Genomic DNA, 57,671 nt, shown 5'->3' on the forward strand with positions numbered 1-57,671 from the left:
GTTGGAATTACACATGGTGATACAAAGGATGACGCAGATTATATTGCAAAAAAAATTGCGAAAATGCGTATTTGGGAAGATGAGAATGGCAAGATGAATCACTCTATTAAAGAGCATGGTGGAGCAATATTATCAGTTTCTCAATTCACTTTGTATGCCGATACTAAAAAAGGGAATCGACCTAGCTTTACTGATGCTGCTCGTCCTGAAGAAGCTTATGGCTTATGGGAATACTTTAATAGTACACTTTGTGCACTTGGATTACATGTTGAAACTGGAGTGTTTGGTGCGATGATGGATGTAAAGCTAGTCAATGACGGACCAGTTACAATACTAATTGAATCAAAATAATATAAAGAATCCCTGATCATTAATGGATCAGGGATATTTTTTGATTTAATAACGGGTTGTCCAAAAAGTGAAAAAGAGTGTAATTCATCATTAGATTGAATAGTACCTTTTGTGATTCTCATTTGTTGATTTCCGGTACAGACGGTCGCTTTCCATGGGTGTGGGTTAAGCTTCTTCTTTCGCTTAGCTGAAGGCACTGAAAAAGTAAAAAAGATGAAAGTTTATAATAAAAATCTTGTATAGCTATCCTGGTTGATGTGGAATTAGCGAAGACTCCTGCGGGAAAGCGAGACAGGTGAGACCCCGCAGTGCAATTAAGGAACGGAGTCTAAGAACGCCACGTCCTGTGGCAACGACTCCGTGACCAACATCCTGTTGCCCCGAGGCTAATCGCTCGCCCGCGGAAAGCGAAGCTAATTCCACATCATGCAGAAATCAGTTTAATACTATTAGTACCCTTACTACGTTCCTACGGGGCTTTCAGCTCAAGCTTTTCCCATAGGACTTTGAATAAACCTCACTGAATGAACATCGCACGAAGGAAATCAAATGCATTTTCGAGGACTCGTCATCGAAAGCTTTGTAATGAACAAAATTGGATATCATAAAATGTCCGTATAGTTTATATGAATTTTGCACAATGAAATCGATTCAAATTTAATATTTTTTTCATAAAAAAACCCCTTAAGATACTGTTATGTATCTTAAGAGGTGTTTTTGTCTTCAATTATTTTTTAGCAATAATGTGAATTGGGTTACCAAGTGCTACTTCAGCAGTTTCCATTGTAATTTCACCTAAAGTTGGGTGAGCATGAATTGTCATTGCTACATCTTCAAGTGTCATACCTGCTTCGATTGCTAATCCTAATTCAGCGATCATATCAGATGCACCAGCACCGATAATTTGACCACCAATTAGTAAGCCATCTTCTTTACGAGCAACAAGTTTTACGAAACCTTCTGTTTCGTTCAATGCTAATGCACGACCATTTGCAGCAAATGGGAATTTACCAGTAGTTACTTCAAAGCCTTCTTCTTTAGCTTGATCTTCTGATAAACCTACAGTAGCCATTTCAGGATCTGTGAAGCAAACAGCAGGAATTGCAAGATAATCAACAATTGATTTTTCTCCAGCGATTGCTTCAGCAGCTACTTTACCTTCGTATGAAGCTTTATGCGCTAGTTGTGGTCCAGCAACGATATCACCGATAGCATAAATATTTGGTACGCTTGTGCGACATTGTTTGTCAACTTTTAAAAGTCCACGTTCAGCAAATTCAATACCAACTGCTTCCAAGCCCATTTCATCCGTATTTGGACGACGACCTACAGTTACTAAGACGTAATCTGCTTCTACAGCTTTTGCTTCACCATTTACTTCATATTTTACTGTTACACTTGATTCAGTTTCTTCAACACCTTGTGCTAAAGCGCCTGTTTCAATTGTAACACCTTTTTTCTTAAGACCTTTTTTAACGATAGCTGTCATTTGTTTTTCAAAGCCAGCAAGGATATCTTTTCCACCTTCAAGGATTGTTACTTGAGAACCTAAGTTAGCATAAGCAGAACCAAGTTCAGTACCGATGTATCCGCCACCAATAACAACAAGTTTTTCAGGTACTTCTTGTAATGAAAGTGCGCCTGTTGAATTTAACACACGATTTGAAAATTTGAATGTTGGAATTTCAACTGGACGAGAACCTGTTGCAATAATTGCATTTTTGAATGTGTAAGTTTGAGCTGAGTTTTCAGTAATCACTCGTAATGAGTTCGCATCTTGGAAATAAGCTTCACCTTTTACAACTTCAATATTGTTGCCTTTTAATAAACCAGCAACACCGCCAGTTAATTTTTTAACAACAGAATCTTTGAATTCTTGTGCTTTTTTGAAATCTAGTTTCACTTCTGGAACAATTACACCCATATCTTCTGAATGTTTAGCTTGTTCAAAGCGGTGACCTACAGAGATTAAAGCTTTTGATGGGATACAACCTACGTTTAAGCATACGCCACCTACGTTTTCACGTTCAACAACTGTAACTTTTTGTCCAAGTTGTGCTGCACGAATTGCTGCTACATATCCACCAGGACCAGCACCGATGACAATTGTATCTGTTTCGATTGGAAAATCTCCTACTACCATTTTTATTACGCCTCCATTAATAATAGTTCCGGCTCACTTAACAAACGTTTAATATTATTTAACGCATGTTGAGCAGTCGCACCATCGATCATTCTATGATCAAAGCTCAATGATAATGCTAACACAGGTGCGGCTATAATTTCACCATTTTTTATTACAGGTTTTTCTGAAATTCGACCAATTCCCAAAATTGCTACTTCAGGATGGTTTATTACTGGAGTAAACCATTGCCCACCTGCTGAGCCGATATTTGTGATAGAGCAAGATGCACCTTTCATTTCGTTAGGTGCTAATTTACCTTCACGAGCTTTTGTTGCTAATTGGTTTATTTCATCTGATACTGCAAATACAGATTTGCGATCAGCATGTTTAATAACTGGAACTAGAAGACCTTTATCAGTATCAGCTGCAATACCAATATTATAATAATGTTTTTGAATAATTTCTTGTGTTTCGTCATCCAAAGAACGGTTAAATTCTGGGAAATCACGCAAAGTACTTACTAATGCTTTTACTACATAAGGTAAGTATGTTAATTTAATACCTTTTTCAGCTGCGATTTCTTTGAATTTTTTGCGATGTGCAACTAATTCTGTAACATCCACTTCATCCATTAATGTAACATGTGGAGCAGTTTGTTTAGAATGAACCATTGCTTTTGCAATAGCACGACGCATACCAGACATTTTTTCACGAGTTTCTGGGAATTCACCTTCAAGCTCAACTGATGCAGCTTTTGCAACTTCTTGAACAGGTGATTCTTCAACTGAAGTAGGTATTTCTACTTCTTGAGTAGCTTGTTTTGCACCACCATTTTTAAATGCTTCAATATCTTCTTTTAAGATACGACCATTTTTCCCTGAACCTGCCACTTCTTTAATATCAATCCCGTTTTCACGAGCAAATTTTCGTACAGATGGCATAGCAATAATACGCGCTTTTGAATCAACCTCTGCTGTTTCTGCTACAGGTGTTGGTGTTTCTTGTTTTTCAACAGGCGCTTTTTGTACTTCTTTGCCATCTTCAGCTGTTGCTTGAACTTGTGCTTCTGTTTCAGATACTTGTTCTTCATCTTCCTTATGTCCATGTAGTTCAAGATCTTCATATCCAGGTGCATCAATTTCTAAAAGGACTGTACCAACAGTTGTTAATGTTCCTTCTTCAACAAGTACTTTTTCAATTGTTCCTTCAACTGGAGACGGAATTTCAACGACTGCTTTGTCGTTTTGAACTTCTGCTAATATTGTATCTTCTTCGATTTTATCGCCTGGTTTAATGAACCATTTTACGATTTCCCCTTCATGGATTCCTTCACCAATATCGGGTAAGCGGAATTTATAAGCCATTTCAGTCACCTCTCCTTTGTGGTAGTAAAATTAAAACTCTAAAACTTTTTTAGCTGTTGCAATGACGTCTTTTGAGTTTGGTAACCACACAGCCTCTGCTTGTGGGAACGGATATACAGTATCTGGTGCTGTTACTCGAAGAACTGGAGCTTCAAGACTTAAAATAGCACGCTCTGTAATTTCACTCACTACATTTGCTGCAATACCAGCTTGTTTTTGAGCTTCTTGTACAACGATTGCACGCCCTGTTTTCTCAACAGATGCAATGATTGTTTCAATATCTAAAGGTTGAATTGTTCGTAAATCTACTACTTCTACTGAATAGTTTTCTTTTTCTAATGCTTCAGCTGCCTTTAATGATTCATGTACCATTGCACCGTAAGCAAAAATAGAAAGATCTTTACCTTCACGTTTTACATCCGCTTTACCAAGAGGAATTGTGTAAGATTCTTCTGGTACCTCTTCACGGAATGAACGATAAAGTTTTAAATGTTCTAAAAATACGACTGGATCATTATCACGAATAGATGAAATTAAAAGACCTTTTGCATCATAAGGTGTTGATGGAACAACTACTTTCAAACCTGGTTGTGATGCTACTAAACCCTCTAAACTATCTGAGTGCATTTCAGGTGTATGTACACCTCCGCCAAATGGTGAGCGGATTGTTACAGGTGCTCCCAGACTCCCGCCTGAACGATATCGCATACGTGCTAATTGTCCACTAATTGAATCCATTACTTCATATACGAAGCCGAAGAATTGAATTTCAGGAACTGGGCGGAATCCTTGAAGTGCAAGACCAATAGCAAGGCCGCCGATGCCGGATTCAGCAAGAGGTGTATCGAATACACGATCCTCACCAAATTCTTTTTGAAGACCTTCAGTAGCGCGGAAAACCCCTCCGTTCACACCCACGTCTTCACCGAATACTAGCACGTTTTCGTCATCTTTTAATTCACAACGAAGTGCGTCTGTAATTGCTTGAATCATTGTCATTTGTGCCATCGGTTACTTCGACTCCTTTTCTACGAAGATTTCATATTGTTCTTTTAAGTTATATGGTAATTCGCCATCATGCATATTACGGATAAGATCAGTCACTTTTTGTTTTGGTGCTTCATCCGCTTTTTTTATAGCAGCTTTAATTTCTTCTTTCGCATTTGCGATGACTTCAGCTTCTTTTGCTTCGCTCCATAAACCTTTAGCTTCTAGGAATTTACGGAAACGAACGATTGGATCTTTCTTTTCCCATTCTGAATCTGTTTCTGAAGTACGGTAACGTGTTGGGTCATCACCAGCCATTGTATGTGGACCATAACGGTAACATACTGTTTCAATTAATGATGGTCCTTCACCTGCTGTTGCACGTTTTCTTGCGTCACGTGTTGCAACATAAACTGCTAATGGATCCATACCATCTACTTGAATACTTGGAATACCTGCTGCAATCCCTTTTTGAGCAATTGTTGATGCAGATGTTTGCAATTCACGTGGTGTCGAAATTGCATATTGGTTATTTTGTACAATGAAAATAGCTGGTGATTTGAAAGCACCTGCAAAGTTAATACCTTCATAGAAGTCACCTTGTGATGAACCACCATCACCTGTATATGTTACGGCAACAGCTTTTTTGCCGCGTTTTTGAATACCTAGGGCAACACCTGCAGCTTGAACATATTGAGCACCAATAATGATTTGTGGTGAAAGTACATTCACATCTTCAGGAATTTGACCACCAACAAAATGTCCTCTTGACCATAAGAATGCTTTCCATAGAGGAAGACCATGCCATACAATTTGAGGTACATCGCGGTAACCAGGTAGAATATAATCTTCTTTTTCAAGAGCAAAATGTGAAGCAATTTGTGATGCTTCTTGTCCAGCAGTTGGAGCATAGAATCCCAGACGACCTTGACGATTTAATGAGATTGAACGTTGATCTAAAATACGTGTAAAGACCATACGGCTCATAAGTTCTACTAATTCTTCGTCAGATAACTGTAGATCTGCCCCCTTGTTTACGATTTCCCCTTCTTCATTTAAAATTTGGAACATTTCAAATTTCTCTTCGATCTCGTGTAAATTAGCTACCGGATCGAATTGTTGAGCTTGTTTAGAAGCCATGTTATTACATCTCCTTTGTTTCTGTATTATAACCTTTTGCAAAATTATTAATACACCAACTAATAAATATCAGTATACTGAATAATTTTTCATTGGTCAATCCTAGTATTAATGATAATTAAATTATGTGCACCCTTAACTTTTTTAAACACTGTATTACATTTCCACGGCACCCTGTATTATAAAACAGTTTTATTTTCGCGCTCTTTACTAACACAGTTTCACCACTTCAAAATTATTGCCTGTTCTCTCGTTTCTAAAACATTCTTTTCGTGTTATTCGCTTCTTTTCGTTGAATGAATAGTTTTGTACGCTATAATGAATTAGGAACTTTTTTTTGAAAGGAAGAGTAACAATGATTTTAATGCAAGATATTATACGAGATGGTCATCCAACTTTACGAGCAGTTGCAAAAGAAATGACTTTTCCTCTAACAATAGAAGAAAAAAAACTTGGCGAGGATTTACTTCAATTTTTAATTAATAGTCAAGACCCTGAAATTGCAGATCAACATGAATTACGTTCAGGTATCGGTATTGCAGCACCTCAGGTTAATGTTTCTAAAAGAATGTTTGCATTACATTTACCTGATAGTAAAGGTAAACAAATTAGTATGGTGGTTATCAATCCAAAAATTGTTAGCCACTCAGTTGAGGGTTCTTATGTATCCGTTGGTGAAGGTTGCCTATCTGTAGATCGTGATGTACCTGGTTATGTACCACGTCATGCGCGTATTACAGTAAAATTCAATACTCTTGATGGTGAAGAACAGAAAATGCGACTAAAAGATCTACCTGCTATTGCATTTCAACATGAATTAGACCATCTAAACGGAATTATGTTCTACGATCATATAAATAAAGAGAATCCATTCGCAGAAATCCCTAATTCTAGTCCTTTAGAAGATTAAAAAAAGCTGTTAAATCCATCATTCAAATATGGATTTAACAGCTTTTCTATTCTTTTTGTATTTTAGTCTTATTACTAAAAGTGATGGTTAACTAACATAACCCTAATTTCTTCATAGCTTTTGATAAGCCATCATGATCAACATGATCTGCTACAAATGTAGCTACCTCTTTTGCCTTTTCATGTCCATTTCCCATAGCCACACTTGTTCCTACAGCTTTTAACATTTCAATATCATTAAGACCATCACCAAAAGCAATTGCATCTTCCATGTTAAATTCCGTATGATTTAAAAATTGTTCTATTCCGTAAGCTTTAGATACATCATGATTAATAACATCAACAGAATATTTATGCCAGCGGATTAGTTTTAGCTCCGGATATAATGTCGCGTATCGTCTTTCATCTTCTTCATCAATATATAACAAGATCTGATACGTATCAGAGTGCTTATAATACTCTTCATCAACTTCTGGCATCGGGTAAAATAGTGAATCCATACTCACTCTTACTTTTTGGTTTTCTTCTAATGCTGATGTCATTTTTTTATTGTCCAAGTATACAATTGGACTATTTTCATTTGTTGCTTGAGCTACTAATCTCTCTATTGTATCGATTGGAATAGGACGTTTAGAAATAACACGTCCTTGATAAACAACGTATTGTCCATTAAAACTAATATATGAGTTTAAACCAAGTTCATCTAATACAGGCTTTAAAAAGAAAGGTGAACGACCAGTAGCAATAGCCACCTCATGCCCATTTTCTTTTGCCTTTTGAATAGCATCATAAGTTGCTTTTGGAAGTTTCTTTTCTGAATTATAGAGAGTTCCATCAATGTCAAAAAACAAAATTTTTTTCTTCATAGCTTTTACAACAACCTTCCTTCATTAAATTTGCTGTTAAGTAAATCATCTTTACATTTAATGGGATATTTAGTATACTAACTTTAAGGAGTGATACGCCATGTTTAAACGTCTTAAAAAACAACTGTTAAAAAGGCTTCGTGGCTTACTCGAGAAAAAATCGATCGCTTAAAGTTACTTTGCCCTTCATATTTTGAAGGGCTTTTCTTTATTTTAGTTTACCTACATGATAATATAAAGGAAATGAAATTATTTTGAACGTGTTAAAGGAGAGCAAAAAATGATTTACAAAATTTATTACCAAGAAAATGCGCTTGAAGTACCAGTTCGCGAAAATACTAAAAGCTTATACCTTGAAGCAGAGGAAGTACGTGAAGTCCGTGAAAAACTTCAAGGCCGTGGTTACAACATCGAATTTATTCAATTGCTTGAAGGAAACTATTTAGAATACGAACAAGCAAGCGAACATTATAAGTTGGAGAAATTCTAATTAATGAAGTTTGTCAAAAATGACCAAACTGCGATTTTCGCACTCGGCGGACTGGGCGAAATCGGTAAAAATACGTATGCAGTTCAATTCCAAGATGAAATTATTTTAATTGATGCTGGTATTAAATTCCCTGAAGATGATCTTCTCGGAATCGATTATGTAATCCCTGATTACACTTATCTTGTAAGAAATGTCGATAAAATTAAAGGTCTATTTATAACTCATGGCCATGAAGACCATATTGGTGGTATTCCATATTTACTTCGCCAAATTAACATACCTGTTTACGGAGGTAAATTGGCTCTTGGATTATTACGTAACAAATTGGACGAGCATGGCTTACTACGTCAAACGAAACTCATCGAAATCAGCGAAGATGATGTGATTAAATTCCGTAAAACATCTGTTAGCTTTTTTAGAACAACACACAGTATACCGGATGCATACGGCATTGTTGTAAAAACACCTCCTGGTAATATTGTGCATACTGGAGACTTCAAATTTGACTTCACTCCAGTCGGGGAACCAGCTAACTTAACTAAAATGGCTGAAATTGGTCGTGATGGTGTTCTATGTTTATTATCAGATAGCACAAATGCTGAGCGTCCTGAGTTTACAATGTCTGAACGTAAGGTTGGGGAAAGTATCGAGGACATTCTACGAAAAGTCGAATCTCGTATTATTTTCGCAACATTTGCATCTAATATTCATCGATTAAAACAAGTTACAGATGCTGCTGTAAAACACGGCCGTAAAGTAGCTGTTTTTGGTCGAAGTATGGATAATGCAATCAATATCGGTCGCGAATTAGGATATATTACTGCACCTAAAGAAACATTCGTTGATGCCCAAACTTTAAATCGATTACCTGCAAACGAAGTTATGATTTTATGTACTGGTAGCCAAGGTGAACCGATGGCAGCACTTTCACGTATCGCTAATGGAACACATCGTCAAATTCAAATTCAACCTGGTGATACTGTTGTATTCTCATCTTCACCAATCCCGGGTAATACAATTAGTGTGAACAAAACCATTAACTTGTTATATCGTGCAGGAGCAGAAGTTATTCACGGTTCATTAAATAACATTCATACTTCTGGCCATGGTTCACAACAGGAGCAAAAGTTAATGTTGCGACTAATCAAACCAAAATTCTTTATGCCAATCCATGGTGAATATCGTATGTTACGTATGCATGCAGGGTTAGCAGAAGATTGTGATGTCGATCCTGATAATACTTTCATCATGGAAAACGGTGAAGTACTTGCTCTAAGTTCTAATGAAGCACATGTTGCTGGTCGTATCCCTTCAGGTTCTGTATATATTGATGGTAACGGCATAGGAGATATCGGTAATATCGTATTGCGTGATCGCCGTATCCTATCAGAGGAAGGTCTTGTCATCGTTGTTGTAAGCGTAGATATTGAACAACAAAAAATGGTTGCAGGTCCAGATATTATCTCACGCGGATTCGTTTATATGCGTGAATCAGGAATGATGATTAACGAAGCACAGCAAATGTTAAATAAACATTTGCAACAAACATTGCAAGATAAGACACCTCAATGGTCTGAATTGAAAAACGAAATCACTGATGTATTAGGACCATACTTATTCGAAAAAACAAAACGACGTCCAATGATATTACCAATCATAATGGAAGTATAATAGAAATACGCTTTTTTAAAATTTTACATTTAGCTTCATCAAACAAGCATATTAAAAATCCCCAACATACCTATGTTGGGGATTTTTTAGGTCCTACGTAGTGGTGCAAGAGCAAAATCTTTTCTGCGACGAAGCTACGAAGTGATGCAAGAGTAAGCACTAGAACGGATTCATAGCAAACATTTGTCATAGAACCATTTTTACTGTCATTTACAAAAAGCCCTTGACTATACTGACAAGGGCTCCTTTACTCCGACTATTAATTAAACATTTTCTTTTCAAAACGAATAATGTCCGCATCTGCTCCGATTACAATCAGTACATCACCCTCACGAATTACTTCATCAGCCTGTGGTGAAACAATAATATCCGTTTCTCTTTTAATCGCTACAATGTTAATACCATATCGTGCACGAATATCTAATCCAATAATCGTATGGCCTTCTAAAAGATCATTTGCCTTAATTTCCATTATAGAATGTTCATCTGAAAGCTCCAAATAATCAAGTACATTATTTGACAACATATTATTTGCAATTCGAATACCCATATCGCGTTCTGGATGCACAACGTGGTCGGCTCCTATTTTACGAAGTACCTTTTCGTGATAATCATTTTGAGCTTTTACTGTAATTTTCTCTACACCTATTTCTTTTAACATCAATGTTGTTAAAATACTAGATTGAATGTCATCGCCTATTGCCACGATAACATGTTCAAAATTTCGAATGCCTAATGATTTTAAAGTAGACTCATCTGTAGTATCAGCAACAACAGCTTGTGTAGCAATTGCAGCAAATTCATCGACACGTTCTGGATGTTTATCAATGGCCATTACTTCTGCTCCTTGATTCACAAGTTCATTGACAATACTGCCTCCAAATCGACCTAATCCGATGACAACAAATTCTTTTTTCATGCTAAATACCTCCGATTCTTCCGTAGCACATCTCAAAGCTGTATCTTCACCTATTTTAGCAGACAATTGGTATTTTTTCTTTCTAAAAGTGTAAAAAAAGGCTGCTCTATAATAGAGCAGCCACTTTAATATGATCAAAATTAATCATTACGTACTTCATCAAGTACGCGATTAACGCGTTTTTCAAGCATTTTCATGCCGCTACCACCTGCTTGGAAGTGGCGTAGTTTACCGTCTTTATCAAAAACATAATATGCAGGTACATATTGATTTTCAAAAGTATCAGTTAGTTTCATATTACTATCAACAAAGATTGGTTGAGTAATTCCATGTTCTGCTGCAACATCTTTAATTTCTTGAAGGTCTAAGTCCTTATCAGAACGTGGCATATGAACAGCTACTACGTTTAGTTCATCTTTATATTTATCACGGAAATTATTAACTTCCGGCATAGCTTCTTTACATAAATGACAACTAATTGACCAGAAGTGAATTAGTGTAGGTTTTTCCCCTACTAAATCAGCTTTGTCAACTTGACCATTTAGCCAAGCTGTTTCTCCTTCTAATTCAGGCATATCTGAACGTAATTTCATCATTTTTCACCTCTTAATTTTATACTGTATGTTTTTACTATATGCTTTTTTTTAAAAAAGGACCTAACAATATGTTAGGCCCTCAATTTTCATACTATAGGAATTAACCTTTTAGTAATGCATCGCCTGGGTGCCAGTTTGCTGGGCAAAGACCACCAGTTTGTAATGCTTGAAGTACACGTAATACTTCATCTACGTCACGACCAATGTTGTTATGGTGAACAACTTGGTATTGTAATTCACCTTCTGGATTGATGATGAATAGACCGCGTAGTGCTACGCCTTCTTCTTCAATAAGAACGCCGTATTCTTTAGCAACTGATTGGTTATGGTCCGCTGCTAATGCATAATTTAATTGACCAATTCCGTTATTAGTACGATCTTGGTTAATCCATGCTAAGTGAGTGTGGATTGTATCAGTTGATACACCGATTACTTCTGCATCAAGATCTTCGAATTCGTCGAAACGATCTGACATTGCAGTGATTTCAGTTGGGCAAACAAATGTAAAGTCCATAGGATAGAAGAAAAGAACTGTCCATTTGTCGTTTTTCATATTTTCTTCAAGACTAACTTTACCAAACTCTTTGTTTGGCATTACTGCATCCATTTCAAAGCGAGGAGCTTGTTTTGCTACCATACGTTCTGCCATGTTAAATCCCTCCAATAATAAATAATGTATAAATGTATGTAGCTACATATGCCACAATCCACCTATTACAATAACAAATCCATTTGTTGAAAGCAAAGAATCAGCTTACAAATTGTTCTTAATTAAGTGTTAAAGTGACAAATTATTAACTTTTATAAATTTTGGTTCTATGACAAAATATTGGGATGAAAATTTGAAATAACTAAAAATTCCGTTACGGTGCCTACTCCTGCAAGAGTCGAGGTTACTGAAAAAGTGTAGTAACACAAATATCTATTGTATATATCCCCTATTGAATGAAGTGGAATTAGCTCCGCTTTCCGTGGGCGAACTGACGAGCCTCCTCGGGGCAACAGGACGTTGGTCATGGAGTCGTTGCCACAGGACGTGGCGTTCTTAGACTCCGTTCCTTAATCGCTCTTGCGGGGTCTCGTCTAGTCCGTTTTCCCACAGGACATTGAATGAACTTCACTTCAACTAAGATATCTATATAAGATTTTTATTATAAATTTCCATCTATTTTGACTTTTTCAGTACCCTAGCGGGAGACCAAGAAGAGCTCCCAAGAAGTTCATCAGTTCGTACCACCTGTAGCAAAATATTACAATATCCACACTTAAGAGTTAAAAATTGTTTTTAAAAAAAACAATGGATTACATCATCCCCGTTAGATGCAATCCATTGTTTAATAATTGGAAAGAGTATATTTCTTGTACATACTATTTCGGCTATTCTTCTTTACTACCTAAGCAGCGTTCACATTCAAATAATGTAGATTCGACCTGCTCCACAATTTCACATCCACATTCAGTACATAGCTTTGGATATCTTTCATTTTGTTCGTTTTGCATACTATCTCCTCCTATTATAAGTTAATGTTAGGCTACCAAGGCAATGACTTCGTTTTAAGAAATATGTTGGTAGCTTGGTACAGTTAAGAATTCTTCAAATTCATCTAGTAATGTCAATTCGGTAAAGATTTCAGCAGCTTCTTCAAAGCGTCCATTTAAGTAATTTTCTTGCCCTACTTGCTCTTCAATTTTTTGTAGTTCTTTTTTCATAATATTTTTGAATAATACTACGTCAATATTTTGACCACTATCCAATTTTCCTTCAGGATGTCGAATCCATTGCCATACTTGTGTACGAGAAATTTCAGCGGTTGCCGCATCTTCCATCATATTATTGATTGGTGCAGCACCATTACCTCGTAGCCAAGAAGCAATATATTGAACTCCTACACTGCAATTGAGACGCAACCCATCTTCAGTAATCTTCCCTTGTGGAACTTCCAATAAATCTTTTGCAGTAACATGGACATCTTCACGTTTACGGTGAATCTGATTTGGCGTTTTCATATGCTCATCAAATTGCTCCATTGCAACAGGTACTAAACCTGGGTGTGCTACCCATGTTCCATCATGACCATCAGTTGCTTCACGTCGTTTATCCTCACGAACTTTTTCGAAAGCAATCTCATTTGCTTGCTCGTTATCTTTGATTGGAATTTGTGCAGCCATCCCGCCCATTGCAGGCGCATTACGCTTATGACAAGTTTGAATACATAATTGTGAATACGCTCTCATAAATGGTGATGTCATCGTTACTTGACCTCTGTCAGGTAAAATAACATCTGAATGATTACGTAATCGTTTAATATAGCTAAAAATATAATCCCAGCGTCCACAGTTTAAACCAGCCGAATGATCTTTTAACTCATATAAAATCTCATCCATTTCAAATGCTGCTGTAATTGTTTCAATTAAGACCGTTGCTTTTATAGTCCCTTGTGGAATACCAAGATAGTCTTGTGCGTAAATAAAAATATCATTCCATAATCTCGCTTCCAAATGACTCTCTAACTTAGGTAAATAGAAATAAGGGCCTGAACCACGTGCGATTAATTCTTTAGCGTTGTGGAAGAAATATAAACCGAAATCAAAAAGGCTCCCAGATATAGGCTCACCATTAGCTTCTACATTTCTTTCTATTAAATGTAACCCACGTGGGCGAACTAATAATGTAGCTGTATCATTATTTAAACTATATACTTTACCATTTGAAGATTGAGTGAAGGAAATGGTTTTTCGTACTGCATCATACATATTGATTTGACCTTCAATCATATTCTCCCAAGTTGGAGATGTTGCATCCTCGAAACAAGCCATAAACATTTTTGCTCCAGAATTTAATGCATTAATGACCATTTTGCGTGTTACTGGCCCTGTAATTTCAACTCGACGGTCTAGCAAATCTTGTGGTAATGGGGCAATTGTCCAATCCCCTTCTCGAATTGCTTTCGTTTCATCTAGAAAATTCAAGGATGCACCTTCATTTAATTGCTGTTGACGTACCTGTCTTTGTTCTAATAATGTTTTTCTTCGATCGTTAAATTGCTGATGTAATGATGCGATAAATTTTACTGCATCAGGGGTTAAAACTTGTTCTGTTGATGCATTTTGTTTACCTACGATTTCAATAGTAGGTGTGGCAGCTTGTTGAGTACCCAAATCTATCATCCTTTCACATTACCAATTTCTAAGAGTTTTATAAAGAAAGCTGTTAGCCACTACATCTCCATATCTTGCATATTGATCTTTCGTGTAAGCGATTTTAATAGACTAATAAGTTTTGATTTGGATATAGTATCTAACAGCTTAAATTTATCTTTAGATAAATTGTGCAGTTTCTGTAGAACCCTTCATAGCAGTTGTTGAAGAAGTTCCGCCTGAAATAACTTGAGATACCTCATCAAAGTAACCCGTACCTACTTCACGTTGATGTTTTGTTGCTGTATAGCCTTTTGCCTCACTCGCAAATTCTTCTTGTTGTAATTTTGAGTATGCAGCCATACCATTATCTTTGTAATCATGCGCTAATTTGAACATACTGTGATTTAGTGCATGGAAACCAGCTAATGTTACAAATTGGAATTTGTATCCCATCTTGCCAAGCTCTACTTGATATTTTGCAATTGTTTCATCATCTAAATTTGCTTTCCAATTGAATGATGGTGAGCAATTATAAGCTAAGAGCTTACCTGGGAATTTGGCATGAATTGCATCTGCAAATTTCTTTGCCTCTTCTAAATCTGGTTTAGATGTTTCACACCAAACTAAATCAGCATATGGTGCGTAAGCTAAACCACGAGCAATCGCTTGATCGATTCCAGCTTTTGTACGGAAGAATCCTTCTGGAGTACGTTCTCCAGTGATGAATTCTGCATCACGCGGATCAATATCACTAGTTACCATATCAGCTGCATCTGCATCTGTACGTGCAATTAAAATAGTTGGTACACCTGATACGTCAGCTGCAAGTCGTGCTGCTACTAAATTACGAATTGAATTTTGAGTTGGCAGTAAAACTTTACCGCCTAAATGACCACATTTTTTCTCAGAAGCTAATTGGTCTTCTAAGTGAACACCAGCAGCGCCTGCTTCAATCATACCTTTAATCAATTCAAATACATTTAATGGACCACCAAAACCTGCTTCTGCATCTGCAACAATTGGAGCAAACCAGTCGAAATTGTCTAAGCGACCTTCAGCATGATCGATTTGGTCTGCACGTTGTAGTGCTTGGTTGATTCGTTTAACTACTTGTGGTACAGAGTTTGCAGGATATAAAGATTGGTCAGGATACATTTGGCCAGAAAGGTTTGCATCAGCAGCTACCTGCCAACCACTTAAGTAAATTGCTTGTAAGCCTGCTTTTACTTGTTGTACTGCTTGATTTCCTGTTAAAGCGCCTAATGCATTGATGAAATCTTCTTCATGTAGAGATTTCCATAAACGTGCAGCACCTTTTTCCGCTAAAGTATGTTTAATTTGTACAGAACCACGAAGTTTCACTACTTCTTCTGCAGTATATGGACGTTCAATCCCTTTCCAACGCTCTTCTGTTGCCCAGCTTTTTTCAAGTTCTTCAATTTGTTGTTGTCTTGTTAACATATACAAACACACCTTCCACTTTGACTTTGTTGAACGCTAGCTTTCTATTTAAAAATACACCCCTACATTTTGTTGCATAACAGCTACCGTTGTTATAAACTAATATACAACAGAGAATGTATTTTGTTATTGTTTTTGGATGAAATCCCTTTTTTTTACGATAAATGAATGAATTACTAAGACAAAGTGAAAAATTCAGGATTGGTATAGGAGGAGCATGACATGATACAAGGTACAGAAATTTTAGCGAAGGCATTAGCAGAACAGTATAGTAATTTATTAGTAGATTGGATACCAAAAGGAGCCTCAATCGCTATCGCGACAGGGGAAACGTACATCTATTATGCAGCTGGTATACACGATATCCTTTTAGAAAGAGGAAAGAAAATTAAGAAAGGAAGTATTGCTGATCGTGTAATCAAAGAAAGAAAGAAAATTGAAGCTGTTATAGATCAGGAACTTTTAGGTATACCATATTATGGTATTGGCTACCCCGTCGATTTTTTAGGTGAGCCGGCTGCATTAATCGTTATATTGGCCCCAGATCATCCAGTAGTAAAAAGAGAACCTTTTCGTTTTATAACAGGTAAGCAAGAAGATCAATGGGTACCAATTGCAATTGATAAGATTTCACATTTTGAAAGTCTTAATAAGAAGAATTGGTTTTATGTTGATGGTGAGCAATATAAAATAAATTTAACGCTAAAAGAACTCCCTAATAGATTACCTGACTATTTTTTAAGAATTCATCGTTCCTATATTATTAACATCCATGCCATCAGTCGTATTACTCGTGATTTCTCCTCAAATTTAAACATTATTATGAAAGATGGTACAGAACTACCTGTAAGTAATTCCTATATAAATGAAGTGAAACGAGTTCTTGAATTTTAACTAAATTTATCGCAAAGAAAAAAGGAGTCTAAGGACTCCTTTTTCTTTTTCTATTATTTGTATGCTAGCCTAATTTAAATTTTTTAGACAATACTATTTTGTTCGTGTTAGAATTTGCTTCATTTTCTTTAAATTAATCATTGAAAATAAGCATTTAAAGAATAAAAGATAATTTTTGAAGTTATATAAATTACCTCCATTAAAGGTCAAACATTTTCCATAACCTCAGCTTTCTTCGCCTATATCAAAAAATCTAGGAATACTCAAAATAATAGTTTTATTTCTTCAATAATACTTGAAAAACATGTAGAATTTTGTATAATAAATAAGGTTTTAGTAAACTTTGAGTTTCGTAAAAGTAAACTTTTATTACTCTAAGTTTAGCATAAGTAAACGAAATTAACTTCAAGTTTATGAATAGTAAACAAATTGAGGAGTACAAATAGATGCAAATCGGTAAAAAAATTAAACGGCTTCGTCTTAAAAAGGGTCTTACCCAAGAAGAGTTGGGCGAAAGAACAGATTTGAGCAAAGGATACATATCTCAATTAGAAAGAGATTTAAACTCTCCTTCCATCGAAACACTCTTCGCCATATTAGAAGTTCTTGGTTCAACTCCAAAGAAATTCTTTGATGACGATATTGAAGAACAAAAGATAGTGTACAGCGTGGATGATTACACCATCTATACTGACGAGGAGAAGAAATATTGTATAGAATGGCTTATTCCTACTTCAAATGAAAAAAAGGTTGAGCCTGTCATCATCACGTTTGAAGAGCACGGCAAGTTCAAACAATTTGAACCTTCTTTATCTGAAACCTTTATCTATGTGTTAGAGGGGCGTATAAGACTTGTTTTAGGTGATCAAGAATTTGCAGCAGCAAAAGGAAATACAATCTACTTTGATGCTTCGGATCATCACCAATTATTCAATGATTATTTAGGTAAAACTGAGATATTACTTGTCGCAACTGAATCATATTTGTAGCTTAGGAGGCCCATAAATGTCAGAAAACACAATTATTCGCTTTGATCATGTTTCGAAATCATATAGCGACGGAACTAATGTATTGAAGGATATCAACTTTGAACTAGAACGTGGTAAATTCTATACTTTACTTGGACCATCGGGCTGTGGTAAGACTACCATTTTACGTCTGATTGCTGGTTTTATGGAACCAACAAACGGTTCAATTTATTTTAATGGTAAGAAAATTAATCGTGTACCTGCAAATGAAAGACAAGTTAATACAGTATTCCAAGACTATGCATTATTTCCACACTTAAATGTTTTTGAAAATGTAGCATTTGGCTTACGCATTAAGAAAGTAGGCAATGGAGAGATTACAAAAAGAGTAGAAGATGCGTTAAAATTCGTAAACTTAGCTGGATACAGTCAACGTGAAATATCAGAAATGTCTGGTGGTCAACGTCAACGTGTAGCAATTGCCCGAGCAATTGTTAATGACCCTGAAATCATCCTGCTAGATGAACCCCTTTCTGCGTTGGATTTAAAGCTTCGTACGGAAATGCAATATGAACTTCGTGAACTTCAACAACGTTTAGGAAAAACATTTGTTTTCGTCACACATGACCAAGAAGAAGCACTCGCAATGTCTGATGAAATCTTCGTCTTAAATGAAGGAAATATAGAGCAAAGCGGTTCTCCTGTTGATATTTATGATGAACCAATTAACCGTTTTGTAGCTGATTTCATCGGAGAATCGAATATTGTTCCAGGTACGATGGTAAAAGATTTCGAGGTAACTTTCACTGGTAAAACTTTTGAATGTGTAGATAAAGGATTAAATCCTAATGAAAAAGTTGATATTGTTATTCGCCCAGAGGATTTAGAGATTACAGATATCGATAAAGGTAAACTTGTCGTAAAAGTAGATACACAATTATTCCGTGGTGTACATTATGAACTTTCTACCTATGATCAAGATGGCAATGAATGGCTTGTCCATTCATTAAAAAAAGCAGATGTTGGTGCAAAAATTGGCTTAGACTTTGATCCTGAATCCATTCATGTCATGCGATTAAATGAATCAGAAGAAGATTTTGATAGACGATTAGAATCTTATGGAGAAGAAAACAATGCGTAAAAAGGGAAATTTATTTTCTATCATCCCTTATTATATTTGGATTCTCTTTTTTGTAATCGCACCAATTCTTTTAGTATTCTATTATTCTCTTTTAGATTTACATGGTCATTTTACTTTAGGAAACTATAAAAATTTCTTTACTAGTGTTTATTTGAAAATGACATTAAGCTCATTCTGGTATGCGTTTCTTATTACATTATTCTCTTTATTAGTTTCGTATCCAGCAGCTTATTTGATTACAAAGTTGAAGCATAAACATCTATGGCTTATTTTAATTATTATTCCTTCATGGATTAATCTACTACTAAAAACATACGCGTTTATCGGTATTTTCGGGAATAAGGGACCAATTAATGCTTTTGCTAAAGTAATTGGATTACCGAATCAACAAATTTTATTTACAGACTTTGCTTTTGTCTTTGTTTCTGTATATATCTTTATTCCATTTATGATTTTGCCGATCTTTAATTCACTTGATAAACTAAACCCTGCATTAATCGATGCATCACGTGATTTAGGCGCATCTAAACTTACAACATTACGAAGAGTCATCATACCTTTGACGATGAATGGTATTAAATCGGGGGTACAAGCTGTATTTATCCCTTCCCTATCTCTATTCATGATTACTCGATTAATCGCTGGTAACCGTGTGATAACACTTGGTACTGCGATTGAAGAACAATTCTTAGTAACACAAAACTGGGGAATGGGTTCAACAATAGCTGTTTTCTTAATCATCTTTATGTTTATCATCATGCTTTTCACTGGTGAAAGACGAAAAAGGAGCGACACGTCATGGAAAAATTAAATAAAAGATCAAAACTCTATTTAGCCCTTGTCTTTGTCGTTCTTTACGCACCGATTCTGTACCTAGTGTTTTATTCTTTCAACAGTGGCGATTCAATGACAAACTTTAAATCATTTACCTTAAGCCATTACAAAGATGTTTTCCAAGATTCTAGATTAATTGTTATTTTAATCAATACAGTTGTTGTAGCTTTGTTATCTGCTGTTATATCAACTTTCATCGGTACATTTGGGGCAATCGGCATTATTGCAGTGCGTAATCGTAAACTACGTAATACACTTCTATCATTAAATAATATTCTGATTGTTAGCCCAGACGTAATTATTGGCGCATCCTTCTTAATCTTATTTACAATGCTTGGAGTCAAATTAGGTTTTACTTCTGTACTATTATCTCATGTAGCATTTAGTATACCCATTGTTGTTTTAATGGTTTTACCGAAATTACAAGATATGAGTTCATCACTAATTGATGCTGCATTAGACTTAGGTGCCACTCGTTTTGATGTCTTTACACGTGTTATTTTTCCATTTATTAAACCAGGAATTTTCGCTGGATTCTTCATGGCATTAACATACTCTTTAGATGATTTTGCTGTTACCTTCTTCGTTACTGGTAATGGTTTTAGTACTCTATCTGTTGAAATTTACTCAATGGCAAGAGCAGGCGTTTCCTTAACAGTAAACGCAATTTCAGGTTTAGTATTCTTTGTTACTTTAATCCTTGTATTAGGGTATTACTTTATTACAAATCATCAAACTAGAACGGGGGCTCATAAATGAAATCTTTAATTCGAGCAACCATTGGAATATTACTAGTATGTGGCGTACTTATGTATACTGCTCATGCAATGGATCAAACATCAGGTAAATCTGGTAAAGATATTTTGACTGTATATAATTGGGGAGAATATATCGATCCTGCATTACTGAAAAAATTTGAAAAACAAACGGGTATCCATGTTATATATGAAACATTTGATTCAAATGAAGCGATGATGACGAAAATCGAACAGGGTGGGACAAACTATGATATTGCAGTACCATCTGAATATACAATTGAACAAATGAAAGAGCGTCATTTATTAAAGAAAATCGATCACAATAAAATACCAAATTTAAAAAACATTGATCCAGATTTTCTAAACTTAGATTTTGATAAAAATAACCAATACTCCATTCCCTATTTCTGGGGAACAGTTGGAATTGTTTATAACACAAAGCTTTTAAAAGGTCATAACTTTGATAGCTGGAATGAATTATGGGATCCTGCTTTAAAAGGGAAAGTAATATTAGTTGATAGCGCACGAGAAGTAATGGGCGTTGGTTTAAATAGTATGGGTAAATCCCTTAACTCAACAGATAGCAAAGAATTAAATGCAGCTACAACTAAACTAATTAAAATGGCACCAAATGTGAAAGCAGTTATTGGTGATGAAGTAACACAATTAATGATCAACGGAGATGCTGAAGTAGCGCTAACTTGGTCTGGACAAGCAGCTGATATGATGTACGAAAACGAAGATTTAACATACAGTGTTCCTAAAGAAGGATCCAACTTGTGGTTTGATAATATGGTTATTCCAAAAACATCTAAAAACGTTGAGGGCGCCGAAAAATTCATTAATTTTATGTTAGATCCTAAAGTAGCTGCTCAAAATGCTGATTATGTTGGTTACTCAACTCCTAACAAAGCCGCACTTAAATTAATGGATCCTGAAGTAGTAAACGATGAACGTTACTATCCTTCAAAAGAAGTCCGAAGTAATCTTCATGTTTATAAAAACTTAGGAAAAGAAAAAATAGGCGAATACAATGAATTATTTTTGAAATTTAAAATGTCTATTCGATAAAATTTGCGGTTACTTTCTAATAAGTCCATTCCAACAAAGAAGATTGAATTTAAACAGAAAAAATCTGCTCTCTTTTGATAGAGGCAGATTTTTTCTTGTAGTTATGCCTGTTGATTGTCGTTGCAGGCGGTGACTCTTATGGGAAAAGCGTCATCCTGTAACGGAATGCACCAGAAGAGAACCACAAAATAGTACTATTCATCCCAATGCTGAATGGTACATTTTTGACTTTTGGGACAATCCTTTTAAAACCATTTTTTGCTATAAAACTATTTAATTGAATCACAAACAGACAAGCTATATAATTTAACATAACGCAAAATCCAATATTTAGTAAAACGAAATAATTAAGGAGCATCATATATATATGAATAAAAACAATAAATTTGCGCTCATTTTATTAATGTTCAATATATTTATAGCAATGAGTGCCATTGGGTTAATTGTCCCTATTATGCCCAATTATTTAAAAGAATTCGGCGCTAAGGGACAAGTACTTGGCTTTTTAATTGCCATAATTGCCTTTGCTCAATTCATTTTTTCTCCAATTGCAGGAAGCTTATCGGACCGATTAGGTCGAAAAAAACTAATAGTGTTCGGATTGATCTTAAATGGAGCAAGTCAAATATTATTCGGTTTATCCACCCATTTATGGGAACTGTTTGTATTGCGTTTTTTAACTGGTATGGGCGCTGCCTTTATTACACCACCTATTATGGCGTATACAGCAGATATTACAACACTTGAAGAACGAGGAAAAGCAATGGGCTTGATTGGTGCAGCCATTTCCTTTGGTTTTATGATTGGACCTGGGATTGGTGGAGCACTTTCTAATGTTAGTATGCACTTTCCTTTCGTTGTAGCAGGTACTGCTGCAATCTGTGCCGGTATTTTATCATTACTATTTTTACCAAATGTGAAACCATCCGTTGTTGATAAGCCAACTGGCAATAATATCATCAAAGAAATGATTCGTTCAATAAAGACACCTTATTTTGTGCTTTTGATCGTAGTTTTTGTATTCTCATTTGGTATCGCAAACTTCCAAGCTACTTTATCCATGTTCTTAACGTATAAATTCGATTATACTCCGAATGATATCGCCATCATCATGACTATCGGTGGCTTTGCAGGAGTTATCGTTCAAGGGGTATTACTTAACCGTTTGTTCAAGCGATTTGGCGAAATGAAGATTATTTTAGTAAGCCTTATAGTTGCAGCCATCTCAATGTTCGGTATGATTCTCGTTAGCGGTTACTTTGCAATACTATTTGTAACAACCATATTCCAAACAACCACCACCTTGATTAGACCGGCAGTAAATACCCTTATTTCAAAAGTTGCAGGTAATGAACAAGGATACGCAGCAGGAATGAACAATGCTTATATGAGCCTAGGTAATATGATTGGTCCTGCTTTAGCAGGTTCGCTATTAGATTGGCATATGAATATACCCTTTGTATTAGGTACGGTCGTCTTAATCGGATGCTACTTGATTACCTTCATATGGAATAAAAAAGCATTTTCAGTTAAATAATAAAAAGTGAAGCGGCACTCTCAATTTAGAAGAGTGTCGCTTCACTTTTTATTTTCGTTTACTTTTCAATAATGCATCAACATCTAACTGATGTCCTTCATCAATTTGTTTTGTCTTTGTTCGACTATTTCGATTAAATATTGCTCGAATTGTCCTCCATCCAAATCGTCTTAATGTAATATCGATAAAGAATAAAATCATCGCAAATAAAATAAGCCAAGTTGTAATATTTTGCTGCTCAAAGCTACTTTTTGGAACCTTACGAAATGCATCGCTTGGATTTTTTAATACCTTTCCACCAGTAGTCTCAGCAATTTGTCTGAGAAGTTCAGAATTCGGCTGTTGCAATTGATATTCTTTACTATAAGGTATGGTAACGCCTGCTTTATACATTCCCTCGTCTTCATTTTTGATGCTGAAATAGACGAGCCCTGGTTTATGATCGAGATATACTTTCGTTTTTCCTGGCGCAACTGTTTCTTCTGTGAATGCTACCTTTTTCCCTTCATCATCTACTACTGCAATATCCATAAAGGCTGAGTGATTCGTGTCATCACGAATTAAATAAGAACCATCTGATTGCTGAGAAATCGTATAAGGTACTTCATCGAATGAAGGTAGAAGTTCCGAAACAGCTGTATTCCAAAATTTTGACCATTCGCTCCAGCGTGCCCAATCACCTGCCCATTTCCCTGATGTATCCGATGTATAGGCAATCGTTTTACCAAGCCCATAGTTCCATTCTGCGATGATAGGATCTTCCTGCTTACTTTTTGCAATAACCTTAGACGTTTGTTTGGCAGTTGTTGCGATATAAGCATTCATCTGTGGAACCCCCTTTGCAAATACCGTATCCCAAGGGGCACCAGAAGAGATTATTGGGTAAAAAGGATGATCCTCAATATACGTTCTTGTCATCATCGATGTTTCCCGAGATAAAATGGAGGGTACCGTTTCTTCATCACGAACATCATAAAATCGCCCTGCTCCAAAACGTGCAAGTTCCTCTAAAAGATTCCGATCTGCATCATCTCCAATTGCAACTGTAGATAATGTAATATTTGAATGTTTACCTTCTTCAATCAATTGCTCATATGAACTATTTGTCGATGATTGGCCATCTGTTAATAAGATAATATGCTTTCTTTGAAGTTTTAATGGTTCTAATTGTTGATATGCTAATTGCAACGATTGAAAGATTTCTGTTCCACCATCTGGATTAACAGATAAAATATCTGATATTGCTTGTTTTTTATTTTTCAAAGGTGCCGTATCGATAACACTCCATGGCTGACTGTCGAAAGCGATAAAACCAAACGTATCATTTTTTCGAAGTAATTCAACAGAACGTGCTGCTGCTTCTTTGGCCATTTCAATTTTGTTCCCTGCCATACTTCCAGATCGGTCCATCACAATAATTAATCCTAATGACGGGAGCTGTTCTTTTCCCTTTACCTCCATTTCGACAGGCAATAGCTTTTCGATTGGTGTTTTAAAATAACCACCTAACCCATAGCTATTTTCACCTCCAGTCATCATAAAACCAACACCGAAGTTTTTTACCGACTGTTCAATCATACCCATTTTTGCTTCCCCAACCTCATGACCTGGCACATTATCAAAAATGATTGCATCATATTGCAAATAGGAAGTTTGTGTTGAAGGTAATTCGGAAGCTGAAATTGTCTTTACTACAAGCTCTTTTTGCCTAATTAATTTAGACAAAGCGGTAGACTGTTTATCTGCATGAACAAGTAAAACACGTGGAGGACCTTCAACATTCGTAACACTCAGCCATTTATTATTTTCAAGAAATGTATCATTTTCTACTTTGAGTGTAGCTTCATATTTTAATAACCCCTGCTTTTTGGCGACATGTTTAAATGTTACTGTATTTTTCCCAGCATCTAAAACTACCTTTTTCTTTGCAATTGTTTCGTCATTTAATGCAATTAATAATTCCCCTTCTGTTGCATCAGTAGCCTCGATTTCCACTTGTAATGGTTGTTCTTCACCTGCATACGCTACATTTGGTGTTTGGAAATCCGTAATAGCAACATCTGTAATTTGCTCATTTTTCAGCTGAACTGTGTCAATTTGAATTCCATTATGTTTGAAATAATTTAATTGATTCTCTATATTACCTTCAGTTTCTATACCATCAGAAAGTAATACGACTCTTGTTGCTTTGTTTGTTTCCAACGTATTCGTAACTAATTGTAAGGCATTTGCGATATTCGTTTCACTCGTATCCGCCATACCTTGCCACTTAGGAAGTTTAGTAGTTTCGCTCGTTAAACCGACATCTGTTTGAACGCCTTTTGCAAAACTATAAATACCTGTATACTGTGAATTCTTTCTTTGCTGTAAACTTTCTTCTATCCAAGAGGCTGCATCCTGATCAGTTCCTTTTAATGAAGCGGAACGATCCACTAAAAAGACAACCTGTTCCTCTTGAATAGGCAATGTAATGTAGGGTCTAGTTGCAGCAAATACTAGACAAAAGATGGATAACAATCTTAAAGTAAAAATCAACCAATGTTCACGCTTCTGCAATGTTTTTTTCTTTAAGAACCAAATCATATACATAATTATAGGAATTGCTAATAGTAACCAAAGAGGTTGATCAATTCGTAAATCCATATTTACGTTGCACCTCCCATTCTGCTACTAGTAATACAATCAATATCAAAATCAAAATTGTTATAAGCGTTGAATCGACTTTATTTGTTGTAGCATGATCTGAAAGTTCCCCATACTGGAAAGATAATCCTTCAGATAATGTTTTTTCTTCCTGCTCAAGTGCGACAACAAAATATAAAGGTTTATCATCTGTTTTTACATAATATAATCCTGGTTTTGCTGGAGCTATAAAGCTTCCACCATCTGTTAGACTATTGACATATTCATTATTTGCAGAGAAAACATCGTAACTTTTATTACTCTCGGGTAATGTAACACCCTTTCTTTCTTCTGGCTTAAATGTTCCAAGCTGATTTTCTACAGCAGTAAGTGTCTCCTTTGCACTCCATAAAAAAAGGGGGAATGAAGGATGTAAAGCCCAATCCGTCATTTGCATATCTGTTAGTACAACAATATGACCGTTTGAGGTTTGTTGTATAAATGGTTTATCATCAATCGTTGCTAAAGTCTTTGCATCTTTCACCGGAGGATAAAGCTTTTCTACATAAATATCGTTTATAGGAGCATATGGAAAAAGGAAATTTTCTTTTACTTTAACTGTCCCTTTAACTTGAAAAGCCTTCTGATCATCTCTACCTATGAGTAATATAGGATTTCGGGATTGTTTCAGTAGTTTTGTTTGATTGGTCACAAGTAAATCCTGCCCCTGAATTGACTGCAATTGGTCTGCTGAAACTGTACTTGTTGAAGGGTCAATTGATTGAAAAGCTTTGAACACTAACTGATGTAATGATTGATCTATATAGGTTTGTGAGTGATCTGCTGCAAGTACCGCACTCATCGATTGGTCCGCTACATAATCATCCTTTACAGTTAGTTTGGCTGTTACAGCTGGTGTCATTTTTAAGTGATCTAGCTGAATTTTAGATACTTGATTCGCTTTTAAATTGATATTCTTTTTGGCAATCTCTTTATTATTTGCATCATAAATCTGTAAGGAAATTTGTTGGGCATTTTTTGTTTGATTGTTGATTTGTGCAATCGCTTGTATTCCGTTTCCTATTTGTATTGCTCCAAATCGTTGAAGCGAAATATTTTGACGTTTTCTATCTGCCCCTTGTACAATCCATTTCACATTTTTTGTTCTCGTTGGTAAGTACCTTCGATCGAAAGAATCTGTAAAAATATATACAGCTGTTGATTTCTTTCCAATAATAGATTGAAGAAAGTCCATCGTATTTGGCCATTCTTCATGGCTATATGTAACTTGTAATTCCTTAATGGCTTTCTGAATTGCCGTAATATTATTTTCATCACGTAATATCATTTTAGGCTCTGCCCCGACAGAAATGATCGTTACCGATTTACCCCCAAGTTGTTTGGACAACGTTAACATTTCCTGTCTATGCTTTTCAAAAACTGTCTGTTCCCCATCTTTTGCAAGCATTGTAGCAGATGTATCTACTACCCAAATAATTTGTTCACCTGCAATAGTTTTCGATTTTATATATGGTTGAAGGAGTACAAACACCATTAAAAGTAATGTCAGTATTTGCAAATAGAACAATGCATTACGTTGGAGATGTTGAATATAGGGAGATACCTTTGTTTCCTTCATAGCCTCTCTCCAAAAAAGAGTTGAAGAAACATCTTGTTTTACATATTTTTTACGAAAGAAGTAATAGATTAAGACAATTAAAGGAATAATAGCCGTCCAAATATATGCTAAATTCGTTATGCCCATTTACATCACCTCACTGTATCCAATTTGCCTTCGTAAGTTGTTGAAATAAAATATGCTGAATACCAGCATTCGTTTCCACTGGCAAGAATGCAATCCCGTATCGATGACAAAGTGCCTCTAATTGTAATTGATGTGAATCTCTTAATTGTTTATAAGAATCAAGTACATACTGTGACATCGAAATATTCACTAGCTCTTGTGTTTCTACATCCATTAGCTGTACATCCCCCGAATAAGTAGGTGCTATTTCTTGAGTCGTTTGCAGTTGTAAAAAACGAACATCCCCAGCTACTTTTGGCGTTTGCTTCAAAAATATTTCCCATTCATCTATTGCTTCTAAACCATCAGAGATAATAATTAATATGGTTGAACCCTTCGGTAAAACTTTCATCGCATTACTTGCAAATGCCCCATCACCAATCGGATGTTGAAGTTTTGCTACAGTTTGATCAAATGCTTTTTGAAAGCTCGCACCTTTTCTTCTAAAAGGTTGCTCAGGGGTATTTGCAACATAGCTAAAGGATAAATGATCATCCTTATTTAGTACCATTCTACCAAGTGCTACTGTTAGCTGTTTCGCTACTTCCCACTTATCGTCTTGTGCCATTGATTTTGTCGTATCCAACAAAATATGGACTCGCATTTCTTGTTCATCTAAATAACGTTTAATAAAATATTTTTCGGTTCTTGCATAGACATTCCAATCAAGCTTTCGTACATCATCTCCAGGATGATATTCTCTAAAATCAGAAAAATCGAGTGATGAACCATAACGATTTGAATGGTGTGACCCTTTATGTTGTCCTCGTGTTCTTGATCTACTTTGTAAATTATAACGGCGAATTTTACTACCCCATTCTGCTGGTAGCACTGTTTCTCTCATATTCATACACTTTGCCCTTGTTGTATTGTTTCGATTAACTGCTCTATAATTTCATCAATTTGTAGTCCTGATGCTTCTCCCTCATAATTAAGTAACAAGCGATGGCGTAGGGCAGGTTTTGCAACAGTTTTAATATCTGCTATCGAAACATGAAATCTTCCATTCATTAGAGCTCTTGATTTTGCTAACTTCACAATACTTTGCAAACCCCGTGGACCACTACCATATTCAACATATTGACGTATCATTTCTGGTGCAGATGGTTGATCAGAATGTGTTGCAACGACTAAGTCCACTGCATACTCCAGCATATCTTCAGCTATCATAACTTCCTTAACCATTTGTTGCATTTCTACTAATTCGTTTGCTGATAATCTTTTTTCTAGCTTAATATCTTTTGCACCAGTCGTTCTTTTCATAATTTCCATTAATTCATTTTTCGTTGGGGTTGGGACTTGAATCTTACATAGGAATCGATCCATTTGTGCCTCAGGCAGAGGATAGGTTCCTTCCATTTCAATTGGATTTTGAGTAGCTAATACAAAGAAGGGATTTGCCATTTGTTTTGTATCGCCAAGAACAGTCACCGTTTTTTCTCCCATCGCTTCCAGTAATGCACTTTGTGTTTTAGGTGTTGCACGGTTAATCTCATCCGCTAATACCATTTGGCTAAAAATTGGTCCTTCTTGGAATTTAAAATGCGACGTTCCATCATGCATTCTTTCTATGACGCTCGTACCTGTAATATCAGATGGCATTAAATCTGGTGTAAATTGAATTCTCGTAAAAGATAAATCCAATACCTCAGAAATAGAACGAATAAGCATTGTTTTCCCTAACCCAGGAAGGCCCTCTAATAGTGCATGCCCATCTGCTAATATCGCGTATAAAGTAAAATCGATTGTCTCCTGTTGCCCAACTATATAGCGGCAAATTTCTTGTCGTACTTGCTTTAACTGTTCACTTATTTGCTCATATTGTTCAGCAGTATATGTCATTGTTTTCCCCCCACTACTCCTCAACTGATGAGAAGTATTTTTGTACAATTTGATGTAATTCACTCGGAAGCTGTAATCGCTCAGTCGTTTGCATATAAGAATCCTTATAAAAATTCGTTACCTCTTTATAAGAACGGATTGATCCCTTTGTAATTTTTCCATTATTACTTTCTTGTATAGATATTGGATTTCCATCATTTAACTTGCCACCATCTGCTGTTGTTTTACTTCTATCTCCGACACGTTTAGGTATAGCTACTAAACTACGATTTCCTGTACCGATTCCTGCTCCAAGTCCAGAGCCTCCACCCGAACCACTTCCACTTCCTGTACCATTGCCTGATCCACTACCCGTTCCATTTCCAGATCCGCTCCCTGTTCCGCTTCCTGATCCGCTCCCACTTTTATTTCCATTACCATTTCCTTGTCCTTGATTTTGCCCTTGGCTATTGGATTGAGTTTGATTATTTCCTTGTGATGTGGAGGAAGAATTATTTTGAGCTGTATTTTGGCTATTGGTTGCGTTATTATTTGAACTTGCTTGTGCAGAGGAATTATTTTTTTGCGTTGTTGATTGGTTAGATTGAGAAGAATTAAGAGCCAGCTGTAAATTTGGACTGATTGGCGTTCCAGAATTACTTAAAGCCTTTTGCGTCTGTTGAACATTTTTAGAAAGAGATGCCGTTGTTTGTTGTAAGTCTCTTAATTGTTTTTGTTCCTCTTTTGATAAACCTTTTCCGTTTGCAGCTTTTTTATCTTCTAGCTTTTGTTTTAGAAGTTCTAATTCTTTTTGTTTCTTTACGATTGATCGCAATGCATCTTCCGTTGTTTTCGCTTTTTTTAATTCTTTCTGAAGTTCTTCAATTGCTTTTTTTGTTTCTTTTGTTTGTACTTTTTTCTTCAGATCCTTAACTTCTTTTTTAACCTCGGCTGTCATTCGTTGTTCTTCTTTTAGAATATTTGCAGTTTGTTGTGCAGTAGAGGGAAATAAGGATAATAATGCAATTCCTAAAATCATTACAATGCAACTAATGATCGTCTTCAAATGCCATAAATTCTTTTCTCGTTTCTGGTAGTTAGCTAATGCATTTGAAGCTTTTTTCTCTGTTCGTACAACTAATTGTTGTGCCAAAGGTGATTCCAATTCTTCTATCGAATAGATTGTGCGTAATAAATTATCAGGAAAGTATTCATCTAGAGCATTTAACGATTGTTTTTTGGATGGACGATTCCACCATAAATAGATAGCTGCTATAAAAAGTGTTATAGCAGCTATTCCTATTGCAATTTCTTTATAAGAAGGTAGGACAAAAAATCGAGATACAAACATTATGACGAATATCAACAACAATGCGTAGGCAATCATACGCTGACTATTTTTTAAAAAATATTCAAACAGCATACTATTGCGGGCTTTATGAACCGCTTTTGTTATTTGACTACGATTGCTCATTTGTCACACTCCTCATTTTTTCTTTTTCATATTCACGCGCAGTTTTTTTACTGAAATAAATAGACAAATTACGGTGAGCGCGATATAAAAGATTAGATAACCTGCCCAAACCGGGAAATGTATTTTTGTCATTTCAAATAAAGCATTCGACATCTCCGGTGTAATCAATGTCATCATTAATGCGATTGGATTGATGGTAGCCCAAAAATGTGAAATCGGTGCTGGACTACTCACTGGACCTAAAGAATTCCCCATCGTACTAATTCCAATCATAAAGAAAAATGCCGTAATACCAGTTAAGAACAACATAGCTCCATAGGTTGTAATCATCGCAATAATGGTTTTACGGATTAATGTTGAAAACATAACACCGATACTTGCTATTGAGATCATCGTTACAATCAAAAATGCGAAAATGATTAGTAATTGTCCAGGAGAAATACCCCCGAATAAGAAAACTAAACTATATAACGGCAAGCCCGCAATAAGCAATAATAGTAAGAAAACAATTGACGAACTCATTTTGCCAAGAATAATTTGAAAAGAAGTTTGAGAAGATGTAAGTAAAATATTCAACGTTTGCTTTTCACGTTCTGTACTAATTACGCCAGCTGTTAGACCTGGCGTGATAAACAAAATCAACGCCAGTTGTACATAGGTCAGTAAACTAAAGAGAATCACACTCTGCTCCGGATTAATAAAGCCACTACCCGAAAAATTCGTTGAAATAAAGATGAAACCAAACACGAAAATACTTAGGACAATGAGATAAAACATGATCCCTATAAAACTTTTAAAAGAACGGAAACGTAGCTTTAATTCCTTTATCAGTACAGGATTGTTGAATGCTGATTTCATGCTTGCTCTACCTCCTCCGTAATTGCCATGAAGACATCTTCTAAATCTTTTTCATCTTCTGTAAAGGATAATATAGGCAAATCTTGTTGTACAATTTGTTTCAATAATTTCATCTGCTCCTCATCAGAACCATTAAAGCGGAAGTTCAACTTGTTCTCTAGTACTTCAATGGAAGATATAAATGGATTTTCTTCAAAAAACTCTTTCGCTAAGTTCATATTATAACCAGCTTGATATTTCACCGTGATAAAGCGTTCTCCCATAAGCTGTGCTTGTATCTCAGCTACAGAACCATGTGCTATAAGTTTCCCTTGATCAATTACCCCTATTTCATCACACATCTCGGCAAGCTCAGGAAGAATATGTGAGGAGATTAATATCGTTTTTCCCATTTCCTTTAGTTGTTTCAAAATATCTCGCATTTCTACACGCGCTCTTGGATCCAGACCAGAAGCAGGTTCATCCAATATCAATACTTTTGGATCATGAATCAACGTTCTTGCAAGACATAGACGTTGTTTCATCCCTCTAGATAACACATCAACGTAGTCATGCCTTTTGTGTGATAAGTTTACGAGCTCCAATAATTGAGGAATAAGCTTGGCTCTTTCATCTACGGAAATTCCATAACTAGAACCAAAAAAGTCTAGGTACTCCTCTGCCTTCAACTGATCATAAACACCGAAAAAGTCAGGCATATAGCCAATTAGTTTACGGATTTCTTCAGGATTTTGTGTAACACTAATCCCGTTTATAAACGCTTCTCCTGCGGTTGGTTGCAATAATGTAGAAAGTATAGAGAATGTTGTAGATTTACCTGCGCCATTCGCACCAACAAAACCAAAAACAGTTCCCTCATTAATCGTGAGGTCAAGCCCTTGTAATGCATAAAAGGAACCGTATTTTTTCATCAATCCTTTAATCTCTATCATGGCTTAACCTCCCCTTTAAGCTGTAATGTAGGAACTGTCGTTCTTTGGTCATCCGACATTTCCCGTTCTAATTTAAATTTCACTTTTCCTTCAGTAGATATATAATCTTCAATGTTTTTCGTTAGAGTAAATCGTCCATCATTGATTGACTCATAATTTGACGTTTTTTCATTATAAATTTGTAGTGAAACATTTTTGGTATCTGTGTTTGCTAGTTGTAATTCTTTCCATGTAAACTTTTTGTCTTTGAACATTTCAGGAATCGTCCATATAAATTCATATGTTCCTGCATCTATAAACCATATTGAACTATTTTCTGAATCTCGTTCAGCGTAACCTGCATTTGAAATGGAATTGATTTCAAAGTTCATCGAATTTGCAGGTAATACGAATTCGCCAGATAATTTCGTTTTTGGACTGAAGCTTTGAACAACTAAATTTATGGATGACATATCTGCTTTTCCATTTTTTAAAGTAATCGGTGTAATAGGCTCATCAATCCAACCAACGATTGCAGGTTCTTCTGTATTTCCAATTAATCCATAAGCTGATTGTTTTAACATTTGCTTACGATTATTCATAATATCATCTCTGTTATTCACTTTATTTGGATAATTCGTTAAGATTGGCATTGCTGGTAACAACAAAGCACCATTAATCGTTTGTGTGACTTTAAGCGTTTGTTTTGGCTTCATAGTGCCTAACTTCAACCATTGACTTCCATACCAAATCGAAACATCCTTTACTGTGTAAGGTAAATTATTTGTTACATTACCTTTTATCGCACTGTCCTCTACTTCTAGATCAATTAGGAAACTACCAACATTATGCATTTCCGTCTGTCCAGCTATTGTTGATACTGACCAATAACGATTATTCCGTAATGTTACTTCTTTTTCATTTTGGGATTGTTCTAAAACTGCTTTTTTATGGATTAAACCCAGATCATTAAAATTACTTAGAAGCGTAGCTGTACTATCTGGTGTTGTCACAAATGTAAAATCACCACTGCGATTGGTTAATAACGAATTCATATAATATCCCGATAGACTGTCATCTTGGTTGATTTCATAAACTGCAGATTGTTGAATTTGTGGTTTTGCTAATCGATCCTTTGCTCCATAAGCAAATACTAATATCGAAACGAAAAGTGAAAGCACAGGGATAATCCACCAGGCGAATTCTCGTTTGTCTTTCTTTTTCAATACAAAATACAAAAGTGGTCCAACAACGAATATATAAATAATAATGACGATAATTAAAAGCATTGTTGATACTTGGAATGTAGGGAATAATTCATTCGAGTACGTATCACCATGAAGAAAATCTATATTGTTATTTGAATTTGCATTACTTACACTATTAAATGGAATCACTTTTTGTAATAATTGATCATAATCTTTATCATTTGAAAGTGGCTCATCACCTAATGAAAAAGCTGTTTGGATAATTTGTCCATTCCCTAAACCTTTTTTTGCAGCTAAAATATGATCATCAATTTCTAGTAATGTATTTGCCTGATCTACCTTTTCCGCTTTATAAGCTGTCAAACTACTAGAAAACTTGGGATCTTTAATAGCTTTTTGAATGTCTTTTGATGCAACATTAATTGTATTGTAACTTAATGACAAAGGTAAATAGTTTTGAAATATTCCGATTTCTCCTGTTAAATTATCAGAAGCTCCTATAACAATGGTTCCACCTAATTTAACCCATTCTAAAAGTGACTGTTGCTCTTCTTCTTTCAAAGATGCAATCGAGTACTCATCTACAACAACAATATCAGCCATCGACCAACCACTTGCAGCTGTTGGGATAAGGTCTTTCTTTAATTGGCCTAGATGAATGATTTCTGTTTGGTTTGAACGACTTGATGCTATTTTCGTAAGGGCAGATAACCGATCCACACTATTTGTAAAAGTTAAAACAAACGTTCCATCTCTTTCATTCATTTGTGGCTGGATCTTATCATCGCCTTTAAAGCTAACTTCATCTCCTTTTTTCCAGCTACCCTTATAAATATGAATGGTTTTATCTGAACCATTATTACCTGTAGGTTGATACGTAAAATAATCAAGCATTAATTTGATTGTTTTTGTCTCGTTCGAACCAATTTCTAATGGTACGACTATTCCCATACCTCCAGAATATCCTTGCTGATTATCAATAACTATATCTCCAGAAAATGCGTCGCCACTGTTAGTTACTGTCAGCAATACAGGTAATCCCATCGTATCTTTGTATTTATTATCAAAACCAGCATCTACTTTGACAACTAATTTTGACTTAGCCGCAGCGTCTAATGTGAAGGTTGGTAATATGTTTATAAATAAGATCATAAATGCAATAATTATTGCCAGCCTCTTCTTCAAAAAAATAACCTCCTTTTTCTCTCTTTGATACTATTACGTTTTTTTTACAAATAAGGTTCCATATTTGCTAAAAATACAAAAATATTACAGTTTACTATGTATCGCTTCGATGGATGAGGTTGATTTCCTGTCTACACGCTAATTCAAAAACATCAATATCCTTTGTTCCTCCATTGCGAAAGCAACACCCATTTAAAAAAGAGCCAAAGATATGAACAATATCTTTGACTCTTTTTTCTAAAATATAAATTACACTCCGAAATGTCGTAAAAAATGTTCAACAAATCGAATGTTCACATCGATTAAATCTTCATCAGGTTGAATAGAAGCATGATGCAGACCGAATTCTGTATTTGCACCACCCCAGAACATCGCACCAGGAATTTCTTTTAAGAAGAAACCAAAGTCTTCACCTGTCATTGCTGGTGGACATTCGTATGCCACTACCCCTGACATTTCTTCTGCACTAGCTAACAAGGCTTTCGCACATTGCTCTTGATTATATACTTGATAATAAGATGAGCCATAGTCTATATCAACTTCACATTCATATGCAATTTCAGTGGCCTTACATAATGCTTCGATTCGTTTTTTTATTAATGACATAGATTCTGCAGACATCGTGCGAATTGTACCTTCCAAACGGGCATTTTCTGCAATTACATTTTGTACATAACCTGAAGTCATTTTACCAATTGTAATAACGCCACTATCTAATGGATTCAAATTACGACTTACAATCGTTTGTAGCTGCATCATTAGGTTCGCGGCTACTACTGTCATATCTTTTGTATTATGAGGATAAGCAGCATGCCCTCCTACACCATGAAGATCGATAAACAACTCAGAAGTATTAGCAAATAACATTCCTGGTCTAGTTGCCACTGTTCCAACTGGATATTCTGGTGCAATGTGCATCGCAAAGATATAGTTAGGAAGCAAATCAGGTCGATTATTTTGCATCCATTCAAGCATTGGTTTCGCACCGCCAGGACCTTCTTCAGCAGGTTGGAAATAAATAATAATTGTATTTTCAGGTTGCTGTTTTGAGAATGCCTCTACTAAACCAAGTGCTATCGTCATATGAAAATCATGACCACAAGCATGCATAAAACCTGGATGTTCAGAGGCATAAGGTAATCCGGTATTTTCTGTAATTGGCAAAGCATCAATATCTGTACGCCACCCAATTTTCAATTGTGGATTTGTACCTGTAATGGTTACGATAATGCCTGTTTTCCAAGTATCGATTTTAAAATATGGCTTCCATAATTCTTCAATCACACGAAGTAAATACTTATGTGTTTTTTCCTCTTGAAAACCAATTTCAGGAATTCCATGTAAATCCCTTCTAATCTCTAATAAAGGCTTCATCGAATCATCACCTCTTATAATTGACGAAGATCTTGCATAATTTCTGTTTTAGATTTTGTTTTTTCATCAATCTCTTTAATAACTCTTGCTGGTGCTCCAACTACTACAGTATATGGAGGTACGTCTTTTGTAACGATAGCGCCTGCTGCTACAACAGCACCTTCCCCTACTCGGCAACCTTCTAAAACGACTGCATTTGCACCAATCATAACATTATCTTCAATTACTACCGGGTCAGCACTTGGCGGTTCAATAACCCCTGCTAGAACAGCACCCGCACCAATGTGACAATCTTTACCTACAGTAGCACGACCGCCTAAAACTGCGTTCATATCGATCATTGAGCGATCTCCAATTTCAGCACCAATATTAATTACACTACCCATCATAATAACAACATTGTTACCAATTGTTACTTGATCACGAATAATCGCACCTGGTTCAATACGTGAATTAATTCCTTTTAAATCTAAAGTTGGCACTGCTGAATTACGGCGATCATTTTCGATCACATAATCTTCAATAACATCTTTATGAGCTTCTAATGTTTTTTGCACTTCTGCCCATTCACCAAATACAACAACAGAATTGCCTTCTCCAAAAACCTTGCTACCTTCACCAAAAGTTAATGAAGATACATTATTACCCTTAACATAAACTTTTACAGGTGTAGCTTTTTTAGCATTTGCTAAATATGAAATAATTTCTTGTGCGTTTAATTTTTGCATTCGACAATTCCTCCTATAAATAAATATAAAAATATGCACTTATTGTACACGAAAAATAAGAATATTTCATTTACTTTTTTGAATAATCATACAAACATTCTGCATGTTTTTTCACAAGTTCCACAAAAGCAGCCACTTGTCTTAACTCAAATGACGATTCATAACCGATTAACCATGTATCACGTGTTAGTTCGAATTCTTCCTCATTATTGGTTAATGGAATTGTATTAACGTCTTCTTGTCCACTTAATGTAATCGAAGGCAAAATTGCATAACCTATTCCATTTAGCGCCATTTGTTTACAAGTCTCAATTTGGTCAACTGTAATTTGATGACGTGGATTTGAAGAAAAATGGCGTTGCCACCATTGTTGAATTTCCTGATAATAATTTGAATCACTTTTAAATTGAATAAATGGTCTATCAGTATTAAAAACGTCGTCTACTGACGTAATTTCCTTATCGACTAGGTACAATGTATCTCTGAAAAGATGCTGTTTTGCACCCTTCCAATCTGTATGTCCACGCACAATTCCAACATGTGCTTCACCATCATAAAGAGATTTTACAATTTCCGAACTCCAACCTGTGATTAGCGAAATTTTCGCATCTGGATATTGTGTCACGAAATCCTTTAACACTGTTGGTAACCATGTATGTCCAACAATGGATGCGCAGGCAATTTTCAATGTTCCGTGCACCTTGGAATTTAATGATTGGATGGTTTCATAAATTTCCTCTTTCTTTGTCATCATTTCAATTGAAAATTGGATGACAAGTTCACCAGCAGGTGTAGGTGTTAATCCTTTTTGTGAGCGTATAAAAAGTTGCGCACCCCAATCTTTTTCAATTGATTGTAAACGTTGGGATAATGCAGGTTGAGACAAAAATAATCGTTCTGCTGCTTTACGCATATTTCCTTCTTCAGAAAGCACTTTGATGATTTGAGCTTCAGTTGTATTCATTCAAAGAACCTCCTCTTCTAAATACATATTCACTATAATTTTATCTTTATACAAAATGAAATATTTTTCAATTATTCATTGCTTATCTTATGAATTTTAATACATCCTTTTGGGTACCTGATTCTGTGGTCACTTTTAGCAAAAAAGATTGCCCCTTCTTATGCTTTCCTCAACCGTGTAGTTCTTTTTTGTAGATAAACTTAAAAAAGGTCCATATAAATTGGACCTTCTTTTAATCTGCAATATTAAGAATTAAATTGATAGATATGTTTTTTTAACTGTTTTAGGATTACACGTCTCGTCATAATACCAACAAATCTCTCTTCATTATCTACTACGCATAAAAATGCATGGTTAATGACTAAATCTAATGCCTTTTGAAATTTATCATTGATATTAAGTGTAGCAACTTTTGTTTCCATAATGTCATTTACTTTTATACTGTCTAATTTTTCGAATTCAATATGATCGAGTCCTAATATAGATTCTGTAATCATACGCATACTAAGTAAGCCCTGCAGTCGATATTCGGCATCGAGTACGGGAATAGAAGAATAACCAGTTTTTGTAAGTACAAGTAAGGCATGCTCTGCATTATTTCCTAATTGTACATGTGCAACTTTATCTGAAGATATGATCAAATCAGCAATCGGCATTTCAAGAAAATCTCTGCTAGTCATTGAAATCATAGTGTTCTACTCCTTCACTTGTTCAAAATTGAACAAAAAAACTACAATTTCATCTTACCATATCTTATTCAAAGATTTCCATCAATGACTTGAAAGCATTTTCATTTTCGCATATATCATCAAAAGTTGCCATGTACAGTGAATGATTATCTATATAATAAAATGTAATAAGCCATTACTAAACCCATAAAAAGACCCGCAATTCCATAAAACCAAAAAATTGGATTTAACATTGTAGGATTTTCTTCAACAGTTTTTGAAACAGATTCATCATTTGATCCACTTTGAACTTCTTGATTTTTCGCTATACGCATCGTCCATACTAATGATAATGCAGAAATCATTAATGCAACAAAAACTAATGGCCAAGTCCATACTCCCATAGAAAACCCTCTTTCTTTTTCTTTAGTATGCCTTGACTTGAATTCATTTATTCATCAAGTTATAAACAACCGATTCATTCGAATCAATTTCAAAAATCCATTTTCAGTTTTTAAATACGAGCATCACAACACATTCACTTTTCACTATTCAGATTTGGATGTTTCGCTACAGACGGCGCTTTCCACGGGCTTGACTTCAATCTCCTCGGGCCAACACGATGTTGGTCACGAAGCCGTTGCCACAGGACGTGGCGTTCTTAGGCTTTGTTCCTTAAAACTGTTCCTGCGGGGCTTTCAGCTCAAGCTTTTCCCGTAGGAGTCGCCGTCTTTCGCTCCACAATGTAATAATTGGATATCATGAAATGTTCGCATAATTTATATAGATTTTATTTATACTTTTCTAGGTAAATAACACGAATATTTTTTATCTAATTTATCAGACACAATAATTCACTCTATATCGCTATAGACATGCTCTTTCCGCGGGCACGCCTCCACTTTGAAGTCTACGTTGAAGGAATTGAAAAAGTTGAAATATTATTATAAAAATCTTGTATAGCTATCTTTATTGATGTGGAATTAGCGGAGACTCCTGCGGGAAAGCGAGCCAGACGAGACCCCACAGCGTAGCGAGGAGGCTTGTCAGTTCGCCCGCGGAAAGCGAAGCTAATTCCACATCATGCAGAAACCAGATTAATACTATTTAGATTTGTATTTAAATACTTTTTCAGTACCTTATTACGTCCCTCCAGGGCTTTCTTGGAAATGTGAATGCATTTTCGAGGAATCGCCGTCGAAAACGTTGCAATGAACAAAATTTGATATCATTAAATGTTCGAATATTTAAATGAATTTTGCATTATATAATTATTCATTCGCTAAAGAAATTAAAAAAGGCTTCTTTTTTGAAAAGAAGCCTTTTGGTTAATTCATTGGAATTGATTTCATTAATTCATATATTGGTAATGGCTTGCTAAATAAAAATCCTTGTGCTTTTTTACAATGATAATCTTTTAAAAAGCCCACATGCTCTTCTTTTTCAACACCTTCAGCAATCACATCTAATCCAAGACTATGCGCGAGGTGAATAATTGTTTTCGCAATCGCACGGTCTTTTTCATCTATATCCATATCTCGTATAAATGATTGATCGATTTTAATAATATCGATTGGATATCTTTTTATATAGCTTAGAGAAGAATATCCTGTACCAAAATCATCAATTGAGATTATTAATCCCATGCTCTTTAGTTGTTTCAAAATTATCATTGTATCTTCAGCATCCGTCATAGAGCTTTCAGTAATTTCCAATTCTAACATTTCAGGTTTTACTTCATACTCTTTTAAGTACTGAAAAATTTTTGATGACAATTTATCTTCTCGGAATTGTTTTGGAGAAATATTAACGGCAATTCTCACATTTACAATCCCTAATTTTTTCCATTCTCTAAGTTGTTTACATGCTTGTTCTAATACCCAATCCCCAATTTCAATAATCAATCCTGAATCTTCAGCTATCGGAATAAATGTACCTGGTGATACAAATCCGAACTTTGGATTTTGCCATCTAAGGAGTGCTTCAAAGCTTGTAATTTTCTCTGTCTCCAAATCAATCTGGGGCTGATAATAGACCATTAGCTCATTTTTTTCTATAGCTCTACGCAAATGAGCTTCAATCAGTGCTGTATTTCGGAATTTGTCTTCCATTTCATTTTGATAAAAGCGATATCCTGAACGACCTCTCTCTTTTACATAAGATAGAGCTTGATTTGATTTTCGAAGAAGCTCATCAATACTAGAACCATCATTTGGAAAGCATGCAATTCCTATAGAAGCTGAAATGGATAATTCTAAATCTCCAATAAGCAATGGTTCTTTTAACATATCGATAATTTGTGTAGCAATTGATTGTACAAGCTCCTTAGTAGAATTTTGCACAACAAAAACAAAATTATCACCGTTTAATCGATACAGGTATTTACAATCATTTGTAATCATTGAAATACGAATTGCTGCTTCACTTAAAATGATATCTCCAATAGAAGATCCATAGGTTTCATTAAATTGTTTAAACCGATCTAAATCTATTGAAAGTATTGATACTTTTTGCTTCTTCCGCTTGGCTTCTTCTATTACCTCTGGAAAGTGCTTATTTAGAGACTTAAAATTCCATGCACCTGTTAATTGATCGTGATAAGACAAATAAGATACACTCAAATTCTTATCATTGTATGGAGTAATATCCCGTAAGATTAGTAAAATATTAATCTCGTTTTGTTGTTTGATAATTGGAATACTTTTTGCAAAAATTACAACAGTTTTCCCTTCAATTGTTTTAATACCACAATCGGCTAATTCAGTAGTCTTTTTTGAAGAGACTGTGTCATCAATTAATTTTTGTATGCCATCTTTTGAAAAGACTGATACGAATTCATAAATTGATTTTCCAGTTATATTTGAATCCTTATACCCGAATTTTGCTTTTGCAGCTTGATTACTGTTTAAAATAATTCCTTCTTGATTAATCGTTAAAATCGAATCTAGGTTTTGTTCTAACAAAGTTGCAAAAGATGAATCTCGGTATCGCTTATGTACTGAACATAAAAAGTAAGAATCCGATTCCTCATTTCCTACCAATATGCTGATTTTTCGATTGCTATCTATATTGATCGACATCTCATCATGATAAGGCTGCATTAACATAGGTTTTAATGCCAACCAAATGTCTTTTGGCAAATATCTCTCTGCTAATTGAATGTCTTGATGGAAATGCCCAAATTCTTTTTGGCATTCATTATTTGTAGTAATAATATTGAATAAATCTCCAGATTCTTGTATCAAAAAAGTTATAGCAGAAGGCTCAAATTCACTAATGTAATTAGCAATTTTCCTTAAAGACATCAGGTCTAAAGTTGTTTTTTTCATGTATTGCCTCCAATGAAAACATATACTATAAGACTATCATAATAGATTTTTTATGAAATTTATATAAAAAATACAAAAACAATTTGAATATGTAGCAATAATTTCCATCAGTATGCTAGCTCTTTTGGTTAAATAACCTCAACCTTGTAAAAGAATAGTTATTCTCAAGGTTGAGAGAATTTGACCTTAGAAGCTGAACAGTCATGTTCTGCTTTTATTCTTCATCAGGTAGCATATGAAAAGATTCTTTTAAAAAGATCTCCTGACTATTAATCCACTGTTCAGATTCATTTTTTTCTTTATAATGATACTCACCATCCGGACCTTGAACACGAGCTTTTACATTATCACTTAATTCTGTTTTCATGATTTTCATAATACGCTTTTTAATCTCTGAATCGAAGATTGGGAATAAAATCTCAACTCGTTTAACCATATTCCTTGTCATCATATCTGCAGAAGAAAGATATAATTTATTTTCTCCATTATGATTGAACCAATAGATTCGTGAATGTTCTAAGAAACGACCAACGATACTTGTGACAGTAATGTTCTCACTTATTTTCGGTACGCCTGGTCGTAAACAGCATATACCTCGGATGATTAATTCGATTTTAACTCCAGCTTTTGATGCTTCATACATTTTCATGATTAAATCTTTATCTGTTAATGAGTTCATCTTTGCACATATATGACCATTGCCGTATTTTTTATGACATATAATTTCTTCATCTAACAATTTGATAAATTCCGTTCGAATGTCAAATGGCGATACAACTAGATGATGGAAGTTTGGCTTTTCTGTATAACCACTTAAATAATTAAAGAAGTTCGTTGCGTCAATTCCAATCTTCTTATTTGTTGTAATAATCCCCATATCCGTGTAAATTTTCGCGGTGGCATCATTATAATTACCAGTACTTAAATGTACAAAACGTTCAATTCGCCCTTGTCGTTTCCGGACAACTAGCGTAATTTTGGAATGCGTTTTTAAATTATGCATACCATAAATCACCAAACAACCTGCTTGTTCTAATTCTTTTGCCCAATGTACATTGTTCGCTTCATCAAAGCGTGCTTTTAACTCAACTAAAACCGTTACTTGTTTACCATTTTCAGCAGCTTGCTTTAATGCTTGAATAACAGGTGAATTACCACTTACACGATATAATGTCTGCTTAATTGCAAGTACATTCGGATCCTCTGCAGCTTCAGTTACAAAATCTACAATTGGAGCAAAAGATTCGAATGGATGATGGAAGAACAAATCTTGTGTTAAAGCTTTTTCAAATATGTCTTCATCTGACCCTAAATCTAGCGGTGCTTGTGGGATAAAACTTTCATATTCTAAATGCTCTCGACCTTCAACAATAATTTTACAAAATGAGTATAAGAAAGTTAGATCTAATGGGCAATCCAAACTATACACATCCGCTTCCCAATCTTCTAACACCTTTAATAAATATTGCAGTACATCTTCATTCATCTCACCTGAACGGACTTCAATACGACTAACTGCTCCCCATTTACGCTTTTTTAACTCTTTCTCAATTTCAACAAGAAGATCTCGCGCACCTTCTTCATGAATTGTTAAATCTGCATTACGTGTTAGACGGAAGGATTGAGTAGATTTCACTTTATAGCCAAAAAATAATTTATCGATTTTTGCACTAATTACATCTTCCAGTAATACTCCTCGAATTTCATTTCTATCAGATGGAAGCTTAATAAAACGATCCAATACAGAAGGAACCTGAACTATGGCAATTTTATCTCGAAATTCTGGCTCTGCTTTCTCATGCTCTAGATGTACAATGATATTCATTGTCTTACTCAGTAGTGTAGGAAAAGGTCGATAGGCGTCTACAGCAACTGGTGTCAAAACAGGGAAGATAATTTCTTCAAAGTATTCGTTTAAAAAGGTATTTTGTTCTTTATTTAGGCTATTTGTTTTTTGTAAGAAAACCTTCTCTTTAGGTAGTTGTTTGAGTACAAGATCTTTAAAAACCTCTGTTTGACGTGCAACAAGTGCCTGTGTGCGCTCTAAAATATGCGACAATTGTTCCTTTGGCGTTAAGCCTGCCTTGTTTTCCGGCTTATGAAACCCAGCTCTAACTTGGTCTTGAAGCCCCGCAACCCTAACCATGAAAAATTCATCCAAATTCGAACTAAAAATAGCTAAAAATTTCAATCTTTCTAATAATGGATTATTGATATCCTCAGCCTCTTGTAACACACGTTCATTAAATGCCAACCAACTTAGTTCACGATTATTGTAGTATTGTGGTTTAGCAATTTCTTCTAAATCTATTTTTGTTGCTTCCATCATCTAACCTTCCTTTTTATATAAAGTGAAACGGATGAACTTCCCCGGCTTTAATTTATAGTTGTATAAAGTCTAAAGAAACATTGCCTGTAAATAATCGATCTATATGCTTTTTCTGACGGTTAATTTTATACTTTTCTGCTAATGCATTCCCTTTTGTATAAATGTGGACAATTACTTCTTGTCCATTTTGCGATAGCTTGAGATTCTCTACAATTTTTCTTTTAGAAGCATCGAGAGCATAGACAAACTTTAGTAATGCACCGATACCTTGTATTCTTTTTAACTCTTCTTTTGAAAACCATTCTATAAATGGTTCAACATATCTTTTAAATACATCCTTGTTTTTATAAGATGCTAATAATGCTAAACGCACTCGATCTTTATGACCTAGCCCATCTATTGATCGGTTTGAAAGTAAATAGAATGTATGTTGGCTTGCTGCATCTGCTTCGATATATTCCCCTAAATAGAATAATTTCGCGGCTTGAAGCATCATGGCTAAATCAGCTTCTGAATATTGCAATGCATCATATTTGCAAAACTCTTGATATGCTTTTTCACAAAGCTTTACAAAATACTCATTGTGCTCTTCTGATTTACCAAATTCTTGAGCTAGAAAATTAACGTTGGATTCAAACACATGGTATTTGTCAAAGGCATTTGGATTTTCTTTTAATATTTTTTCTATAACAAGCCCTTCTCTAAGGCCTTTTCGACTAAATTGGAAAATCGGACTTTCTACAACATCCATCAATGCTTGGAAAACTTCTAGAACAGGCGCTATAATGTCTGCTCTATCACTAGACAAACCATCAAGTTGTTTTAATTCTTCAAAGCTTAAACTTGAAATTTCTGACCGAATCTCGTCAAAATCATCATTTGTCATTTTATATTGATGAATGCCTGATATCGGATAGTTTTTCTTACGCTGATCCATCTTCGCCATATTACGAGCACTGCCACCAATGCCGATGACAGGTAATTTAAGACCAGTCAACCAACTTAACGTTAAAAACTGTTCTTTTGCAAACTCATAAATCTTTTGGCGTTCTTCATCTGTTAACGTATTACTTTGCATAAATTGTTGTTTGAGTGATACAGAACCAAATGGGAAACTGTGAGATTGTATTAACTCTTTATTATGATAATACGTGATTTCAGTACTTCCTCCCCCCATATCAATCGTTATTGCTGAGGGTGTTGCGATTGTGTGAATCACTGCAAAATAGCCATAGAATGCCTCTTGTTCTTCTGACAATAATTTAATTTCAATCCCAATCTCTTTTTTCAATTTATCTAAAATTTCAGGACCATTAGTAGCTTGACGAATAGCTGCCGTTGCAGTTGCTAGTACATCGGTTATATCGTAATCATGTAACATATCTCGGAAAGTACCTAGAATAGTTTGCAGAATTTGAATTCCTTGTTCTGATAATTTGCCATTAGGTAAAATATAATTACGTAACCGGGCAACTACTTTAATATTCTCAATTTCTTTCATACCACGCTTAAGATCATATTTGTATAAAACTAGTCTAACGGTATTAGAGCCAATATCGATTATTGCTGTTTTTATATCCAATAATGTCACATCCTCTTGTTTTCAACACTCACTATATACAATGAATACTAATATTGGTATCATAGTATATTATAGATTGAATGGTCAGAATTTTCCCTCACATAATGTGTTATTTTCGATTTAATTTCTATGAAAGGTAGGTTTTTATGAGTAATTACTACAAAGATAGAGAAATAGCCACAGCCATTTATACGGTTAACAAGCATGCAAAGACTGCCCTCGATAATCGATCACTCTACACCTTAAAACGCCTAGCTCTCGAGAAAATGATTCGTACAGGTCGTGCAAATAGATTAGGTCTGCATTTCGTAAAAAAACCACGTTACAGTCAACAACAATCCGCTGTTGTCATTCAGTGTGCAGATTATTATTTTCACACTTTACCCAAAAAAGAAGATTTTAAACAATTACCCCATTTAGGACATCTTGACGAAACATATCGGAATCCACGTAGAAATATGAGTCTCAATGTTGCTAAGAGTATTATAAATGATTTCTTAGATTTATCATGTACGAAACAATTAACAAAAAAGAAAAAATTGACACCAAAGAAAATTCACGACGAAAAAGTAAAACATGATTATTATAAAAACAGCAGTTATTTTTATGGTCATTAATTCAAATTAATTGAAGAAAAACCGGATTCTGAGAAGTCAGATATCCGGTTTTTTCTACTTCTTATAATACGTATTCATCCACTTTTAAAATCAAATCCGCAATTTCTGGTTTACTAATTTGATCTTCAGCTCCTACCTCTTCTCCTTTATGTCGCAAGTCATCTGTTATTAAACTAGAGAAAATGATGATTGGTAATTTTTTAAGTACTGGATTTGATTTAACTTGCTTTGTCAAATGGTGTCCATCCATTTGTGGCATTTCAATATCTGTCACCATTAATTGAACATACTTACTAATATCATCTGTTTTTTCTGCTATATTTAAAAGATAATCTAATGCATCTCTACCATTTTCAAAGAACTCAACATTTGCATAACCAGCTTCAAGCATCGTATCATGCAATAATTTACGTAGTAATGGTGAATCCTCAGCGATTACGATTTTCTTTTCTGAACGTTGGCGGTTCCCAAGTTTTTTTACAGATGCAACATTAATTCCAGAGTCAGGATTTATGTCTACCATAATTTTTTCGAAATCTAATAATAATAACATGATGTTATTTCGCTTAATAACACCAATAACTTGAGAATTACCACCTTGATACATATCAGATGGTTTTTCAATTTGATCCCATGAAATTCGGTGAATTTGAGTTACATTGTCGACATGGAAAACAACACGTTGTCGATTAAATTCAGCAACAATATATTTTTGTTGTTCGCTATAAGGTGTATTCATCAAACCTAATACTTTCTTCATATCTACGACTGGTAACACTTCACCACGTAATTGAATAATTCCTTCAACATGTGGATGTGCATGTGGGATAAATGTTACTGGAATCGGTTGAATAATCTCTTTAACTTTAATAACATTAATCCCAAATTTATTTGATCCTACTTCGAATTCGACAATTTCAAGCTCATTTGTGCCACTTTCTAGTAAAATCCCTTTATTTTCATTCATACAGGGATGCCTCCTTAACTTTACTTCTTATTGCTTCAATTGTACCATATTCGTACAATTGCTCCCATATCAATTCGTGACATTCGTCCGAACTCTCAAATGGATAAGCAACCCAATAATAGTCATTATGATTAATGTAGAAAGTGCTATTCGACTTGCGATTGCGCCATAATCTTTTAGTAACAAAGTAACTGTGCCGTATATAGCTGGACCTATTATAGATGAAACTTTTCCTGAGAATGCAAATAATCCAAAGAACTGCCCTTGCTTCTCCTTAGGAGATAATTCGATGATTAATGTACGTGATGTAACCCACATGGAACCAAGTGAAATACCAAACATACTTCCCGCAATCCAAAACAAACTTGGTTCTACCGCAATTACAGCCAGTATTAATGCAACGATCATTATAATCGACACGCAGGTTACTGCAGATTTCGCACCAATTTTCTTCGTAATATATCCAAATGCAAGAGAACCGATAATCGACGATATAGTAGAAACTAAATAGAGAAGGATGAATTCAGTAGAAGTAAATCCTACAATTGCGGTTGCATACACGGCCATCATAGCAATCGCGGTTGCAAGCGCATCGTTGATAAAGAAATAAGCAAACATGAAGGTAAAAATCGCTCTATATTGCTTCATATCTTTAAATGTTGCAATAATTTCTCTGTAACCTTCTAGAAATGTTGATCGACTACGTTCAATCTTAGGAAATGGCTGATCTTTATTGATAAAAAATAGTGGCAATGAAAAGAGTAAATACAATACCGCTGTCGGAATGAAAGCCTTGTGAAAATCTGAATTTCCAACATAAAGATAAACGAGCAGTCCGAATAGTGTACCTAAATACCCAACTGCAACACCAAATCCTGAAATCAGTGGCATTTCTTCTTTTGTTCCTAAATCAGGCATCATTGCATCGTAAAATACTAAACTAGAATTGAAAAAGAATTTTGCTATGACAAAACTTATAACAACATAGAATAAACTAATTGGGATTCCTGCATCTGATATACCAAAATCAAATGAGCTAAAAACTCCCATAAAAAAAGTAAAAAGTATTGAGATTGAAGCAAACCATACGATCCATTTCTTTTTGTAGCCTGTACGGTCAATCAATACTCCAAATAACGGTGAAAAAATAACTAAGAAAAAGCTAGCAATTGCATTTGCATAAGATATAAATGTACTTGCAACCTGCTGTTTAACCTCATCTGTACCTAGTGTTTCATCCATGTAAAACGGAAAGAAAATGGTATTAATATTCGATGAAAAAATAGTGTTTGCAAAATCATAAAAGGCCCAGGATAAAATCGGTAAAGATAGGTATAAAGCAAGTGAACTACGTACTTTTGTATTTCTAAACTGTTTCTCCATAGCCTCACCCCCAATAGAATATTATTCCATAAGACATGAATTATTTCCTTTCTCCAAATAAAAATTTACAATATCATTACAAAAAAATGAGTCAGACAAAAGAAACTTTTGACCAACTCATTTTTCCTATCTCATTATTATTTTACATAGTAATCGATTAATGCCTGTGTACCATTGTCATCATACCCTTCGGCAGACAATTCATCATACATTTGTTTTGCAAGTACAAGCCCTGGTAATTTTAGCTCCATAAGTTTTGCTTCTTCTAATGCAATTCTTATATCCTTGAGAAAGTGTTTAATATAAAATCCAGGTTCCTTATCATCTCTTACCATCCGTGGGGCTAAGTTACTTAGTGACCAAGATCCTGCTGCACCTGTTGAAATAGACTCTAATACAGTATTAATATCTAATCCTGCTTTTTTACCATAAGCAATAGCTTCACAAACTCCAATCATGTTCGTTGCAATCGCAATTTGGTTACACATTTTCGTATGTTGTCCCGCTCCGGCTTCGCCTTGATAAACGATATTCCCACCAAAAACTTCAAACAAAGGCAATACCTTAGCAAATGTAGCTTTGTCTCCTCCAACCATAATGGAAAGAGTACCATTTTGTGCTCCAATATCTCCTCCAGATACCGGGGCATCTAAGGCTTCCATTTGTACTGATTTAGCATGTTCTGCAATTTTTTTCGCCAAAGTTGGTTGCGATGTTGTCATATCAACAACGATAGTGCCAACTTTACTATTCTCGAAAATACCATGATCACCAAAATAGACTTCTTCTACATCTTGTGGATAACCAACCATTGTAAAGACGATATCTGACTCTTGTGCTACTTCACCTGCAGTACCATACCATTTGGCGCCCAATTCGATTAAATTCTCTGCTTTAGCCTTCGTTCGAGAATAGATATGTACTTCGTGCTCTTCTTTTAATAAATGCTTAACGATACTTGCTCCCATTACGCCTGTACCAATAAATCCAATTGACCATTTGTTTGTCATAGCAGTACCTCCTACAAAATTGTTATCCATATTATACCAGACTTTTTAGAAATTTTTAATTATTTATAATCAATCCTATTTTTTTCGAATATGAGCCCGAAAGCTTCATTCATAAAAAAAGAGCAGATACACAAAGTATCTGCTAAATGAAAGGGGGAAATGAGATTGTTGCTGTGTTCTTTATTACTATTCCACCCTTTAAAATATTTAAACCTAATTTTCGAAAAAAAATTATTTTTTTCTATAGAATCAGTTAGAACGGTTTACTGCTTTATTAAATCAATATTTATAGAATACTCATTCATGTCATTTACATTTTGTAATTGATAGGTATTTAATAATTGATCTAACTTTTTACTTAAGCGGATGGTTTCAACATTTGAAAAACCGTTCTCAATTCCAGAGCGAATCATTTTCTCTCTTGTTTTTTCCAACTTTTTCAAGATCGATTCAGACATACACCTTCCTCCTTTCAGCAAAATTCATGTTCATTATTATACTATTATTCCCACATTTTCGGAGATGAAAGTTCCGACATCATTCGACAGTTTAACTTCTTGCCTCTTCCAAATAAATATATACAATATCACCGCCTTGTTGCGCGATCCCTTGAAAATGCTTAAAATCTTCTCTTTCAACCAAAACTTCTCTTAGTGCATAAAATTCATTTTTGTCGATCTTTATTTCTTTTAATGTTCCATTTTTTAACTCATCTAGTTTATTTTTATAATCATTCATATTAATAACTTCCTTTTCGTATGTTGTAAAAAAAAATAAAAAATAATTCTCTACAGAAATTACTTTACGTATGAACAATTTTAAGGCAAACTGTAAAGTATTAGTAGATGAAGGGGCTGATTTTCATGAAAATAGCTGAAATTGGAAATATTATCGAGTTTGGTGATGGTCTTCAAGGTATTGTCGAAAAAATAAATGAAAACTCCGTAATCGTTAATCTTACTTACATGGAAAACTTCAATCAATTAGATATGGAAGAAAGAACTGTAATAAACCATAAACGCTATAAAATTTTAGCAAATGCTGCTGAAAAATAGCGAAGGAAAATTATCTTATTTTACATATTATTTTTCTAATTGCTTTCTAATCAGTTACATTTATCAAAGATCATTGAGAATTCAATTGCCATCCTTCAAATATTGTTGGGTGGCATTCCTTTTTTGGGGATTTATTTAACATACTTATGATATTTCATCAGATTCACTACTAGCGAAAGCTTTCCAGCTAGAGTGGTCGCCTTTCGCCAAGTAATATATACCACTTATTATTATGATTCTTATAATAATGGTATCACTTATATTCCCATTATTACCACTTTTTCAACTTCTGAAACTATATAGAGTTTCTCTCAAATTCCAAAAAACAATTTTATAAATTCTTATTAAAAAAACGAGCGATGAAACAATCCATCACTCGTTTTTTTTAATAAGATAAGTCTTTAATAGAAAGACCTAATTTTTTTAGTAATTCTATAGCTTGTTCCTTCTCGTCAGGAGATAAAGCATTAGTTAAGTCATGGAGTTGCTTTTCATGTCTGGGGAAAAGCTCGTCCATAAACAACTTTCCTTCATCGGTAATTTCTGCATACGTGATTCGGCGATCCGATGGACAAGAAACTCGAGATAAATAACCACGTTTCTCAAGCTTATCAATCACATACGTAATGGAGCCACTTGCCAATAAAATTTTGTTACCAATCTTTTGAAGGGGTTGTGGTCCTTTATGATAAAGTAATTCCAATACTGCAAATTCTGTTGGGTTTAAACCATTTTCTTGGAAGAACTGATTTGTACACTCATTTAGCGCTTTATTTGCTCTCGAAAGTACGATAAACAATTTTAAAGATTGTTTCACTTCTTCTGATGCCATAATATTCATCCTCTATATTGATATCTTGATTTAAAACTATTATAGCGATATGACAGAAGTTTTGTCAAAAAATGCATTAGGTTAAACAGGATAAATAAAATTACGTTCCATCTGGATATTCGGAATATTAATTGCTTGATCAACTTCTGCGACACGATCAATTTGGCTCTTCATTACTAAAGGAAATACAATTTCAAAGGTAGTTCCTTCCCCTTCTTTACTTGTTGCAAATATTTCCCCACCATGTTCTTCAATTGTTTTTATGACGAATGATAGACCTAGGCCAGTACCCTCAGGCTTTGTTGTATAAAATGGGAGGAAAATATTTTGTAATTGTTGCTCTGACATGCCTGTCCCATCATCTTTTATTGTTAAAGTTACTCGATCATAATAATCAACATATTGTTGAATCGTAATATTTCCACCAGTAGGCATAACTTCAATTGCATTTTTAAATAAATTAATAAATACTTGTTTCATCTTATTTTTATTACCTAAAATAAAATCATCTTGATATATATTCTTTTCATACACAATTTGAATGTTTTGAATTAGCGCTTTAGGTTGCATTAATTCAATGGTTTGTTCAACAAGTTCTCCAATTGGGAAAACATTCATTTCATATTCTCCTGGTTTTGAAAGACTTAAAAATTCATTGACAATGCTTTCTATTCTCTGAATTTCACTGTCTATAACGGATAAATAGCGTTTATTCTCGTCAGTTGCATTCAACTTCATCAAATCTGTAAAACCTTTAAGAGATGTCATTGGGTTCTTAATCTCATGAGCGATACTTGCTGCCATTTCACCAATCATTTGAAGCGTTTGTTGATGTTCAATTTGTTTAATTAACATAATTTTTTCTGTTTCATCGCTTATAGCAGTTAAATGAATATCTGCGAATCGATCGTAATTGCTCTTTAATTGAACATAACGAATCCCATCTATAGTGGGAACTTGTATCGTTACTTCTCCACTACCGATTTCGATTAGTCTTTTATAAAATCTTTGAATTTTAGATCTATCTTTTGGGAATAGTGTCAATAATATTGTTGAATATTGTCCAATTAAGCCTTTACTAGAAATATTAAGTAACTTTTCTGCCATTTCGTTAATTTCAAGAATCTTACCTTCCGCATCGGTTAATAAAAGACCATTTCCAGATTGATCGAATACACGTTGATATTTTGCTTCAATATCATAGTGTTTTTCAATTTTAGAAGGTGCTTCGGAATAATGAAAACATAGTAAAATCCAATCGTATACATCTGAATAATAGCTGCTAACTTTCATATCCTCAATCTTGTAATATAATGTATCAATCGTCATTTTTTCAGCTATATACGAGTGACTTTTAGTATTTTCTACCATTCTGTTCCAAGTTTTTAAGGATTCTTTGTTAAACCAACTACAAATATTAACATCTTCTTCAATTTGTAATAGATTTTGAGCTAATTCATTTGCATACAAAATATGGTATCTATGATCCACTATTACTATTGGTTCTTCACATTCTTGAAACGAAAAATCAAAAGCTTGAAAAATTTCCTTAGCCATTAGATACTCACCAAGCCCTTCTTTTTTTATACTTATATGAATCTTGTCCAAAAACTATGACAATGCTCTTATATTCTAAAAACAATTATACAAATGCTAATATTCAGATTATTCCATAAATTCTAATCGTTTGAAATAGGTACTATTACTTATATTATTTTCGCTATAATTAACTTGTTACATTTATTTTAATAGGTCAATGTAAAATATTCAATAAATTTCCACAATAACTTTTTAACTAGAGGAGTCTTTACATGAATATAGTTCTTACTACATTAAACGCTAAGTATATCCATACTAATCTTGCTATTCGAAATTTGAAATCCTATGCAAAACCTGAATTTGAACCTATCCTAGCTGAATACACTATAAAAGATCCTTCCTTTAATATTGTGTCAGATCTTTATCAAAAAAAACCAGATATTATCGGTTTCAGTTGTTATATATGGAATATTGAAGAAACTATTCGCGTTATTCGTATGCTAAAAAAAATAAGTCCAAATACGACAATTATTTTAGGCGGTCCAGAGGTTTCTTATGATGTTCATGATTGGTTACATCGTATTGAAGAAGTTGATTATATTATTATGGGAGAGGGCGAATTATCATTCAAACAATTGCTCCATTATTTAAATGGTCAAATTCCTATAGATGATGTACCTGGAATTGGTTATTTAAAAGAAGGTAAGGTCGTCATTCATCCTGCTGCACAAAAAATTGATTTACGTGAAGTACCTAGTCCATTCCGTTTCGAAGAGGATATTCCTCATATTCCAAAACGGATTGCTTATATCGAAACAAGTCGCGGCTGTCCGTTTAATTGCCAGTTTTGTCTTTCTTCTATTGAAGTTGGTGTCCGTTACTTTAATCGAGAGAATATCAAAAACGATATTCGCTATTTAATGGATCATGGTGTTCGTACAGTCAAATTTGTCGATCGAACATTTAATATTAGCAGAAGTTATGCAATGGAAATGTTTCAATTTCTTATAGACGAGCATAAACCTGGTGTCGTGTTCCAATTTGAAATCACTGCAGATATTATGAGACCTGAAGTTATTCAATTTTTAAATGACAACGCACCTAAAGGATTATTCCGTTTTGAAATAGGCGTACAATCTACAAATGATTTAACAAATGATTTAGTTAAACGACGTCAAAACTTTACCAAACTTTCTCGAACTGTGAACATGGTAAAAGAAGGAGGTAAAATTGATCAACATTTAGATTTAATAGCAGGATTACCTGAAGAAGATTATATGAGCTTCAGCAAAACCTTTAACGATGTATTTGCGATGCGACCTGAAGAATTACAATTAGGATTTTTAAAATTATTACGTGGTACTGGTCTTCGTTTACAGGCAAAACAATTTGGTTATCAATATATCGATATGGCTCCTTATGAAATTTTCTCTAATAATGTATTATCATTTGATGATATTCTTCATATAAAGCAGACTGAAGATATTTTAGAGAAATATTGGAATGATCATCGAATGAATAGTACAATTGAATATTTAGTAACAGAAGTATTTGACTCTGCTTTCGACTTTTTCCAAGAGTTCGGAACTTATTGGGATGAACAAGGATGGTCTCGTATTGGGCATCAGTTAGAGGATCTATTTACTCGCTTATTAGCTTTCTTAGAGCAACGTGGGAGTGTACCATTAGATGTTGTAACTAATTTAATGCAGCTTGACTATTTAAAAACTCAGCAATTTCAACCTCGTAAACTTTGGTGGCAAATTCGGACAAAAGAAGAAGTTTCGAAGCTTATTTTCAAAGCATTACGCGAAAATCCTGGCATTGCTGGTTTAGAATTTGCCAATATGAATGTTTCAGAAAAGGATTTATATAAGCATACATTGTTAACACCATTTAACATTGACTATGATGCCTATACTAATGGTGAAATTAAAAAACAAAGAGGCTATTTATTCACATTCTTCCGCAAAGATGGATCACCTTATTTTACAACGATTGATGAAACAACCTTTGCCTAAATTAGAACTCTATTTTGTGAAATTTCACTTTCTGTAAAACAGAAAGGAATTTCGCAATTAAGTAAGAAGGCTGTCTCAAAGTGTGTTATTCTACCACTTTTGAAACAGCCTTTTTTATTTATTCTTAAATTACTTATATTCCACTTAAACAATCTCTTGACTCTTGAAATCTTTATCCAATAATAACGCGCTCTTTTGGATAATGATAATTCGTCTTTTTCGATTTTCCGCCAATCGAATATAGGAACGAAATGATTCCAACACGTCCTATGAACATTAGAACCATCATAACAACTTTACCAAATGATGATAGATGTTCCGTTAAGCCTAGCGACATTCCAACTGTACCGAAAGCTGATGTAATTTCAAAAAGAATTTGCATTAGTGTCGCATTCGATTCTGATAATGTTAAAATCATGGTTGCTACAACTACTATGAAAATCGATACAATAATGACTACGTAAGAACGGTATACATCAATCATATGAATTTCACGATTGAAGATTTGAATTTCTGTTTTATTCCTTGCAAAATTGATCAAGAAAAGAATGGCAACCGCAAAAGTTGTAGTTCGAATACCTCCTCCAACAGAATTTGGAGAAGCCCCAATAAACATTAGCGCACTTAAAAAGATATCTGTCGCTTCATTGAAATCCGTTATATCAACTGTTACGAATCCTGAAGATCTTGCAGATAAAGAATGGAACATCGCTGTAAACAATGCTTCATGCCAGCTCATTCCTTTAAACGAATGGAAAGATTCTAATATTAAGATCCCTAATGAACCAACAACAAATAGAATAGCGTAAGTTGTAGTTGTAATTTTCGTAAAAAGAGAAAATTTAAAATGACTGTCCCTATTTGAAAGGAATCTTTTCACTTCAATTAATACAGGAAATCCAATAGTCCCCAATACCATCATAATCATATTAATCAATTGTACGAAATAATCATGATGAAAAGGTACCAACGAACTTCCTGTAATATCAAAACCTGAATTGGTTGTGGCTGAGATTGCAGCAAATAATCCATTATAGAGGGCTTCTTTAAATGTATCAAAATACTGTGTAAAATAAAGAGTTAAAATGGTTGCTCCAATCAACTCAATTCCCAATAATATTTTTAGTATCTCTTTAATCAAATGTACGACACCAGAAAGATTATATTGATTATGATCTACCATAATTAATTGTCTTTCACGTAAACCAATTTTTTTCCCGAACAAAAGCCATGTAAAGGTACCTAATGACATAATACCAATTGCACCAAGCTGCATTATTAAACATAACATCACAATTCCAAAGGTAGTATACGTCTCTGGAATATTGAAAACTGATAATCCCGTAACACTTACTGCACTTACAGCTGTAAACAAACTATCTAATAAGGATACCTGTACACCATCTCGATGGACACCTGGTAATCTTAATAGAATAAATGAAATAGCTATAGCGACAAAGTAATATAAAACGATCGCTTGGAATGGTGTTGAACGCTTATTGAAATCTTTAGCTGTTTCCATAATATCGATCCTTTCACTCTTGAAACCAACATACAATCAATTGTATGAAAAATTAGGCAAAAAAGAAAGAGCCTTATCATATTAGCCATATTCATCCTTTAAATTTCGCTACTTATACTTCTCCTTATTACAGCAAAAAATCCGATTTAAATAAAAGTTGAAACGACTTATTCAGACTCTAAAACCGTAAAAACCCCTCAGTGGAAAGTGTTATTTCACTTTTTGACTGCGGGGATAATTAGAAGTAGATAACCTAAATGTAGATTATTTATTCTTCGATTTCTTTAATTTATTTAGCTTCATTCACTTCTACTTTTTTCTTATTCCGTACACCTGTGAGATATCCTCCAAGTGCTATTAATAAAAGTACACTCCAGAATATACTATTCCATAATGTAGAATGTGGGAAATGTTCGTCTAACACCCCAACTTTCGGATGAGCTAATGTCATCACAGTTAGTTTTACACCAACCCATCCAACGATTAAGAATGCAGCTGTTTCAAGGGATGGGTATTTTTGTAATATGCGCACAAACCATTGCGCTGCAAATCGCATAATGATTAAACCGATAATACCACCTAAGAACATCACTGCAAATTGGCCACCATTAATACCACCGATATGGAAGCTACCCACTTCTGGTA

General features: G+C 34.7%; 50 protein-coding genes (2 of these 50 cut by a window edge). 14 read left to right on the forward strand and 36 right to left on the reverse strand.

Translation table 11 applies throughout. The features are described 5' to 3' along the window. On the forward strand, window positions 1-351 hold the 3' portion of the coding sequence (gene dtd, locus ABE048_RS09655) for a D-aminoacyl-tRNA deacylase (protein ID WP_430310949.1). The gene continues 90 nt to the left of window position 1, outside the view; 351 of the gene's 441 nt are visible here — the last part of the coding sequence; the start codon falls outside the window, past its left edge; it ends in the stop codon at window positions 349-351. Window positions 352-1,078: 727 nt separating this feature from the next. On the opposite strand, the gene lpdA is transcribed toward dtd, so the two are convergent. Genes lpdA through pdhA form a run of 4 tightly spaced genes read right to left on the reverse strand, consistent with a single transcriptional unit; the run spans window position 1,079 to window position 5,967 of the window. After that, window positions 1,079-2,494 carry a dihydrolipoyl dehydrogenase gene (gene lpdA, locus ABE048_RS09660; RefSeq protein WP_430310950.1) on the reverse strand — a complete coding sequence of 472 codons (1,416 nt, stop codon included), beginning with the start codon at window positions 2,492-2,494 and terminating at the stop codon, window positions 1,079-1,081. Between the two features lie 5 nt (window positions 2,495-2,499). Further along, window positions 2,500-3,840, reverse strand: a complete 1,341-nt coding sequence (locus ABE048_RS09665) for a dihydrolipoamide acetyltransferase family protein (RefSeq protein ID WP_430310951.1) — start codon at window positions 3,838-3,840, stop codon at window positions 2,500-2,502. A 30-nt stretch (window positions 3,841-3,870) separates the two neighbouring features. Then, window positions 3,871-4,848 (reverse strand): alpha-ketoacid dehydrogenase subunit beta, encoded by a 978-nt coding sequence (locus tag ABE048_RS09670; RefSeq protein ID WP_430310952.1) that lies wholly within the window; start codon window positions 4,846-4,848, stop codon window positions 3,871-3,873. A gap of 3 nt (window positions 4,849-4,851) precedes the next feature. Then, on the reverse strand, window positions 4,852-5,967 hold the full coding sequence (gene pdhA / locus ABE048_RS09675; protein ID WP_430310953.1) for a pyruvate dehydrogenase (acetyl-transferring) E1 component subunit alpha: 1,116 nt from the start codon (window positions 5,965-5,967) through the stop codon (window positions 4,852-4,854). Between the two features lie 355 nt (window positions 5,968-6,322). Between pdhA and def the strand changes: the two genes are divergently transcribed. Further along, window positions 6,323-6,877, forward strand: coding sequence for a peptide deformylase (def, locus tag ABE048_RS09680; protein WP_430310954.1), 555 nt, complete (start codon window positions 6,323-6,325; stop codon window positions 6,875-6,877). 91 nt (window positions 6,878-6,968) lie between these two features. Here the strand turns inward: def and ABE048_RS09685 are convergent, their stop codons facing one another. Beyond that, complete coding sequence (locus tag ABE048_RS09685; RefSeq protein WP_430310955.1) at window positions 6,969-7,742, reverse strand: Cof-type HAD-IIB family hydrolase; 774 nt, start codon at window positions 7,740-7,742, stop codon at window positions 6,969-6,971. A 280-nt stretch (window positions 7,743-8,022) separates the two neighbouring features. On the opposite strand from ABE048_RS09685, the gene ABE048_RS09690 reads away from it, so the two are divergent. Both ABE048_RS09690 and rnjA read left to right on the forward strand, forming a co-directional pair. Further along, a complete protein-coding gene (locus ABE048_RS09690; protein ID WP_430310956.1) occupies window positions 8,023-8,232 on the forward strand; it encodes a DNA-dependent RNA polymerase subunit epsilon in 210 nt (69 codons plus the stop codon). Window positions 8,233-8,235: 3 nt separating this feature from the next. Further along, the gene (gene rnjA, locus ABE048_RS09695; RefSeq protein ID WP_430310957.1) at window positions 8,236-9,903 is read left to right on the forward strand and encodes a ribonuclease J1; all 1,668 of its coding nucleotides are present in this window, start codon (window positions 8,236-8,238) and stop codon (window positions 9,901-9,903) included. Window positions 9,904-10,162: 259 nt separating this feature from the next. On the opposite strand, the gene ABE048_RS09700 is transcribed toward rnjA, so the two are convergent. The 6 genes from ABE048_RS09700 to aceA form a co-directional block, all read right to left on the reverse strand. Next, entirely contained in the window at window positions 10,163-10,822 is a 660-nt protein-coding gene (locus ABE048_RS09700) for a potassium channel family protein (protein WP_430310958.1), read from the reverse strand. A 140-nt stretch (window positions 10,823-10,962) separates the two neighbouring features. After that, window positions 10,963-11,415 carry a TlpA disulfide reductase family protein gene (locus tag ABE048_RS09705; protein ID WP_430311014.1) on the reverse strand — a complete coding sequence of 151 codons (453 nt, stop codon included), beginning with the start codon at window positions 11,413-11,415 and terminating at the stop codon, window positions 10,963-10,965. Window positions 11,416-11,518: 103 nt separating this feature from the next. After that, on the reverse strand, window positions 11,519-12,067 hold the full coding sequence (locus tag ABE048_RS09710; RefSeq protein ID WP_430310959.1) for a peroxiredoxin: 549 nt from the start codon (window positions 12,065-12,067) through the stop codon (window positions 11,519-11,521). Window positions 12,068-12,795: 728 nt separating this feature from the next. Further along, the gene (locus ABE048_RS09715) at window positions 12,796-12,918 is read right to left on the reverse strand and encodes a protein YhfH (RefSeq protein ID WP_430310960.1); all 123 of its coding nucleotides are present in this window, start codon (window positions 12,916-12,918) and stop codon (window positions 12,796-12,798) included. A 54-nt stretch (window positions 12,919-12,972) separates the two neighbouring features. Then, complete coding sequence (gene aceB, locus ABE048_RS09720) at window positions 12,973-14,577, reverse strand: malate synthase A (RefSeq protein WP_430310961.1); 1,605 nt, start codon at window positions 14,575-14,577, stop codon at window positions 12,973-12,975. A gap of 159 nt (window positions 14,578-14,736) precedes the next feature. Then, window positions 14,737-16,020 carry an isocitrate lyase gene (gene aceA, locus ABE048_RS09725; protein ID WP_430310962.1) on the reverse strand — a complete coding sequence of 428 codons (1,284 nt, stop codon included), beginning with the start codon at window positions 16,018-16,020 and terminating at the stop codon, window positions 14,737-14,739. A gap of 222 nt (window positions 16,021-16,242) precedes the next feature. Here aceA and ABE048_RS09730 point away from each other — a divergent pair, with 222 nt between their 5' ends. The 7 genes from ABE048_RS09730 (at window position 16,243) to ABE048_RS09760 (ending at window position 23,223) form a co-directional block, all read left to right on the forward strand. After that, entirely contained in the window at window positions 16,243-16,914 is a 672-nt protein-coding gene (locus ABE048_RS09730) for a LytTR family DNA-binding domain-containing protein (RefSeq protein ID WP_430310963.1), read from the forward strand. 446 nt (window positions 16,915-17,360) lie between these two features. After that, entirely contained in the window at window positions 17,361-17,903 is a 543-nt protein-coding gene (locus ABE048_RS09735) for a helix-turn-helix domain-containing protein (protein ID WP_430310964.1), read from the forward strand. 16 nt (window positions 17,904-17,919) lie between these two features. Further along, on the forward strand, window positions 17,920-19,023 hold the full coding sequence (locus ABE048_RS09740) for an ABC transporter ATP-binding protein (RefSeq protein WP_430310966.1): 1,104 nt from the start codon (window positions 17,920-17,922) through the stop codon (window positions 19,021-19,023). After that, the gene (locus tag ABE048_RS09745; RefSeq protein ID WP_430310967.1) at window positions 19,016-19,834 is read left to right on the forward strand and encodes an ABC transporter permease; all 819 of its coding nucleotides are present in this window, start codon (window positions 19,016-19,018) and stop codon (window positions 19,832-19,834) included. Before ABE048_RS09740 ends, ABE048_RS09745 begins: the two co-directional genes overlap by 8 nt. Beyond that, entirely contained in the window at window positions 19,822-20,616 is a 795-nt protein-coding gene (locus tag ABE048_RS09750) for an ABC transporter permease (protein WP_430310969.1), read from the forward strand. Before ABE048_RS09745 ends, ABE048_RS09750 begins: the two co-directional genes overlap by 13 nt. Next, window positions 20,613-21,686: an ABC transporter substrate-binding protein gene (locus tag ABE048_RS09755; RefSeq protein WP_430310970.1), complete on the forward strand. Its 1,074-nt coding sequence runs from the start codon at window positions 20,613-20,615 to the stop codon at window positions 21,684-21,686. The genes ABE048_RS09750 and ABE048_RS09755 overlap by 4 nt, the downstream gene beginning before the upstream one ends. A gap of 367 nt (window positions 21,687-22,053) precedes the next feature. Beyond that, window positions 22,054-23,223, forward strand: coding sequence for an MFS transporter (locus ABE048_RS09760; RefSeq protein ID WP_430310972.1), 1,170 nt, complete (start codon window positions 22,054-22,056; stop codon window positions 23,221-23,223). A gap of 48 nt (window positions 23,224-23,271) precedes the next feature. On the opposite strand, the gene ABE048_RS09765 is transcribed toward ABE048_RS09760, so the two are convergent. From ABE048_RS09765 to ABE048_RS09840, 16 genes are all read right to left on the reverse strand, one after another. Continuing rightward, window positions 23,272-25,866, reverse strand: coding sequence for a VWA domain-containing protein (locus tag ABE048_RS09765; RefSeq protein WP_430310973.1), 2,595 nt, complete (start codon window positions 25,864-25,866; stop codon window positions 23,272-23,274). Continuing rightward, complete coding sequence (locus ABE048_RS09770) at window positions 25,850-27,610, reverse strand: vWA domain-containing protein (RefSeq protein ID WP_430310974.1); 1,761 nt, start codon at window positions 27,608-27,610, stop codon at window positions 25,850-25,852. Before ABE048_RS09770 ends, ABE048_RS09765 begins: the two co-directional genes overlap by 17 nt. Before the next feature lie 10 nt (window positions 27,611-27,620). Continuing rightward, complete coding sequence (locus tag ABE048_RS09775) at window positions 27,621-28,499, reverse strand: DUF58 domain-containing protein (RefSeq protein WP_430310975.1); 879 nt, start codon at window positions 28,497-28,499, stop codon at window positions 27,621-27,623. After that, a complete protein-coding gene (locus tag ABE048_RS09780; RefSeq protein ID WP_430310977.1) occupies window positions 28,496-29,491 on the reverse strand; it encodes an AAA family ATPase in 996 nt (331 codons plus the stop codon). The genes ABE048_RS09775 and ABE048_RS09780 overlap by 4 nt, the downstream gene beginning before the upstream one ends. A gap of 13 nt (window positions 29,492-29,504) precedes the next feature. Continuing rightward, window positions 29,505-30,944, reverse strand: coding sequence for a hypothetical protein (locus ABE048_RS09785; protein WP_430310978.1), 1,440 nt, complete (start codon window positions 30,942-30,944; stop codon window positions 29,505-29,507). 12 nt (window positions 30,945-30,956) lie between these two features. After that, window positions 30,957-31,802: an ABC transporter permease gene (locus ABE048_RS09790; protein ID WP_430310979.1), complete on the reverse strand. Its 846-nt coding sequence runs from the start codon at window positions 31,800-31,802 to the stop codon at window positions 30,957-30,959. Continuing rightward, complete coding sequence (locus ABE048_RS09795) at window positions 31,799-32,734, reverse strand: ATP-binding cassette domain-containing protein (RefSeq protein WP_430310981.1); 936 nt, start codon at window positions 32,732-32,734, stop codon at window positions 31,799-31,801. Before ABE048_RS09795 ends, ABE048_RS09790 begins: the two co-directional genes overlap by 4 nt. Further along, window positions 32,731-35,106, reverse strand: a complete 2,376-nt coding sequence (locus tag ABE048_RS09800; RefSeq protein ID WP_430310982.1) for a hypothetical protein — start codon at window positions 35,104-35,106, stop codon at window positions 32,731-32,733. The genes ABE048_RS09795 and ABE048_RS09800 overlap by 4 nt, the downstream gene beginning before the upstream one ends. Before the next feature lie 249 nt (window positions 35,107-35,355). Next, entirely contained in the window at window positions 35,356-36,480 is a 1,125-nt protein-coding gene (locus tag ABE048_RS09805) for an N-acetyldiaminopimelate deacetylase (protein WP_430310983.1), read from the reverse strand. A gap of 14 nt (window positions 36,481-36,494) precedes the next feature. After that, window positions 36,495-37,208, reverse strand: coding sequence for a 2,3,4,5-tetrahydropyridine-2,6-dicarboxylate N-acetyltransferase (dapD, locus tag ABE048_RS09810; RefSeq protein WP_430310985.1), 714 nt, complete (start codon window positions 37,206-37,208; stop codon window positions 36,495-36,497). A gap of 70 nt (window positions 37,209-37,278) precedes the next feature. Next, entirely contained in the window at window positions 37,279-38,172 is an 894-nt protein-coding gene (locus tag ABE048_RS09815; protein ID WP_430310986.1) for a LysR family transcriptional regulator, read from the reverse strand. 245 nt (window positions 38,173-38,417) lie between these two features. Then, entirely contained in the window at window positions 38,418-38,861 is a 444-nt protein-coding gene (gene cbpB / locus ABE048_RS09820; protein ID WP_430310987.1) for a cyclic-di-AMP-binding protein CbpB, read from the reverse strand. A 146-nt stretch (window positions 38,862-39,007) separates the two neighbouring features. After that, a complete protein-coding gene (locus ABE048_RS09825) occupies window positions 39,008-39,244 on the reverse strand; it encodes a short-chain dehydrogenase (protein ID WP_430310988.1) in 237 nt (78 codons plus the stop codon). Between the two features lie 924 nt (window positions 39,245-40,168). Next, window positions 40,169-42,169 (reverse strand): EAL domain-containing protein, encoded by a 2,001-nt coding sequence (locus tag ABE048_RS09830; RefSeq protein ID WP_430310989.1) that lies wholly within the window; start codon window positions 42,167-42,169, stop codon window positions 40,169-40,171. Between the two features lie 214 nt (window positions 42,170-42,383). Continuing rightward, the gene (locus ABE048_RS09835; RefSeq protein WP_430310990.1) at window positions 42,384-44,495 is read right to left on the reverse strand and encodes an RNA degradosome polyphosphate kinase; all 2,112 of its coding nucleotides are present in this window, start codon (window positions 44,493-44,495) and stop codon (window positions 42,384-42,386) included. Window positions 44,496-44,550: 55 nt separating this feature from the next. Next, a complete protein-coding gene (locus ABE048_RS09840) occupies window positions 44,551-46,089 on the reverse strand; it encodes a Ppx/GppA family phosphatase (protein WP_430310991.1) in 1,539 nt (512 codons plus the stop codon). Between the two features lie 137 nt (window positions 46,090-46,226). Here ABE048_RS09840 and ABE048_RS09845 point away from each other — a divergent pair, with 137 nt between their 5' ends. After that, entirely contained in the window at window positions 46,227-46,697 is a 471-nt protein-coding gene (locus tag ABE048_RS09845) for a YkyB family protein (protein ID WP_430310993.1), read from the forward strand. 61 nt (window positions 46,698-46,758) lie between these two features. On the opposite strand, the gene ABE048_RS09850 is transcribed toward ABE048_RS09845, so the two are convergent. From ABE048_RS09850 to ABE048_RS09870, 5 genes are all read right to left on the reverse strand, one after another. After that, window positions 46,759-47,664: a chemotaxis protein gene (locus ABE048_RS09850; RefSeq protein WP_430310995.1), complete on the reverse strand. Its 906-nt coding sequence runs from the start codon at window positions 47,662-47,664 to the stop codon at window positions 46,759-46,761. 69 nt (window positions 47,665-47,733) lie between these two features. Further along, window positions 47,734-49,047, reverse strand: coding sequence for an MFS transporter (locus tag ABE048_RS09855; RefSeq protein ID WP_430310996.1), 1,314 nt, complete (start codon window positions 49,045-49,047; stop codon window positions 47,734-47,736). A gap of 137 nt (window positions 49,048-49,184) precedes the next feature. Then, window positions 49,185-50,057, reverse strand: coding sequence for an NAD(P)-dependent oxidoreductase (locus ABE048_RS09860; protein WP_430310997.1), 873 nt, complete (start codon window positions 50,055-50,057; stop codon window positions 49,185-49,187). 263 nt (window positions 50,058-50,320) lie between these two features. Further along, window positions 50,321-50,515 carry an aspartyl-phosphate phosphatase Spo0E family protein gene (locus tag ABE048_RS09865; protein ID WP_430310998.1) on the reverse strand — a complete coding sequence of 65 codons (195 nt, stop codon included), beginning with the start codon at window positions 50,513-50,515 and terminating at the stop codon, window positions 50,321-50,323. A 91-nt stretch (window positions 50,516-50,606) separates the two neighbouring features. Then, window positions 50,607-50,795, reverse strand: a complete 189-nt coding sequence (locus ABE048_RS09870; RefSeq protein ID WP_430310999.1) for a hypothetical protein — start codon at window positions 50,793-50,795, stop codon at window positions 50,607-50,609. Between the two features lie 125 nt (window positions 50,796-50,920). On the opposite strand from ABE048_RS09870, the gene ABE048_RS09875 reads away from it, so the two are divergent. After that, window positions 50,921-51,112, forward strand: a complete 192-nt coding sequence (locus ABE048_RS09875) for a YkvS family protein (RefSeq protein ID WP_430311001.1) — start codon at window positions 50,921-50,923, stop codon at window positions 51,110-51,112. A 385-nt stretch (window positions 51,113-51,497) separates the two neighbouring features. Here the strand turns inward: ABE048_RS09875 and ABE048_RS09880 are convergent, their stop codons facing one another. Both ABE048_RS09880 and ABE048_RS09885 read right to left on the reverse strand, forming a co-directional pair. Continuing rightward, the gene (locus ABE048_RS09880) at window positions 51,498-51,944 is read right to left on the reverse strand and encodes a MarR family winged helix-turn-helix transcriptional regulator (protein WP_430311003.1); all 447 of its coding nucleotides are present in this window, start codon (window positions 51,942-51,944) and stop codon (window positions 51,498-51,500) included. An 81-nt stretch (window positions 51,945-52,025) separates the two neighbouring features. Then, complete coding sequence (locus tag ABE048_RS09885) at window positions 52,026-53,501, reverse strand: ATP-binding protein (RefSeq protein WP_430311005.1); 1,476 nt, start codon at window positions 53,499-53,501, stop codon at window positions 52,026-52,028. 254 nt (window positions 53,502-53,755) lie between these two features. On the opposite strand from ABE048_RS09885, the gene ABE048_RS09890 reads away from it, so the two are divergent. Beyond that, on the forward strand, window positions 53,756-55,504 hold the full coding sequence (locus ABE048_RS09890; protein ID WP_430311007.1) for a B12-binding domain-containing radical SAM protein: 1,749 nt from the start codon (window positions 53,756-53,758) through the stop codon (window positions 55,502-55,504). 172 nt (window positions 55,505-55,676) lie between these two features. Here ABE048_RS09890 and ABE048_RS09895 read toward each other — a convergent pair whose 3' ends face one another. Together ABE048_RS09895 and ABE048_RS09900 are read right to left on the reverse strand one after the other, a co-directional pair. Next, window positions 55,677-57,026, reverse strand: coding sequence for a TrkH family potassium uptake protein (locus ABE048_RS09895; protein ID WP_430311008.1), 1,350 nt, complete (start codon window positions 57,024-57,026; stop codon window positions 55,677-55,679). A 289-nt stretch (window positions 57,027-57,315) separates the two neighbouring features. Next, window positions 57,316-57,671 carry the final stretch of a TerC family protein gene (locus ABE048_RS09900; RefSeq protein ID WP_430311009.1) on the reverse strand. The gene runs 418 nt beyond the window's last position, so 356 of the gene's 774 nt are visible here — the last part of the coding sequence; its start codon lies beyond the right edge, outside the window; it ends in the stop codon at window positions 57,316-57,318.

The sequence above is a fragment of the Rummeliibacillus pycnus genome (assembly GCF_050459865.1).
Lineage (GTDB): Bacteria > Bacillota > Bacilli > Bacillales_A > Planococcaceae > Rummeliibacillus > Rummeliibacillus pycnus_B.

Bases quoted from the DNA above. Each gene is read 5' to 3' on its own strand.
- lpdA (WP_430310950.1), bottom strand. From the start codon at position 2,494: ATGGTAGTAGGAGATTTTCCAATCGAAACAGATACAATTGTCATCGGT.
- ABE048_RS09665 (WP_430310951.1), bottom strand. From the start codon at position 3,840: ATGGCTTATAAATTCCGCTTACCCGATATTGGTGAAGGAATCCATGAA.
- ABE048_RS09670 (WP_430310952.1), bottom strand. From the start codon at position 4,848: ATGGCACAAATGACAATGATTCAAGCAATTACAGACGCACTTCGTTGT.
- pdhA (WP_430310953.1), bottom strand. From the start codon at position 5,967: ATGGCTTCTAAACAAGCTCAACAATTCGATCCGGTAGCTAATTTACAC.
- def (WP_430310954.1), top strand. From the start codon at position 6,323: ATGATTTTAATGCAAGATATTATACGAGATGGTCATCCAACTTTACGA.
- ABE048_RS09685 (WP_430310955.1), bottom strand. From the start codon at position 7,742: ATGAAGAAAAAAATTTTGTTTTTTGACATTGATGGAACTCTCTATAAT.
- ABE048_RS09690 (WP_430310956.1), top strand. From the start codon at position 8,023: ATGATTTACAAAATTTATTACCAAGAAAATGCGCTTGAAGTACCAGTT.
- rnjA (WP_430310957.1), top strand. From the start codon at position 8,236: ATGAAGTTTGTCAAAAATGACCAAACTGCGATTTTCGCACTCGGCGGA.
- ABE048_RS09700 (WP_430310958.1), bottom strand. From the start codon at position 10,822: ATGAAAAAAGAATTTGTTGTCATCGGATTAGGTCGATTTGGAGGCAGT.
- ABE048_RS09705 (WP_430311014.1), bottom strand. From the start codon at position 11,415: ATGAAATTACGTTCAGATATGCCTGAATTAGAAGGAGAAACAGCTTGG.
- ABE048_RS09710 (WP_430310959.1), bottom strand. From the start codon at position 12,067: ATGGCAGAACGTATGGTAGCAAAACAAGCTCCTCGCTTTGAAATGGAT.
- ABE048_RS09715 (WP_430310960.1), bottom strand. From the start codon at position 12,918: ATGCAAAACGAACAAAATGAAAGATATCCAAAGCTATGTACTGAATGT.
- aceA (WP_430310962.1), bottom strand. From the start codon at position 16,020: ATGTTAACAAGACAACAACAAATTGAAGAACTTGAAAAAAGCTGGGCA.
- ABE048_RS09730 (WP_430310963.1), top strand. From the start codon at position 16,243: ATGATACAAGGTACAGAAATTTTAGCGAAGGCATTAGCAGAACAGTAT.
- ABE048_RS09735 (WP_430310964.1), top strand. From the start codon at position 17,361: ATGCAAATCGGTAAAAAAATTAAACGGCTTCGTCTTAAAAAGGGTCTT.
- ABE048_RS09740 (WP_430310966.1), top strand. From the start codon at position 17,920: ATGTCAGAAAACACAATTATTCGCTTTGATCATGTTTCGAAATCATAT.
- ABE048_RS09745 (WP_430310967.1), top strand. From the start codon at position 19,016: ATGCGTAAAAAGGGAAATTTATTTTCTATCATCCCTTATTATATTTGG.
- ABE048_RS09750 (WP_430310969.1), top strand. From the start codon at position 19,822: ATGGAAAAATTAAATAAAAGATCAAAACTCTATTTAGCCCTTGTCTTT.
- ABE048_RS09755 (WP_430310970.1), top strand. From the start codon at position 20,613: ATGAAATCTTTAATTCGAGCAACCATTGGAATATTACTAGTATGTGGC.
- ABE048_RS09760 (WP_430310972.1), top strand. From the start codon at position 22,054: ATGAATAAAAACAATAAATTTGCGCTCATTTTATTAATGTTCAATATA.
- ABE048_RS09765 (WP_430310973.1), bottom strand. From the start codon at position 25,866: ATGGATTTACGAATTGATCAACCTCTTTGGTTACTATTAGCAATTCCT.
- ABE048_RS09770 (WP_430310974.1), bottom strand. From the start codon at position 27,610: ATGGGCATAACGAATTTAGCATATATTTGGACGGCTATTATTCCTTTA.
- ABE048_RS09775 (WP_430310975.1), bottom strand. From the start codon at position 28,499: ATGAATATGAGAGAAACAGTGCTACCAGCAGAATGGGGTAGTAAAATT.
- ABE048_RS09780 (WP_430310977.1), bottom strand. From the start codon at position 29,491: ATGACATATACTGCTGAACAATATGAGCAAATAAGTGAACAGTTAAAG.
- ABE048_RS09785 (WP_430310978.1), bottom strand. From the start codon at position 30,944: ATGAGCAATCGTAGTCAAATAACAAAAGCGGTTCATAAAGCCCGCAAT.
- ABE048_RS09790 (WP_430310979.1), bottom strand. From the start codon at position 31,802: ATGAAATCAGCATTCAACAATCCTGTACTGATAAAGGAATTAAAGCTA.
- ABE048_RS09795 (WP_430310981.1), bottom strand. From the start codon at position 32,734: ATGATAGAGATTAAAGGATTGATGAAAAAATACGGTTCCTTTTATGCA.
- ABE048_RS09805 (WP_430310983.1), bottom strand. From the start codon at position 36,480: ATGAAGCCTTTATTAGAGATTAGAAGGGATTTACATGGAATTCCTGAA.
- dapD (WP_430310985.1), bottom strand. From the start codon at position 37,208: ATGCAAAAATTAAACGCACAAGAAATTATTTCATATTTAGCAAATGCT.
- ABE048_RS09815 (WP_430310986.1), bottom strand. From the start codon at position 38,172: ATGAATACAACTGAAGCTCAAATCATCAAAGTGCTTTCTGAAGAAGGA.
- cbpB (WP_430310987.1), bottom strand. From the start codon at position 38,861: ATGATTTCAATGACTAGCAGAGATTTTCTTGAAATGCCGATTGCTGAT.
- ABE048_RS09825 (WP_430310988.1), bottom strand. From the start codon at position 39,244: ATGGGAGTATGGACTTGGCCATTAGTTTTTGTTGCATTAATGATTTCT.
- ABE048_RS09830 (WP_430310989.1), bottom strand. From the start codon at position 42,169: ATGAAAAAAACAACTTTAGACCTGATGTCTTTAAGGAAAATTGCTAAT.
- ABE048_RS09835 (WP_430310990.1), bottom strand. From the start codon at position 44,495: ATGGAAGCAACAAAAATAGATTTAGAAGAAATTGCTAAACCACAATAC.
- ABE048_RS09845 (WP_430310993.1), top strand. From the start codon at position 46,227: ATGAGTAATTACTACAAAGATAGAGAAATAGCCACAGCCATTTATACG.
- ABE048_RS09850 (WP_430310995.1), bottom strand. From the start codon at position 47,664: ATGAATGAAAATAAAGGGATTTTACTAGAAAGTGGCACAAATGAGCTT.
- ABE048_RS09855 (WP_430310996.1), bottom strand. From the start codon at position 49,047: ATGGAGAAACAGTTTAGAAATACAAAAGTACGTAGTTCACTTGCTTTA.
- ABE048_RS09860 (WP_430310997.1), bottom strand. From the start codon at position 50,057: ATGACAAACAAATGGTCAATTGGATTTATTGGTACAGGCGTAATGGGA.
- ABE048_RS09865 (WP_430310998.1), bottom strand. From the start codon at position 50,515: ATGTCTGAATCGATCTTGAAAAAGTTGGAAAAAACAAGAGAGAAAATG.
- ABE048_RS09870 (WP_430310999.1), bottom strand. From the start codon at position 50,795: ATGAATGATTATAAAAATAAACTAGATGAGTTAAAAAATGGAACATTA.
- ABE048_RS09875 (WP_430311001.1), top strand. From the start codon at position 50,921: ATGAAAATAGCTGAAATTGGAAATATTATCGAGTTTGGTGATGGTCTT.
- ABE048_RS09880 (WP_430311003.1), bottom strand. From the start codon at position 51,944: ATGGCATCAGAAGAAGTGAAACAATCTTTAAAATTGTTTATCGTACTT.
- ABE048_RS09885 (WP_430311005.1), bottom strand. From the start codon at position 53,501: ATGGCTAAGGAAATTTTTCAAGCTTTTGATTTTTCGTTTCAAGAATGT.
- ABE048_RS09890 (WP_430311007.1), top strand. From the start codon at position 53,756: ATGAATATAGTTCTTACTACATTAAACGCTAAGTATATCCATACTAAT.
- ABE048_RS09895 (WP_430311008.1), bottom strand. From the start codon at position 57,026: ATGGAAACAGCTAAAGATTTCAATAAGCGTTCAACACCATTCCAAGCG.